The sequence below is a fragment of the Salmonella sp. SAL04214 genome, assembly GCF_046550615.1.
GTDB lineage: Bacteria > Pseudomonadota > Gammaproteobacteria > Enterobacterales > Enterobacteriaceae > Salmonella > Salmonella enterica.
Map to the genome: position 1 here is coordinate 229,205 of NZ_JBGDXT010000006.1, position 47,583 is coordinate 276,787.

45 protein-coding genes, 1 tRNA gene and 2 pseudogenes (1 of these 48 running past the window's edge) are annotated in these 47,583 nt (G+C 51.3%); 27 read left to right on the forward strand and 21 right to left on the reverse strand.

Annotation, left to right across the window (positions count from 1 at the left end; all coding sequences use genetic code 11):
• From ybbP to ACLJQD_RS12940, 5 genes are all read left to right on the forward strand, one after another.
• A protein-coding gene (gene ybbP / locus ACLJQD_RS12920; RefSeq protein WP_017441713.1) for a putative ABC transporter permease subunit YbbP crosses the window boundary here: on the forward strand, nt 1-1,162 show its 3' portion. 1,253 nt of this gene lie to the left of the window's left edge; only the last 1,162 of its 2,415 coding nucleotides appear in the window; its start codon lies beyond the left edge, outside the window; its stop codon occupies nt 1,160-1,162.
• Nucleotides 1,163-1,347: 185 nt separating this feature from the next.
• The gene (locus ACLJQD_RS12925) at nt 1,348-2,481 is read left to right on the forward strand and encodes a porin (protein WP_000152862.1); all 1,134 of its coding nucleotides are present in this window, start codon (nt 1,348-1,350) and stop codon (nt 2,479-2,481) included.
• A 256-nt stretch (nt 2,482-2,737) separates the two neighbouring features.
• The gene (locus ACLJQD_RS12930) at nt 2,738-3,568 is read left to right on the forward strand and encodes a MetQ/NlpA family ABC transporter substrate-binding protein (protein WP_017441714.1); all 831 of its coding nucleotides are present in this window, start codon (nt 2,738-2,740) and stop codon (nt 3,566-3,568) included.
• Between the two features lie 36 nt (nt 3,569-3,604).
• Complete coding sequence (gene sfbB, locus ACLJQD_RS12935) at nt 3,605-4,621, forward strand: virulence-associated ABC transporter ATP-binding protein SfbB (RefSeq protein WP_000569660.1); 1,017 nt, start codon at nt 3,605-3,607, stop codon at nt 4,619-4,621.
• Nucleotides 4,614-5,273: a methionine ABC transporter permease gene (locus ACLJQD_RS12940; protein WP_000342247.1), complete on the forward strand. Its 660-nt coding sequence runs from the start codon at nt 4,614-4,616 to the stop codon at nt 5,271-5,273. The genes sfbB and ACLJQD_RS12940 overlap by 8 nt, the downstream gene beginning before the upstream one ends.
• A gap of 38 nt (nt 5,274-5,311) precedes the next feature.
• Here ACLJQD_RS12940 and mnmH read toward each other — a convergent pair whose 3' ends face one another.
• Both mnmH and allS read right to left on the reverse strand, forming a co-directional pair.
• Nucleotides 5,312-6,406, reverse strand: coding sequence for a tRNA 2-selenouridine(34) synthase MnmH (mnmH, locus tag ACLJQD_RS12945; RefSeq protein WP_001154067.1), 1,095 nt, complete (start codon nt 6,404-6,406; stop codon nt 5,312-5,314).
• 69 nt (nt 6,407-6,475) lie between these two features.
• Complete coding sequence (gene allS / locus ACLJQD_RS12950) at nt 6,476-7,402, reverse strand: HTH-type transcriptional activator AllS (protein WP_000460169.1); 927 nt, start codon at nt 7,400-7,402, stop codon at nt 6,476-6,478.
• A gap of 226 nt (nt 7,403-7,628) precedes the next feature.
• On the opposite strand from allS, the gene allA reads away from it, so the two are divergent.
• The 10 genes from allA to glxK all read left to right on the forward strand — a co-directional run bounded on the left by allA (nt 7,629) and on the right by glxK (nt 19,473).
• Nucleotides 7,629-8,111, forward strand: a complete 483-nt coding sequence (gene allA, locus ACLJQD_RS12955; RefSeq protein ID WP_000764659.1) for an ureidoglycolate lyase — start codon at nt 7,629-7,631, stop codon at nt 8,109-8,111.
• A 78-nt stretch (nt 8,112-8,189) separates the two neighbouring features.
• Nucleotides 8,190-9,008: an HTH-type transcriptional repressor AllR gene (allR, locus tag ACLJQD_RS12960; RefSeq protein WP_000141265.1), complete on the forward strand. Its 819-nt coding sequence runs from the start codon at nt 8,190-8,192 to the stop codon at nt 9,006-9,008.
• A gap of 84 nt (nt 9,009-9,092) precedes the next feature.
• Nucleotides 9,093-10,874: a glyoxylate carboligase gene (gene gcl, locus ACLJQD_RS12965; RefSeq protein ID WP_001096868.1), complete on the forward strand. Its 1,782-nt coding sequence runs from the start codon at nt 9,093-9,095 to the stop codon at nt 10,872-10,874.
• A gap of 12 nt (nt 10,875-10,886) precedes the next feature.
• Nucleotides 10,887-11,663 (forward strand): hydroxypyruvate isomerase Gip, encoded by a 777-nt coding sequence (gene gip / locus ACLJQD_RS12970; RefSeq protein ID WP_017441716.1) that lies wholly within the window; start codon nt 10,887-10,889, stop codon nt 11,661-11,663.
• A 100-nt stretch (nt 11,664-11,763) separates the two neighbouring features.
• The gene (glxR, locus tag ACLJQD_RS12975) at nt 11,764-12,642 is read left to right on the forward strand and encodes a 2-hydroxy-3-oxopropionate reductase (protein WP_000765815.1); all 879 of its coding nucleotides are present in this window, start codon (nt 11,764-11,766) and stop codon (nt 12,640-12,642) included.
• A gap of 65 nt (nt 12,643-12,707) precedes the next feature.
• Nucleotides 12,708-13,955 carry an MFS transporter gene (locus ACLJQD_RS12980; protein ID WP_000005070.1) on the forward strand — a complete coding sequence of 416 codons (1,248 nt, stop codon included), beginning with the start codon at nt 12,708-12,710 and terminating at the stop codon, nt 13,953-13,955.
• Between the two features lie 95 nt (nt 13,956-14,050).
• Nucleotides 14,051-15,505: an allantoin transporter gene (locus ACLJQD_RS12985; protein ID WP_017441717.1), complete on the forward strand. Its 1,455-nt coding sequence runs from the start codon at nt 14,051-14,053 to the stop codon at nt 15,503-15,505.
• 78 nt (nt 15,506-15,583) lie between these two features.
• Nucleotides 15,584-16,945, forward strand: coding sequence for an allantoinase AllB (gene allB, locus ACLJQD_RS12990; RefSeq protein WP_000006865.1), 1,362 nt, complete (start codon nt 15,584-15,586; stop codon nt 16,943-16,945).
• Between the two features lie 58 nt (nt 16,946-17,003).
• Nucleotides 17,004-18,302: a uracil/xanthine transporter gene (locus tag ACLJQD_RS12995; RefSeq protein WP_017441718.1), complete on the forward strand. Its 1,299-nt coding sequence runs from the start codon at nt 17,004-17,006 to the stop codon at nt 18,300-18,302.
• A 22-nt stretch (nt 18,303-18,324) separates the two neighbouring features.
• Nucleotides 18,325-19,473, forward strand: coding sequence for a glycerate 3-kinase (gene glxK / locus ACLJQD_RS13000; protein ID WP_000706331.1), 1,149 nt, complete (start codon nt 18,325-18,327; stop codon nt 19,471-19,473).
• A 78-nt stretch (nt 19,474-19,551) separates the two neighbouring features.
• Here the strand turns inward: glxK and allE are convergent, their stop codons facing one another.
• The 3 genes from allE to allD are packed head-to-tail and all read right to left on the reverse strand — an operon-like array spanning nt 19,552 to nt 22,654.
• Complete coding sequence (gene allE, locus ACLJQD_RS13005; protein WP_000540985.1) at nt 19,552-20,337, reverse strand: (S)-ureidoglycine aminohydrolase; 786 nt, start codon at nt 20,335-20,337, stop codon at nt 19,552-19,554.
• A gap of 10 nt (nt 20,338-20,347) precedes the next feature.
• Entirely contained in the window at nt 20,348-21,583 is a 1,236-nt protein-coding gene (gene allC, locus ACLJQD_RS13010; protein ID WP_017441719.1) for an allantoate deiminase, read from the reverse strand.
• A 21-nt stretch (nt 21,584-21,604) separates the two neighbouring features.
• Nucleotides 21,605-22,654 carry an ureidoglycolate dehydrogenase AllD gene (allD, locus tag ACLJQD_RS13015; RefSeq protein WP_017441720.1) on the reverse strand — a complete coding sequence of 350 codons (1,050 nt, stop codon included), beginning with the start codon at nt 22,652-22,654 and terminating at the stop codon, nt 21,605-21,607.
• A gap of 315 nt (nt 22,655-22,969) precedes the next feature.
• Here allD and ACLJQD_RS13020 point away from each other — a divergent pair, with 315 nt between their 5' ends.
• Genes ACLJQD_RS13020 through ACLJQD_RS13035 form a run of 4 tightly spaced genes read left to right on the forward strand, consistent with a single transcriptional unit; the run spans nt 22,970 to nt 27,621 of the window.
• Nucleotides 22,970-24,634: an acyl-CoA synthetase FdrA gene (locus ACLJQD_RS13020; protein WP_017441721.1), complete on the forward strand. Its 1,665-nt coding sequence runs from the start codon at nt 22,970-22,972 to the stop codon at nt 24,632-24,634.
• Nucleotides 24,635-24,643: 9 nt separating this feature from the next.
• A complete protein-coding gene (locus ACLJQD_RS13025) occupies nt 24,644-25,903 on the forward strand; it encodes a DUF1116 domain-containing protein (RefSeq protein WP_000495330.1) in 1,260 nt (419 codons plus the stop codon).
• Nucleotides 25,904-25,914: 11 nt separating this feature from the next.
• Nucleotides 25,915-26,724, forward strand: coding sequence for a DUF2877 domain-containing protein (locus ACLJQD_RS13030; RefSeq protein ID WP_000821192.1), 810 nt, complete (start codon nt 25,915-25,917; stop codon nt 26,722-26,724).
• 3 nt (nt 26,725-26,727) lie between these two features.
• Nucleotides 26,728-27,621, forward strand: a complete 894-nt coding sequence (locus ACLJQD_RS13035) for a carbamate kinase (protein WP_000855337.1) — start codon at nt 26,728-26,730, stop codon at nt 27,619-27,621.
• Between the two features lie 40 nt (nt 27,622-27,661).
• Here the strand turns inward: ACLJQD_RS13035 and purK are convergent, their stop codons facing one another.
• The 4 genes from purK to ppiB all read right to left on the reverse strand — a co-directional run bounded on the left by purK (nt 27,662) and on the right by ppiB (nt 30,572).
• Nucleotides 27,662-28,729: a 5-(carboxyamino)imidazole ribonucleotide synthase gene (gene purK, locus ACLJQD_RS13040; protein ID WP_017441722.1), complete on the reverse strand. Its 1,068-nt coding sequence runs from the start codon at nt 28,727-28,729 to the stop codon at nt 27,662-27,664.
• Nucleotides 28,726-29,235 carry a 5-(carboxyamino)imidazole ribonucleotide mutase gene (gene purE, locus ACLJQD_RS13045; RefSeq protein ID WP_017441723.1) on the reverse strand — a complete coding sequence of 170 codons (510 nt, stop codon included), beginning with the start codon at nt 29,233-29,235 and terminating at the stop codon, nt 28,726-28,728. The genes purK and purE overlap by 4 nt, the downstream gene beginning before the upstream one ends.
• Before the next feature lie 117 nt (nt 29,236-29,352).
• Complete coding sequence (lpxH, locus tag ACLJQD_RS13050; RefSeq protein ID WP_017441724.1) at nt 29,353-30,075, reverse strand: UDP-2,3-diacylglucosamine diphosphatase; 723 nt, start codon at nt 30,073-30,075, stop codon at nt 29,353-29,355.
• A 2-nt stretch (nt 30,076-30,077) separates the two neighbouring features.
• Nucleotides 30,078-30,572 (reverse strand): peptidylprolyl isomerase B, encoded by a 495-nt coding sequence (ppiB, locus tag ACLJQD_RS13055; RefSeq protein ID WP_000255991.1) that lies wholly within the window; start codon nt 30,570-30,572, stop codon nt 30,078-30,080.
• 172 nt (nt 30,573-30,744) lie between these two features.
• Between ppiB and cysS the strand changes: the two genes are divergently transcribed.
• The gene (cysS, locus tag ACLJQD_RS13060) at nt 30,745-32,130 is read left to right on the forward strand and encodes a cysteine--tRNA ligase (protein ID WP_000912377.1); all 1,386 of its coding nucleotides are present in this window, start codon (nt 30,745-30,747) and stop codon (nt 32,128-32,130) included.
• A gap of 43 nt (nt 32,131-32,173) precedes the next feature.
• Here the strand turns inward: cysS and ACLJQD_RS13065 are convergent, their stop codons facing one another.
• From ACLJQD_RS13065 to folD, 5 genes are all read right to left on the reverse strand, one after another.
• A complete protein-coding gene (locus ACLJQD_RS13065) occupies nt 32,174-32,998 on the reverse strand; it encodes a DUF2145 domain-containing protein (RefSeq protein WP_017441725.1) in 825 nt (274 codons plus the stop codon).
• On the reverse strand, nt 32,995-33,432 hold the full coding sequence (locus ACLJQD_RS13070) for an STM0539 family protein (protein WP_001038573.1): 438 nt from the start codon (nt 33,430-33,432) through the stop codon (nt 32,995-32,997). The genes ACLJQD_RS13065 and ACLJQD_RS13070 overlap by 4 nt, the downstream gene beginning before the upstream one ends.
• On the reverse strand, nt 33,425-33,970 hold the full coding sequence (locus ACLJQD_RS13075; RefSeq protein WP_017441726.1) for a metal-dependent hydrolase: 546 nt from the start codon (nt 33,968-33,970) through the stop codon (nt 33,425-33,427). Before ACLJQD_RS13075 ends, ACLJQD_RS13070 begins: the two co-directional genes overlap by 8 nt.
• 127 nt (nt 33,971-34,097) lie before the next feature.
• Nucleotides 34,098-34,310 carry a ribosome-associated protein YbcJ gene (ybcJ, locus tag ACLJQD_RS13080; protein ID WP_000190278.1) on the reverse strand — a complete coding sequence of 71 codons (213 nt, stop codon included), beginning with the start codon at nt 34,308-34,310 and terminating at the stop codon, nt 34,098-34,100.
• A 1-nt stretch (nt 34,311) separates the two neighbouring features.
• Entirely contained in the window at nt 34,312-35,178 is an 867-nt protein-coding gene (folD, locus tag ACLJQD_RS13085; RefSeq protein WP_000729165.1) for a bifunctional methylenetetrahydrofolate dehydrogenase/methenyltetrahydrofolate cyclohydrolase FolD, read from the reverse strand.
• A gap of 546 nt (nt 35,179-35,724) precedes the next feature.
• Between folD and fimA the strand changes: the two genes are divergently transcribed.
• From fimA to sfmF, 6 genes are all read left to right on the forward strand, one after another.
• The gene (gene fimA, locus ACLJQD_RS13090; RefSeq protein ID WP_017441727.1) at nt 35,725-36,282 is read left to right on the forward strand and encodes a type 1 fimbrial protein subunit FimA; all 558 of its coding nucleotides are present in this window, start codon (nt 35,725-35,727) and stop codon (nt 36,280-36,282) included.
• Nucleotides 36,283-36,356: 74 nt separating this feature from the next.
• Nucleotides 36,357-36,890 (forward strand): type 1 fimbrial protein subunit FimI, encoded by a 534-nt coding sequence (gene fimI / locus ACLJQD_RS13095; protein WP_017441728.1) that lies wholly within the window; start codon nt 36,357-36,359, stop codon nt 36,888-36,890.
• A 43-nt stretch (nt 36,891-36,933) separates the two neighbouring features.
• Complete coding sequence (gene fimC / locus ACLJQD_RS13100) at nt 36,934-37,626, forward strand: type 1 fimbria chaperone FimC (RefSeq protein ID WP_001531073.1); 693 nt, start codon at nt 36,934-36,936, stop codon at nt 37,624-37,626.
• Nucleotides 37,627-37,656: 30 nt separating this feature from the next.
• Nucleotides 37,657-40,269: a fimbrial biogenesis usher protein gene (locus ACLJQD_RS13105; RefSeq protein ID WP_017441729.1), complete on the forward strand. Its 2,613-nt coding sequence runs from the start codon at nt 37,657-37,659 to the stop codon at nt 40,267-40,269.
• Between the two features lie 14 nt (nt 40,270-40,283).
• Complete coding sequence (gene fimH / locus ACLJQD_RS13110; protein ID WP_017441730.1) at nt 40,284-41,291, forward strand: type 1 fimbria D-mannose specific adhesin FimH; 1,008 nt, start codon at nt 40,284-40,286, stop codon at nt 41,289-41,291.
• 9 nt (nt 41,292-41,300) lie between these two features.
• Nucleotides 41,301-41,819, forward strand: coding sequence for a fimbria assembly protein (gene sfmF, locus ACLJQD_RS13115; RefSeq protein ID WP_000577507.1), 519 nt, complete (start codon nt 41,301-41,303; stop codon nt 41,817-41,819).
• A gap of 45 nt (nt 41,820-41,864) precedes the next feature.
• Here the strand turns inward: sfmF and fimZ are convergent, their stop codons facing one another.
• From fimZ to fimW, 4 genes are all read right to left on the reverse strand, one after another.
• The gene (fimZ, locus tag ACLJQD_RS13120) at nt 41,865-42,497 is read right to left on the reverse strand and encodes a fimbria biosynthesis transcriptional regulator FimZ (RefSeq protein ID WP_000801273.1); all 633 of its coding nucleotides are present in this window, start codon (nt 42,495-42,497) and stop codon (nt 41,865-41,867) included.
• Between the two features lie 603 nt (nt 42,498-43,100).
• Nucleotides 43,101-43,823: a fimbria biosynthesis regulator FimY gene (gene fimY, locus ACLJQD_RS13125; protein WP_017441731.1), complete on the reverse strand. Its 723-nt coding sequence runs from the start codon at nt 43,821-43,823 to the stop codon at nt 43,101-43,103.
• An 18-nt stretch (nt 43,824-43,841) separates the two neighbouring features.
• The gene (locus ACLJQD_RS13130) at nt 43,842-44,153 is read right to left on the reverse strand and encodes a hypothetical protein (RefSeq protein WP_023242835.1); all 312 of its coding nucleotides are present in this window, start codon (nt 44,151-44,153) and stop codon (nt 43,842-43,844) included.
• A gap of 161 nt (nt 44,154-44,314) precedes the next feature.
• A complete protein-coding gene (gene fimW, locus ACLJQD_RS13135; protein ID WP_017441732.1) occupies nt 44,315-44,911 on the reverse strand; it encodes a fimbria biosynthesis transcriptional regulator FimW in 597 nt (198 codons plus the stop codon).
• A gap of 254 nt (nt 44,912-45,165) precedes the next feature.
• Between fimW and ACLJQD_RS13140 the strand changes: the two genes are divergently transcribed.
• Nucleotides 45,166-45,242, forward strand: a tRNA-Arg gene (locus ACLJQD_RS13140).
• A gap of 21 nt (nt 45,243-45,263) precedes the next feature.
• Here ACLJQD_RS13140 and ACLJQD_RS13145 read toward each other — a convergent pair.
• The 3 genes and pseudogenes from ACLJQD_RS13145 to ACLJQD_RS13155 form a co-directional block, all read right to left on the reverse strand.
• A pseudogene (locus ACLJQD_RS13145) lies at nt 45,264-45,500 on the reverse strand (tyrosine-type recombinase/integrase); the annotation flags it as partial.
• Between the two features lie 30 nt (nt 45,501-45,530).
• Nucleotides 45,531-45,808, reverse strand: a pseudogene (locus ACLJQD_RS13150) (transposase); the annotation flags it as partial.
• 597 nt (nt 45,809-46,405) lie between these two features.
• Nucleotides 46,406-46,828 carry a hypothetical protein gene (locus tag ACLJQD_RS13155; protein ID WP_017441734.1) on the reverse strand — a complete coding sequence of 141 codons (423 nt, stop codon included), beginning with the start codon at nt 46,826-46,828 and terminating at the stop codon, nt 46,406-46,408.
• Nucleotides 46,829-47,583: the final 755 nt, after the last annotated feature.

Here is a 47,583-nt window from a genome sequence, read left to right on the forward strand (position 1 = left end):
CGGTCTGGTGGGCTGGATGCTGCTTAACGTGCTACGCGGCATGACGTTGACGTCGCTACCGCTGCGTCTGGCCGTCAGCCGACTTCTGCGTCAGCCGTGGTCAACGTTGAGTCAGCTTTCGGCGTTTTCGCTTTCGTTTATGCTGCTGGCGCTCTTGCTGGTGCTGCGCGGCGACCTCCTTGATCGCTGGCAACAGCAACTCCCGCCGGAAAGTCCGAACTATTTCCTTATCAATATTGCTTCAGAGCAGGTCGCGCCGCTGAAAGCCTTTTTGGCGGAACATCAGGTGATTCCGCAGACGTTTTATCCGATTGTGCGGGCGCGGTTAACCAGGATAAACGGTAATCCGACGGAAGGTCAGCAGGATGAGTCGCTCAACCGTGAACTGAATTTGACCTGGCAGGATACGCGACCGGCGCATAATCCGCTGGTCGCCGGTCACTGGCCGCCAAAAACGGGCGAAGTCTCCATGGAAGAGGGGCTGGCGAAGCGGCTGAACGTCAAACTCGGCGATAGCGTAACCTTTATGGGCGATACCCAGGCATTTAGCGCTAAAGTCACCAGCCTGCGTCAAGTGGACTGGGAAAGCCTGCGGCCCAACTTTTTCTTCATTTTTCCTTCCGGGGCGTTGGACGGGCAACCGCAAAGCTGGTTGACCAGTTTTCGCTGGGAGAATGGCAACGGCATGTTAACGCAGCTTAACCGCGAGTTTCCTACCGTCAGCCTGTTAGATATCGGGGCGATCCTGAAACAGGTGGGACAGGTGCTGGAGCAGGTCAGCCGGGCGCTGGAGGTGATGGTTGTGCTAGTCACCCTCTGCGGCATGTTGCTATTACTGGCCCAGGTACAGGTCGGGATGCGTCAGCGCCATCAGGAGCTGGTGGTGTGGCGCACGTTAGGAGCCGGAAAGAAACTGTTGCGTACCACACTCTGGTGCGAATTCGCCATTCTGGGATTAGTTGCCGGGTTGGTCGCCGCGATTGGCGCGGAAACGGCGCTGGCGATCTTACAAATCAACGTTTTTGATTTCCCCTGGGAGCCGGACTGGCGTTTATGGGGCGCACTGCCGTTTTGCGGCGCGCTGCTGCTTTCCGTATGCGGCGGCTGGCTTGGCGTTCGTTTGCTGAAAGGCAAAGCGCTATTCCGACAGTTTAGTGGATGATTCATGATGTGAATAATTTCGCGCCGGTTTTTAAAACGGCGCGTACTTTTTTAGTCGCACAAATTGATAACTCCTTGATTTTTAGTAGCACAAATCATTAAAAAATACACAACACGTAAGGTTTTATAACAGTTATTATTTGCCTGCTAAATGATTTGGATTGGCTATCTATCAAGGAAAATATAATGACAATTAAAATAACAGCGTTGGCGGCATCGATCGGCGCGGCAATGGCTTTCATGCCTTTCGCCACTCAGGCGGAAATCACCGTTTTAAAACAAGATCCCCAGGCGGGTAATCCACTCAGCCGACTCAATTTCACCGTCGGCGGGAGTATTCGTCCGCAGTTCCAGAATATGACCGGCAATGACGGCGCGAACGGTTATAAACGTAATGGTTTTGATGGCGGGACGCGTTTCCGCTTCGCCGCGGATTATTATCTGTTTGATGATATCAGTTGGATTAGCTATTACGAGCTGGGCGTCAATATCCCTGCGGTATTTGACTGGGATAACCATTATGCGAAGGGCGCAACTGATACCACTCGCCGTATGCTGTATACCGGCTTCAAGAGCGCGACGTGGGGAACGCTGACCTTCGGTCAACAGAACAGCATTTATTACGATGTGGTGGGCGTAAAAACCGATATCTGGGATTACGACATGATAGGTCAGGCGCCGGGCAACGGGATTAACGGCGACTACGATGGTTCTTATCGCACGCGTAAGTCATTGAAGTACAAGAAAAGCATTGGCAATGTCGATCTCTACGCGTCTTATCTGTTCAGCGACGATTATAATGCCAATAACGGCCTGAATTACAAACGTAAAGGCGGCGGTTCTTTAGGCGCGGATTACCATCTCACCGACGATCTGACCTGGGGGACGGCATGGAACTATACCCGTGCGGAGATGCGCGGCAACGGCAATAAAACTTACGATCAAAATATTGTCGGTACCGCGTTAAGCTGGACGCCAGAAAACTGGACTATTGCCGCAGGCGGCGGTTGGTATCAGAACTTTATGACGACCAAAAAAGTGTCTGTGAATGATTACTTTGCCGGCGATGCGTGGGGTCTGGAATATTTTGTCGGTTACGCTTTCCCGATTGGTCAGTATGCCGTGAAAGCTATTCAACCGTACTTTATGGGCGACCGCATTGAATATGTGAATGGCCGCGACTATCTGCGCACCGATAACGGCGTGGGGATCACCTTCCAACTGGATTATGGTTTCCGTGTTGATTATGAACATGTTTTTACCTCCAGCACTGACAATCTGGGCGATATGAACCTGGTGCGTCTGCGTTACGATTTCTAAAGCGTTTTCCTCTGCCGGATGTTGGCGTTAAGACCTCTTATCCGGCATTTCCCTTTACGTCATTCCCGCCTGACACACGCCTGAGCGCCTGCCTCGTACATTTAACGACACACCAGGAAACATCATGAAATAATTTCAAGGACAGCAGGCTGTGATCTGTGTCATGTTAAGAAATAGCCTTTCGTTTGGGCCAAAACAGACGATGCCGCATGAACGGCATCCGGCACAGCATCACACTATTTAAAATGGAGAAATTATGGGATTGCGTCAGAGTTTACGCATTGCGGCCAGCACGCTATTACTGGCCTGCGGATTACAGTTTGCCCATGCCGATAGTTCCCCGCAAACGATCGTATTTGGCGTCGCGCCAGGGCCGTATGGCGATATGGTGAAGCAGGCGATTGCGCCGACATTAAAAGAAAAAGGGTATAAGGTCGTGGTGCGCGAGTTTAGCGACTATGTCCAGCCCAATATGGCGTTAGCTAACGGCAGCATCGATGCCAACCTCTTTCAACATACCCTCTATTTTGACAAATTCACCGCTGACAAAGGGCTGAAGCTCAGCAAACTTATTGTGGTACCGACCGCCGGGATGGGCTTCTATTCACGTAAAATCAACAGCCTGGATGCGCTTAAAAAAGGGGACATTATTACTCTCTCCAACGATCCGACCAACCTGGCGCGCGGCCTTCGTTTCCTGCAATCGTTGGGGCTTATCACGATTAAGGACAATATCGATCCGACCAAAGCCTCTGAACGAGATATCGCCAGCAATCCAAAAGGACTGGTTTTCAAACCGCTGGAAGCCGCACAGCTACCGCGCACGCTGGATGGCGTGACCGGCGCGCTGGTTAACGGGAACTTTGCGGTGGCGGCAGGACTGGATCTCTCCAGCGCGATTAAGCAGGAACACCTGGATGAGAATCTGAAAAATATCATTGCGGTACGCAGTGAAGATGCCGATAAGCCGTTTGCCAAAGATATTGTCGAGGCGGTGAAATCGCCGACTTATCGCGCGGTCATCGACGATCCAAAGAATATTTATAGCGCCTTCCAGAAACCGGAATGGATGACCGCGACACCCTGATCGCAGCGGTGGCCATCCCCAATTTCTGAGGTGAATATGATTGAAATAGAAAAAGTCTGTGTCGATTTTACCGCCGGTCGCGGTACCCCCACGCGCGCGGTGGATGATGTGAGCCTGCATATCGCCGCGGGCGAGATTTTTGGCATTGTCGGTACCAGCGGCGCAGGAAAAAGCACTCTGCTGCGTACCCTGAACGCCTTAACGCGTCCCAGCCAGGGGCGCGTCAACGTCAACGGCGTGGAAATTTCGGCGCTGGACGGAAAAGCGTTACGCCAGGCGCGGCAGCGTATTGGTATGATTTTCCAGCATTTTAACTTAATGCATACCCGGACAGTGGCGCAAAACGTGGCGTTTAGCCTGAAAGCGGCTGGCTGGGAACGCAGCAAAATCGCGCCGCGGGTGGCGGAAATTTTAACGCTGGTGGGCCTTGCCGATAAAGCGAACCGTTTTCCGGTACAGCTCAGTGGCGGGCAAAAACAGCGGGTGGGGATAGCCCGCGCCATCGCTAACCATCCGGATGTGTTGCTGTGTGACGAACCGACTTCCGCGCTGGATCTGGAAACTTCCGCCACGATTCTGGCCCTGCTCAGACAGATCAATGCACAGCTCGGGATTACTATTGTACTGATCACCCATGAAATGAACGTGATCAAATCTATTTGCGATCGCGTGGCGGTGATGTCGGGCGGTAAGGTTGTGGAATCGGGCGAGGTGTTTGATGTGTTTGCCCACCCGCAACATGCTTTCACACAGCAACTGGTGTCTCATACCCTTAATTTGACCCTGCCGGAACGTTTACGGGAACACCTGCCCGGGCAGTTGCTGAAAATTTTGTTTATCGGCGATTCGGCGGAGCAGCCGGTACTGTCGGAGGTGGCGATCAAGTTTGGCGTCGCGGTCAATATCCTGCATGGCAAGATTGAATATATCGGCGAACGCGCGTTGGGCATTCTGGTGGTGCAATTAACCGCGCCGCATAATCCAACGGCGGTGGCCGCCGCCGTGGAGCATATCCGTCAACGTACCGCACAGGTGGAGGTGATCCGTGGATGATTTATTGCCGGATTTAACGCTGGCGTTCAATGAAACTTTCCAGATGTTGAGTATTTCAACGGTGCTGGCGATTCTTGGCGGTCTACCGCTCGGTTTTCTGATTTTTGTCACCGATCGTCATCTGTTCTGGCAGAACCGTTTTATTTATCTCGTCGCCTCGGTTCTGGTGAATATTATCCGCTCGGTGCCATTTGTTATTTTACTGGTGCTGTTACTGCCGCTAACGCAGCTTTTGCTGGGCAATACGATTGGCCCGATTGCAGCCTCCGTCCCGCTGTCGGTGGCCGCAATCGCGTTTTATGCACGCCTGGTAGATAGCGCGCTCCGTGAAGTCGATAAAGGGATTATTGAGGCGGCGCTGGCATTCGGCGCTAGTCCGATGCGTATTATCTGTACCGTACTGTTGCCGGAAGCCAGCGCAGGGCTGCTGCGCGGCCTGACGATTACGCTGGTAAGCTTAATCGGCTACTCGGCGATGGCCGGGATTGTCGGCGGCGGCGGGGTAGGCGACCTGGCGATTCGCTATGGCTACTACCGTTACGAAACCGAAGTGATGGTTGTTACCGTAGTGGCGCTGATTGTGCTGGTTCAGGTCGTTCAGATGCTGGGCGACTGGCTGGCAAAACGTGCCGACAAGCGCGACAGACACTAAGCTGGCTCAATGTAGCGTCAGCCGGCAATAAAAATAAGCTATTGCGCTTTTAGCCAGTTGGCAACGTCTTGCCATGGGCCGCGAAAAACGATATTCGCGGCTTTTTTCTCCAGTTGATAGCGATACATTGGGTCGTAATATTCGTTAAGTAGCGGAACCAGCCATGCCATATGGCCGTCGGTGCTGCCGCTGGATAATTGCTCTGCCAGCGCCCTATCCAGCGTGTCCGTCAGTTCGGCAAAGCGTTGCAACCCCAGACGGCGGCGAATAGCGAACAGTCCATGATGAAGATATTCACTATACGCCTGCCAACCGGCTTCATCGCCGTAGGCGTGGGTGAAGTCGTGATGCATACGGATGAAATACTCTTCACGCAGTCGTTCCAGACGAAGCGCAAACGGATCTTCCACTACCGCAATGGGGGCCTGCGCCATTCTTTCGCGTAAACACTCAGGCAGATGGTTGGCGCCGATCGTTCGCCCTTCATCTTCCAGTACCCACCTTTTTAGCGTCTGACGCGCGTTAATTTTCAGCAATTCAACGGCAAGTTTGTTTTCAAAACTGGCCTGACTGAGCTGGGGTTTCAGCGTGCGGCCAAAAGAGGAGCCGCGATGACGCGCGAGACCTTCCAGATCCACGCCGTTGGGCTGTTGTCGCACCAGCTGCGTTTTGCCGCTGCCCGTACAGCCGCCAATTAAAAGTATCGGTTTTTGCGCCAGTTGCCAGGTCGCCTGAATTGCTGTCTGGCGCAGCGCTTTATAGCCGCCTTCAATAAGCGGGCAGTCAATCCCTGTTTCTTGCAGCCAACGTTGTACGATATGTGACCGCTGACCGCCGCGCGCGCAGCACAGATACCCGTTGGGGAAACGTTGATACGCGGCTTTCCAGGCCTCAAGCCGCTGCTGGCGAATGTCGCCGCAAACCAGCCGATGCCCCAGCGCTAACGCCGCATCCGCGCCCTGACGTTTGTAGCAGGTGCCGACGGCGGCTCGCTCGTCATCCATCATCAATGGCAGGTTGATAGCGCCCGGCATGGCGCCCTGTTCAAACTCAATCGGCGCGCGTACATCAATTAAAGGCGTATCGGCAAGGAGGAGCGCGCGATAGTCCTGTGCTTTTTGTCTGTCTTGCATAACGTAAAACGTAACCTTAAATCATCCTTTGCGCTATTTTACGCGCCAATTCGCAAAGTGGCTTGATTTTTAACAGCGTACCGTGTTGAAAATGGATAAAAAACCGGCTATTTCGGGTTGCCGTTGGGTAAATAATTTCACAATGTCTTCTACCGCTTTGCCTCCGCCAAATTTATGCCAGGCGAGGCTTAACGGTGAGGGCGGACGCATCGTCGGAATGGTACAGCTCACCAGTTCGTTTTTGTCGATCAGCGTTTGACAGAGCGGCTGCGGGACAAAACCGATACCGACGCCTGCCAGATGAGCGGCGATTTTGGTTTCCATATCAGGCACGATAATTTCCTTCTGCCCCGGAAGGCGCCAGGCTACCCGCTTGGTCAGCGTACGCGCGCTGTCTTCGATATTAATTGCCGGGAAACGGCGCAGCTGCGCTTCTGTTAGAGGCCCGCTGACGTGAGCTAAAGGATGATCCGCGGACATCACAAAACGCCATTGTACGGAACCTAAAGGGTCGAGCATAAAGGTATTAGCCAACGGCTCGGTGCCAGTTACGCCAATCGCCAGCGAAAAACCTTCATACAGGAGCGAATCCCAGACGCCCATATAAATTTGCCGGGAAAAGTGAAACTGAGTGAAAGGGTAACGCGCATTAAGCCACGATAAGAGACTGGCGACCGCTTGCGGGCTATAGAGCAGGTTATTCACCACAATATTGACCTGACGCTCTACGCCGTCGTTAACCTGGCGTAGCTCGTCAGGCATACTGTCCAGCCACGCAAGCCAGTCTTTTGCCTGAGAGAGAAGGTGAGAGCCCGCCGCCGTCAAGGAGACGCTTCGCGTTGTGCGAAAGAACAGCCCTACGCCGGTATTTTCCTCCAGCAGTTTGATGCGGTAGCTAATGGTTGCCGTGGTTTTACACAGGCGCTCCGCCGCTTTGGAGAAACTCCCCGTTTCGGCAACGCTGATAAAGGTACGCAGTGTTTCCGGGTCAAACATCGTCAGACGCCTCCTTACGATCCTGATAAAACCAGAATTGTTTTCCTATGATTTTTAAGTAGTTTTACATAATAGCCATGTTTGATTTGTGGTCTAAATCTACTTTTGGAAAAATATTCCAACTTTTATGTTGATGTTAAATCCCGAAGGTTTTAGATTGCATGGTATTGAAACCGGACAGAGTCCAAACCGCGGTTAAACGGAATCGAGCTACAAGGGAAAAATAATGAAACTTGAGGTATTACCGTTAGATCAGAAGACGTTCAGCGCTTATGGCGATGTTATTGAGACGCAGGAACGTGACTTTTTTCATATAAACAACGGGTTAGTTGAGCGATATCACGACCTGGCGAAGGTTGAAGTTCTGGAGCAGGATCGCACGCTGATCAGTATTAACAGGGCGCAACCGGCCGCGATGCCTATTGTGGTACATGAACTGGAACGTCATCCTTTAGGTACGCAGGCGTTTGTGCCGATGAACGGCGAGGCTTTTGTCGTTATTGTCGCGCTCGGCGATGATAAACCCGATCTCTCCACGCTGCGGGCGTTTATTAGCAATGGACGGCAGGGCGTCAATTATCACCGTAATGTATGGCATCACCCGCTGTTTGCGTGGCAGACGGTTACCGATTTTCTGACGGTGGATCGCGGCGGCAGCGATAACTGTGATGTTGAAAGTATCCCGACACATGAACTCTGTTTTGCGTGACGCTATTGGCCTTCTTGCATAAGATGAACATATTGTTCATTGTTTATGCTCATATTTTGGGCCGGAGTTAACGTAAATATGACGGAAGTAAGACGACGCGGCAGGCCAGGACAGGCAGAGCCGACTGCGCAGAAAGGCGCTCAGGCGCTGGAGAGGGGCATAGCGATATTGCAATATCTCGAAAGAAGCGGCGGCAGTTCATCAGTTAGCGATATTTCCGGCAGCCTGGATTTACCGCTTTCTACGACGTTTCGCCTGTTAAAGGTACTGCAAGCGGCTGATTTTGTGTACCAGGATAGCCAGCTTGGCTGGTGGCATATTGGTTTAGGCGTATTTAATGTGGGCTCTGCGTATATTCATAATCGCGATGTCCTCTCGGTAGCCGGGCCCTTTATGCACCGACTTATGCTGCTTTCTGGCGAGACGGTCAACGTAGCGATTCGCAACGGTAATGAAGCGGTGTTAATCGGTCAAAAGGAGTGCAAATCGATGGTCAGAATGTGCGCGCCCTTAGGGAGTCGTCTGCCGTTACATGCTTCCGGCGCCGGAAAAGCGCTGCTTTACCCGCTCACCGAAGAAGAGCTGGTGGGGATCGTCGTCAATACCGGTTTGCGGCGGTTTACGCCGACCACTCTGGTGGATTTACCTATCCTGCTTAAAAATCTGGAGCAGGCGCGTGAACAGGGCTACACCGTCGACCAGGAAGAACATGTTGTCGGGCTGAATTGTATCGCCTCCGCTATCTATGACGATGCGGGCAGCGTGGTCGCCGCTATCTCAATATCGGGACCGGCTTCCCGGCTGACGGAAGATCGCTTTATCAGCCAGGGGGAACTGGTACGGGATACCGCGAAAGACATCAGTACGGCGCTTGGGCTAAAACCCCCTGTAGCCTGAGCCGCATCCCGCTCGCTGGAGCGGGACTTTTTTAAAATTTTTAAAAGTTGGAAACTTTTTCCAATAAAAAGAGGTAGCAATAAAATGGCAAAAATGAGAGCCGTGGATGCGGCAATGTATGTGCTGGAAAAAGAAGGTATCACCACAGCATTCGGCGTTCCTGGGGCTGCAATCAACCCCTTCTATTCTGCAATGCGTAAGCATGGAGGCATTCGCCATATACTGGCGCGTCATGTGGAAGGCGCTTCGCATATGGCTGAGGGCTACACACGTGCGGCGGCAGGTAATATTGGGGTCTGCCTGGGCACTTCCGGCCCGGCGGGAACCGACATGATCACCGCGCTCTATTCCGCTTCTGCCGACTCTATCCCGATTTTATGCATTACCGGTCAGGCGCCACGAGCGCGTCTGCACAAGGAAGATTTCCAGGCAGTCGATATTGAAGCGATTGCAAAACCAGTCAGCAAGATGGCAGTGACGGTTCGTGAGGCGGCGCTGGTGCCACGCGTATTACAGCAGGCTTTTCATCTGATGCGCTCAGGCCGCCCAGGTCCTGTGCTGGTTGATTTACCGTTTGATGTCCAGGTTGCGGAGATCGAATTCGATCCGGATATGTATGAGCCGCTGCCGGTATATAAGCCAGCCGCCAGCCGCGTACAGATTGAAAAGGCGCTGGAGATGCTGATTCAGTCCGAGCGTCCGGTAATTGTCGCGGGCGGCGGGGTTATTAACGCCGACGCCGCGCCACTGCTGCAGCAGTTTGCCGAACTGACCAGCGTACCGGTGATCCCTACTCTGATGGGCTGGGGCTGTATCCCGGACGATCACCCCTTAATGGCGGGGATGGTCGGCCTGCAAACGGCACACCGCTACGGCAACGCCACTCTGCTGGCATCCGATATGGTTTTTGGCATCGGTAACCGTTTCGCCAACCGTCATACGGGGTCCGTTGAGAAATATACTCAGGGGCGAAAAATCATCCATATCGATATTGAACCGACGCAAATTGGTCGCGTGTTGTGCCCGGATCTGGGCATCGTTTCTGACGCCAAAGCGGCGCTAACGTTGCTGATCGATGTCGCGCAGGAGATGCAAAAAGCGGGGCGTTTGCCATGCCGGAAGACCTGGGTGGACGAATGCCAGCAGCGTAAACGGACTTTGCTGCGTAAAACCCACTTTGACAACGTGCCAGTGAAGCCGCAGCGCGTCTATGAAGAGATGAACAAAGCCTTTGGTCGCGATGTGTGCTATGTCACCACCATTGGATTGTCGCAAATCGCGGCAGCGCAGATGCTGCATGTGTTTAAAGACAGACACTGGATCAACTGCGGCCAGGCGGGGCCTCTTGGCTGGACAATCCCGGCGGCATTAGGGGTTTGTGCTGCCGATCCGCAACGCAATGTGGTGGCGATTTCCGGCGATTTCGACTTCCAGTTCCTGATTGAAGAGTTAGCTGTCGGCGCGCAGTTTAACATTCCGTATATCCATGTGCTGGTTAACAACGCTTATCTTGGTCTGATTCGCCAGTCGCAACGCGCATTTGACATGGACTACTGCGTACAGCTCGCCTTTGAAAATATCAACTCCAGCGAAGTGAATGGCTATGGCGTTGACCATGTAAAAGTGGCGGAAGGGTTAGGCTGTAAAGCCATTCGTGTCTTTAAACCGGAAGATATTGCGCCTGCATTTGAACAAGCCAAAGCGCTAATGGCGCAATATCGCGTTCCGGTGGTGGTGGAAGTCATTCTGGAACGCGTAACCAATATTTCCATGGGCAGCGAACTGGATAACGTAACCGAGTTTGAAGAGGTTGCGGATAGTGCGAAAGATGCGCCAACAGAAACCTGTTTTATGAAATATGAGTAAGGGAGGTAATCGATGTTACGTTTCTCTGCCAATCTTTCTATGCTGTTTACGGAATATGATTTCCTGGAACGCTTTGATAAAGCGGCGTTGTCGGGATTTCGCGGCGTGGAATTCATGTTTCCCTACGATAACGACATCGAAGTGTTAAAACGTAAGCTCAGGGATAATAATCTGGAACATACGTTACATAATTTACCGGCTGGCGACTGGGCGACTGGCGAACGTGGAATTGCCTGTATTCCTGGGCGCGAAGAAGAGTTTCGCGATGGCGTAGCGGCCGCAATCCGTTATGCACGTGCGTTAGGCAATAAGAAAATAAATTGTCTGGTGGGTAAAACGCCGTCAGGATTCTCCGCAACGGAGATCCACGACACGTTGGTCGAAAACCTGCGCTATGCGGCAAATATGCTGGCGACAGAAGACATTTTATTACTTATCGAACCTATTAATCACTTTGATATGCCGGGATTCCATCTCACCGGCACTCAACAGGCGTTAGCCTTAATTAAGGATATCGGCAGCGATAATATCAAAATTCAGTATGATATTTATCACATGCAACGCATGGAAGGGGAATTAACGCAAACCATGACGGCATGGGCCGATAAAATAGGCCATTTACAGATTGCTGATAACCCGCGTCGCGGCGAGCCGGGGACCGGGGAAATTAATTATGACTTTATTTTTAATGTCATTAAACAGTCTGGTTATGATGGCTGGGTTGGCTGTGAATATAAACCACTGACTACCACGGAAGCGGGATTATCGTGGATTAATCAGTACCGTTAAAACGCAGAATAATTCGGGCAGCGCTTTTTTTTCCACTGTGTTGGAAGGGGATTGTGTTGCCTGAATCTGGAAACACCGAAAGCAATAAAAGAGGTTGTATATGAAACTGGGATTTATTGGCCTGGGAATTATGGGCTCGCCAATGGCTATCAATTTGGCACGCGCCGGTCATCAATTACACGTTACGACTATTGGTCCGGTCGCGGACGAACTGCTCTCGCTGGGGGCGGTAAATGTTGAGACTGCACGTCAGGTAACTGAATTTGCAGACATCATCTTCATAATGGTGCCGGATACGCCGCAGGTTGAAGAGGTGTTATTTGGCGAACACGGTTGCGCTAAAACATCGCTTCAGGGAAAAACCATCGTCGATATGAGTTCTATTTCTCCTATCGAAACCAAACGTTTTGCCCAGCGCGTTAATGAAATGGGCGCTGATTACCTGGATGCCCCGGTTTCCGGGGGAGAAATCGGGGCGCGTGAAGGCACTCTGTCGATTATGGTCGGCGGCGAGCAGAAAGTCTTTGACCGCGTTAAACCGCTCTTTGACATCCTGGGAAAAAATATCACCCTGGTGGGCGGCAATGGGGATGGGCAAACCTGTAAGGTGGCTAACCAAATTATTGTTGCGCTGAATATTGAAGCAGTTTCTGAAGCCTTAGTGTTTGCTTCAAAAGCAGGTGCCGATCCGGTACGCGTGCGCCAGGCGTTAATGGGCGGGTTCGCCTCTTCACGCATTCTGGAAGTTCACGGCGAGCGGATGATCAACCGGACGTTCGAGCCTGGTTTCAAAATCGCGCTTCATCAGAAAGACCTTAATCTTGCATTGCAAAGCGCAAAAGCGCTGGCGCTGAATTTACCGAATACGGCGACCTGCCAGGAATTATTCAATACCTGTGCGGCAAATGGCGGGAGCCAGCTTGATCATTCGGCAATGGTACAGGCGCTGGAATTAATGGCCAATCATAAATTGTCCTAATTATGTGTATCGCTGCGGCTGCAGCGATACCTGTTCACAAGGAACACTCTGTAAAGGTGAAGAACATGAGTGAAACTAAAAAATCCGGAATTGATTACTGGAAACAAATTGTTGTCGTAATGAGTCTGGGCTGGGTAGCGATTTGGATCTATCGCACCGTGCTTACGCCAATTTATCCAGAAATTCAGGCATCTTTAGACAATGTAAGTAATGCTGAAATAGGCGCCATTGCAAGTTTTTACTTTTTTGCTTACTGCAGTATGCAAATCCCTTGCGGAATATTGGTCGATAAATTCGGTCAAAAAATCATGCTGATGGCCGGATTTACGCTTTTTATTATTGGTACACTCTGTATCGCGAAAGCCAATGGCCTGACCATGATCTATATAGGGTCGCTAATGGCAGGTGGCGGATGCGCTTCTTTCTTTAGCTCGGCTTATTCACTCTCTTCGGCAAACGTGCCGCAGGCCCGTCGGGCATTAGCCAACGCGATTATCAACAGCGGGTCGGCTATAGGGATGGGGATTGGCTTAATCGGTTCCAGCGTATTAGTAAAAAACATGAGCATGGCCTGGCAGAATGTACTGTATATCGTGGCCGCGATATTAGTAATCATGCTGTGCGTCTTTACGCTGATCATTCGCGGTAAAGCCAAAAGCGACTCTGCGCAAGCGGAAAAGCAAACCCAAACCGTTACGGAAGATGAGAAACGCGCACCTTTATTCTCTGGTTTATTGTGTAGCGTTTACTTCCTCTATTTCTGTACCTGCTACGGTTACTATTTGATAGTGACCTGGCTGCCCTCTTATCTACAGACTGAAAGAGGATTTGATGGCGGAGCTATCGGGCTGGCATCAGCGCTGGTGGCGGTAGTTGGCGTACCGGGGGCGTTATTTTTTAGCCATCTGTCAGATAAATTCCGTAACAGTAAAGTTAAGGTTATTCTCGGTCTGGAAATTGTGGCGGCAGCAATGTTGGCGTTTACGGTTTTGTCCCCGAATACCACGATGCTGATGGTCAGCCTGACGCTATACGGCTTGCTGGGGAAAATGGCAGTAGACCCGATCCTGATCTCCTTTGTATCTGAACAGGCTTCGGCAAAAAGTCTGGGAAGAGCTTTCAGCCTTTTTAATTTCTTTGGCATGAGTTCAGCGGTTGTCGCCCCAACGTTGACCGGATTTATTTCGGATGTAACGGGGTCGAAGGAGATCAGTTTTGTGATTTCAGCATGTTTAGTGGTCACCGGAACACTGATCTTTGCTGTCGTCACTTTATATAAAAAGAAAGCAACGCAACGTATTGCTTCAGCTTAAAAATAATTATATCTACTAATTCTTTATTTTATATTTATTTGTTCCTCATAGCTAAACCCATAACAACGTTATCCGATGCGTGAACAGAGGGATTTATGGAACATCAAAGAGAGCTATACCAGCAGCGCGGTTATAGCGAAGACTTATTACCTAAAACAGAAACCCAACGAAACTGGAAGGCATTTAACTATTTCACCTTATGGATGGGATCTGTACATAACGTGCCAAATTACGTTATGGTCGGCGGTTTTTTTATACTGGGGCTATCAACATTTAATATCATGTTGGCCATTATTATCAGCGCATTATTTATTGCGGCGGCGATGGTAATGAATGGCGCGGCAGGCAGCAAATATGGCGTTCCTTTTGCTATGATATTGCGAGGTTCTTACGGCGTCCGCGGCGCGCTATTCCCTGGATTATTGCGAGGGGGAATCGCGGCAATTATGTGGTTCGGCTTGCAGTGTTACGCGGGATCGCTGGCATTTCTTATTTTGATTGGGAAGATCTGGCCAGGATTTCTGACATTAGGTGGAGATTTCAAGCTGCTGGGTCTTTCACTGCCAGGGCTAATTACTTTTCTAATTTTTTGGATTATTAACGTTGGCATCGGTTTTGGCGGTGGTAAAGTATTAAATAAATTTACCGCTATCCTCAATCCATGTATTTACATTGTCTTTGGCGGCATGGCTATTTGGGCAATATCGCTGGTCGGCATTGGCCCGATTCTGGACTATCTGCCTTCAGGCGTGCAAAAAGCAGAGCACAGCGGCTTTCTGTTCCTGGTGGTGATTAACGCCGTAGTCGCCGTCTGGGCAGCGCCAGCGGTGAGCGCGTCCGATTTCACGCAAAACGCGCATTCATTTCGCGCTCAGGCATTGGGACAAACGCTGGGGCTTATCGTAGCGTATATATTATTCGCCGTAGCCAGCGTGTGCATTATTGCCGGAGCCAGTATTCATTATGGTATGGATACCTGGAACGTGCTGGATATTGTGCAGCGTTGGGACAGTCTGTTTGCTTCATTCTTTGCGGTGCTGGTGATTCTGATGACGACAATTTCAACCAACGCCACCGGTAATATTATACCTGCGGGGTATCAAATTGCGGCGCTTGCCCCGACAAAGCTTAACTATAAAAATGGCGTAATGATTGCCAGTATTATCAGTCTACTGATTTGCCCATGGAAATTAATGGAGAATCAGGACAGTATTTATCTGTTCCTCGATATTATCGGCGGTATGCTTGGCCCGGTAATCGGCGTAATGTTAGCTCATTATTTTGTGGTAATGCGTGGAAAAATTAATCTTGATGAGCTGTACACCGCCAGCGGTGATTACAAATATTATGATAATGGATTTAACCTGACTGCATTTTCAGTCACCCTGGTCGCAGTCATTCTGTCATTAGGCGGCAAGTTTATACCATTTATGGAGCCTTTATCCCGCGTGTCCTGGTTTGTAGGCGTAATAGTTGCGTTCGTTGCTTATGCGCTATTGAAGAAACGCACGGGTTTTGAAAATACAGGAGAGCAAAAACTCGTAGGTTAACTATTGAAAAAGCATTAAGCGTATTTAATGAAGTGTGCGCTATTTAAAAACTATCTGTATCCATACAAGGAGTTTGTTATGTCTTTTGATTTAATTATTAAGAACGGTACTGTCATCTTAGAAAACGAAGCGAGAGTTATCGATATCGCCGTCCAGGGCGGAAAAATCGCTGCGATTGGCGAGAACCTGGGGGAAGCGAAAAATGTGCTGGATGCGACGGGATTGATCGTTTCGCCGGGCATGGTTGACGCGCATACCCACATTTCTGAACCGGGCCGTACCCACTGGGAAGGCTATGAAACCGGTACGCGCGCGGCGGCGAAAGGCGGTATTACCACGATGATTGAGATGCCGCTCAATCAGCTGCCGGCGACGGTCGATCGTGAGACGATTGAACTCAAGTTTGACGCGGCAAAAGGTAAATTGACCATCGACGCCGCGCAGTTGGGCGGTTTGGTCTCTTATAACCTGGATCGGCTGCATGAGCTGGACGAAGTGGGCGTTGTCGGCTTCAAGTGCTTTGTCGCCACCTGCGGCGATCGTGGCATCGATAATGATTTTCGCGACGTTAATGACTGGCAGTTTTACAAAGGCGCGCAGAAACTGGGGGAGATGGACCAGACGGTACTGGTACATTGCGAAAATGCTCTGATTTGCGATGAGCTGGGCGAGGAAGCTAAACGTGAAGGACGCGTAACGGCGCATGATTATGTCGCCTCACGTCCGGTATTTACTGAAGTGGAAGCCATTCGTCGCGTGCTGTATCTGGCGAAAGCGGCAGGTTGCCGTCTGCACGTTTGCCATATCAGCAGCCCGGAGGGGGTAGAGGAAGTAACGCGCGCGCGTCAGGAAGGCCAGGATGTCACCTGTGAATCGTGCCCGCACTATTTTGTCCTCGACACCGATCAGTTCGAAGAGATTGGCACCCTGGCAAAATGTTCTCCGCCAATTCGCGACCAGGAAAACCAGAAAGGGATGTGGGAAAAACTGTTTAACGGCGAAATCGACTGCCTGGTATCCGACCACTCTCCATGCCCTCCAGAAATGAAAGCAGGCAATATCATGCAAGCATGGGGCGGAATTGCCGGACTGCAAAACTGCATGGACGTCATGTTTGATGAAGCGGTGCAAAAACGCGGTATGTCGTTGCCGATGTTTGGCAAATTAATGGCGACCAACGCCGCCGATATTTTTGGTCTGAAACATAAAGGACGTATTGCCCCCGGCAAAGATGCTGACCTGGTCTTTATTCAGCCTGACAGCAGCTATGTTCTGAAAAATGAAGATCTGGAATATCGCCATAAAGTCAGTCCGTATGTTGGCCGTACTATTGGCGCGCGTATTACCAAAACGATTTTGCGCGGCGATGTTATTTATGACATCGAGCATGGCTTCCCTGTGCCGCCAAAAGGTCAGTTTATCCTTAAACATCAGCAGTAATCCGGTGTGATTTAATGCCCGTCGTCACGACGGGCATTCTCTATTTTAAGGTGTGGATATGTTCCCTGTTATTAACCGCGAAAGTGTATTGTCCGGCTTTCAGTGGTTTTTCTTTATTTTCTGTAACACGGTTGTGGTTCCCCCTACCTTGCTGTCCGCTTTTCATCTTCCCGCTGATAACCTGTTAATGCTCACACAATACGCTTTTTTGACCACCGCGTTGGCCTGCCTGGTTCAGGCATTTTGCGGCCATCGCCGCGCCATTATGGAAGGGCCGACAGGGTTGTGGTGGGGCGCTATTCTTACGATTACGCTTGGCGAGGCGTCTCGCGGCACGCCGTTGAACGATATCGCCTCCAGCCTGTCGGTCGGGATCGCGATCTCCGCGATGGTGACGATATTTATCGGCATTAGCGGCTTAGGACACCGTCTGGCTCGCCTGTTTACGCCGGCGGTAATGGTTTTTTTCATGCTGCTTTTGGGCGCGCAGCTGACCTCAATATTTTTTAAAGGCATGCTGGGGCTGCCTTTTGGCATTGCCGATACCAGCGCCAGAATCAAATTGGCCCCCTTTGGGTTGGCGGTCGCGGTGATGTGTTTTATCCTCGCGATGATTATTTTCCTGCAACAGCGTATCTCCCGTTACGCGTTACTGGTAGGGACCGTGGTCGGGTGGGGGCTATGGCGGTTATGCTTTCCTTCATCACACTTACCGCCGGGTGAATTAAGCTGGCGATGGTTTCCGCTGGGCAGCCACGGCACGCTGATGCCGGGCATTATTGTGACGGCGGTGATGACGGGGTTAGTCAACATCAGCAACACTTACGGCGCCATCCGCGGTACCGATATCTTTTATCCGCATCAAGGGTCGGGCAGTTCTCGTTATCGCCGAAGCTTTATTATTTCCGGACTGATGACGTTAGTGACTGTGCCTTTCGCGGTCGTGCCTTTTTCGCCTTTTGTGTCTTCCATTGGTTTATTAACGCAAACCGGCGACAGTTCTCGCAAATCCTTTATCTGCGGTAGCGCGCTGTGTCTGCTGGTTGCCATTATAACGCCGTTAACCCGCTTATTTTGCGCTATTCCACTGGCGATCAGCAGCGCCGTTATGCTGGTCTCTTATTTACCTTTACTTTATTCCGGTTTGGTTTTTAGCCAGCAAATTACGTTTACCGCGCGGAATATTTATCGCCTGGCATTACCGCTTTTTGTCGGCATTTTTTTGATGGGGCTTCCTCCGGTCTATTTACAGGATCTTCCACTGATGATTCGTCCTCTGCTTAGCAACGGATTACTGGTGGGAATCTTACTGGCAGTGCTTATGGAAAATCTTATTCCGTGGGAACGCATTAAATAACATGAGAAAACAAGGAGACATGATGAAGATTGTAATTGCGCCAGATTCATTTAAAGAGAGCTTAAGCGCTGATAAATGCTGTCAGGCTATTAAAGCGGGATTTTCAACCGTATTTCCTGATGCGCGCTATGTCTGTTTACCGATCGCCGATGGTGGAGAAGGAACCGTGGACGCGATGGTGGCAGCGACTGGCGGGAAACGGGTTTCTGTGGACGTTAGCGGGCCGATGGGGGAAAAAGTAAACGGATTTTATGGCCTGACCGGCGACGGCAAAACGGCGATTATTGAAATGGCGGCGGCGAGCGGATTGATGCTGGTGGCGCCCGAGGCGCGTAATCCGCTGCTGGCATCCAGTTTCGGCACCGGCGAATTGATTCGTCACGCCCTGGACGCGGGGATTCGCCATATTATTCTGGGTATCGGCGGCAGCGCCACGGTGGATGGCGGAATGGGAGTAGCGCAGGCGCTCGGTGTGCGTTTTCTGGACGCGCAGGGAACGCCGCTTGGCGCCGGAGGGGGCAATTTATCGCGCCTGGCGAGCATTGACCTGCAGGGGTGCGATCCGCGAATTTCAGAGTGTCGTATTGAGGTCGCCTGTGATGTTGATAACCCGTTGGTGGGGCCACGCGGCGCGGCGGCGGTATTCGGTCCGCAGAAAGGGGCGACGCCTGAAATGGTTGAGACGCTGGAAAATGGATTACGTAATTATGCCCGTGTTTTACATGCCCTGACCGGACGCGACATGTCTCAAATACCGGGCGGTGGAGCGGCCGGAGGAATGGGGATTGCTGCTATCGTCTTCCTGGAAGCGGAAATGAAGCCCGGTATTGAGATTGTTATGCAGGCGGTGAAGCTGGAGGAGGCGGTAAAAGAGGCCTCGCTGGTGATTACCGGAGAAGGGCGAATCGACTCGCAAACGGCGGGAGGAAAAGCGCCGATAGGCGTCGCGTCAGTGGCGAAACGGCATCACGTCCCGGTTATCGGCATTGCCGGCGTACTGGGCGACGGCGTGGAAGTGGTCCATCGCCACGGTATTGATGCGGTATTCAGTATTTTGCCGCGGCTGGCGCCTTTGCCGGAAGTTCTGGCGAACGGTGAACAAAATCTCTACCACAGCGCCTGTAATATTGCCCGCGTCATCAAACTTGGCCAGGACATCGGGACTCGTTAAGCATAAAAAAAGCCACGGTTCTCACCGTGGCAAAATCCAACATAGCTAAATAAAAATAATCAGGAGGGCTGCCCACCGTTAAATCATAACGTCGCGGTTACAGTCTTTGGAGTAGATGTAGCTGAATGCTTCGCCACGACCTACACCGTATCCGGCCTGCAGGGAATAAGCACCCATGAAGATGTAGTCGCCTTTTTTCACCGGCACCCAGTTGTTGTCGAGGTTATAAACTCCCTGGCCGGAAAGGATATAAGCGCCATGTTCCTGGACGTGGGTTTCAATATAGCCGTGGCTGGCGCCCGGTTCGAACGACAGAATATGCATATTCATATCGAAGCCCAGCTCTTTAGGCAGGAAATCCAGCAGAATAACATCTTCCATGCCTTCATAATGAATACGCTCCAGCTGGCTGGCATTGCCGGAAACCAACCACGGGGCATGCCCCTCGACAGGAGTATAGCGGCGTTTATATAAAAATAGCTGGCTGTCTTCCGTTTGAGCGTTGCTAAAGGTCATCATCTCGCCCGGTGGACAATAGAGGTATCCGCCCTGGGTTAAAGAGAATGTTTTTCCTTCTGCTTTAGCTTCAATATTTCCCGTAATGACATAGAGAAAAGTTTCAATCCCCTCGCCGCCAAAGCCCTGCTGGTTGCCGCCATTCTGATGTAAGGTGACCAGATAATCGACGAAAGAAGCACCCAGCTTCGGCGTCGAAAGGATGGTGACGTCACAGTTTTCAAAGCCGGGAATAATATTTTTCACCAGACCGTCCGGCGTTAAGAGCGCATAGTTACCGTGTTTTACAATGGCGCGGTTCGCCAGTAAATCATCGCGGTAACCCGTGACGTTATTCAGATATCCCATTGATGGCTCCTTATTTTTGCCAGGCAAGTTGATGCAGCATTAATGCCAGAGTTTTGACCCCTTCAGCAAGATCATTAATGTTGGTACGTTCCGCCGGGTTATGGCTGATACCATTAATGCTGGGGACGAAAATCATACAGGTAGGGACGCGCGGCGCGAAAATTTGCGCGTCATGACCTGCGCCGCTATGCATTATGCGATAGTTCAGTTGTTCGGTTTCACACAGCCTGGTGAGGGACGCGACCAGTTCGGCGTTCATCGGCACCGGCGCTTCGTCCATCCACAAATCGATATCGATGCTGATATCCATTTCATCGCAGATGGCGCGCATATCGTTTTCCAACTGTTCGGTAAATTCGCGAAGTACCGCGGCGTCCGTATGCCGGCAATCGATTGTAAATGTGGTTTTTCCAGGGACTACATTGACCGTATTCGGCTGCGGCTCAACTTTGCCGAACGTTAATACCAGGGGATCGCCATGCTGTTTGGCTTTTTCAATGGACTGACTGCAAATACGACTGAAGGCGTGCACCGTATCGCGACGATAGCCCATTGGCGTTGTGCCTGCATGGTTGGACTCGCCGTTGAGCGTCACCGTGTAGCGACGTTGCCCGACGATGGCGTTGACGACGCCAATCGACTGTCCGTTGCTCTCCAGAACGCAGCCTTGCTCAATATGCAATTCAACAAAGGCGCGGATATCGGTTCGCGCAGCGAGCGGCGCGGCGGGAAGGGTAAATCCGCACGCCTGCATAGCGTCGACAAAGCCTGTGCCTTTGGCGTCCTGGATATGGCGTACCTCTTCAGGATTCGCCAGGCCAAAAATGTTCTTGCTGCCCCAAAAAACGTAAGGGAAACGGCTGCCTTCTTCCTCAGCCATTGACACTACCTCGACGGTGCGCAGCGGCGCGCCGTAGGTCGCTTTTAGCCAGTCGAGCGCCAGCCAGGCGGCAAGCGCGCCGAATTGCCCGTCCAGATTGCCGCCGTTGACGACCGTATCAATATGCGAACCGCTTAAAATCACCTGCTCCGGAAATTGTGTGCCGCAAAGGCGGCCATATAAATTTCCGACGTCATCAAAGCGTGTCTCCAGACCGCTTTCTGCCATTCGCTTTTTAAACTGCTGCTGTGTTTCCAGCCACTCAGGCGAATAAAGTAAACGCGTCATTCCACCCGTAGGATCGGCTCCAATGGAAGAGAGCCAGGGCAATGTTTCTTCTATCGCGTGGCGAAAATGCTTTATCATAGAAAATTCCTGTTTCAATAATTATTGGGCAAAGGGATTTTTTGTTTCGTATGACTTGAGATAGAGGGCATCGGAAATCAGATATTGATAAATATCATCGACAATATCGATACCATTCATATCGGCATTTTTCTGTTTAATATCCTGATCCTGTCCAGGATAATAAACCTGTTTAAAACCGGGGGCGGGCTTCACGGAATTGAGTTCCTGCATGGTCTGACTAATATGTTTGCGGAATAATTCACAGGAAGAAAAGAACGCCGGATTAATGACCAGATGAAGTTGTCCTAAATTGCGTCCGGCGTGTAAATCTTCATACATCGAACTGACCTGGCGGCCAAACGGCAGCCCCAGTAGAATACCGGACAGAATATCGATCATCATCATCAGGCCGTAACCTTTCGGGCCTGCGGCGGGTAATAACGCATTGACGGCAAAAGGATCATGTGTCGGCGCGCCGTTTTTATCAACGGCCCAATTCTCCGGAATGGACTCATTGCGGGACCGTGCATCGAGGACTTTTCCCCAGGCCTGCACGGTGGTGGCCATATCAAAGGTAATGATGTCGTCGCCTTCGCCCGGCGCGGCAAAGGCCAGCGGATTAGTGCCATAGTAAATATCCGCCCCGCCAAACGGCACGACCATAGGATCGGACTGACAGATAGACAGACCGATCAGGCCTTCGCGAGCAGCCTGGCGGACGAAATAAGAGATGGCGCCGCTATGGCCCATTCTGCTAATGCCGACAACCGCGACGCCATTTTTTTTGGCTATTTCAATAGCATGCTCCATTCCCATTTTGGCTGCGACCTGTCCGGCAGCATTATCGGCATGCAGTATCGCCGTACAGGGACCGGTATTCTCAATGCGGAACGTCGGCTCCCGGTTGGTGCCGCCTTTTGAAATTCGTTCGGCATAATATTCAACGCGTACGGCGCCATGTGAGTGAATACCTCTGGCATCTGCATAAACCAGTACGTCGGCGACGGTGGCGGCGTGCTCACGTTTTAGCCCGGCTTTATAAAGCTTATTTTCGATAAGCTGATGGAGTGTTTCCCGACTGATTTTCATCTGTCTTCCTTTTTAACGACGGTGTGAAGCATGACTGCGATTAACATACCGGGAAAATAAAATGATTATGTGATCCAGACAGGCAAAAAAATATAATTAGAATTTATTTGATAATCAGGCGGGTTTTATCTTTTTGCTTAAATAAAAAGCTTTTTTAGAAAATCATAACTAATCCTTTAGCCGTTGTTTGAATTCTTTTGTTAATAAATTTGATGTGACGTTAATCACTCTATTTACCCTCCCGGATATATACCGTGAAGCGCACATTAACACTGCTCGTGCAATTGCAATGGGTGCAATTATTAAGGAGTTGTTATGATCCACGCCTTTATTAAAAAAGGGTGTTTTCAGGACTCTGTCAGCTTAATGATTATTTCTCGAAAGCTGAGTGAGTCCGAAAATGTTGATGATGTATCGGTAATGATGGGTACGCCTGCGAATAAGTCGCTGCTGGAAACTACCGGTTTCTGGCATGACGATTTTCATGGCGCTACGCCCAATGACATTTGCGTGGCGATTCGTACCGAAGCGGTAGATGACGGCATTACGCAAGTGATTGTGCAACAGCTCGAAGAAGCATTGCAGCAGTTGGCGCAGGGAAGCAGCGGCAGCCAGTCGTTAATCCAGGTCAGACGCTGGGAAAGCGCCTGTCAGAAACTGCCAGAGGCGAATCTGGCGCTGGTATCGGTGGCCGGCGAATATGCGGCGGAACTGGCGGAGCAGGCGCTGGATCGTTCGTTGAACGTGATGATCTTCTCCGATAATGTCACGCTGGACGACGAAATCAGACTAAAACGCCGGGCGCGTGATAAAGGACTGCTGGTCATGGGGCCGGATTGCGGCACCGCTATGATCGCCAATACGCCGCTGGCTTTCGCTAACGTCATGCCAGAGGGCAACATCGGGGTGATTGGCGCTTCCGGCACCGGTATTCAGGAGCTCTGTTCACAGATTGCGCTGGCGGGGGAAGGGATTACCCATGCCATCGGGCTTGGCGGACGCGATTTGAGCGCCGAGGTCGGCGGGATCAGCGCGCTAACGGCACTGGACATACTCAGCGCGGATGAAAAGAGCCAGGTGCTGGCCTTTGTCTCCAAACCGCCTGCCGATGCGGTTCGTCAGCATATTATCGCGGCGATGAAAGCCACCGGGAAACCCGTTGTAGCGCTGTTCTTAGGGTTTTCCTCCCCCGTTGCGCGTGAGGAAAACGTCTGGTTTGCCTCGACGCTGGATGAAGCCGCCCGACTGGCATGTTTATTGTCTCGCGTGACGTCGCAGCGTAAAGAAATGGTTTCAACAGGCGGCGTGATTCGTGGTCTCTATACCGGCGGAACGCTGGCGGCGGAAGCGGCGGGGCTACTGGCCGGCTATCTGGGCGTCGCGGCGGATACGGAACATCACCATGGCATGATGCTTGACGCTGACGGCCACCAGATTATCGATCTGGGCGATGACTTTTATACCGTTGGGCGACCACATCCGATGATCGACCCGGCGTTACGTAATCAGCTTATCGCCGGGCTTGGCGCGCAGCCGCAGGTACGCGTGTTATTAGTGGACGTCGTTATTGGTTTTGGCGCGACCGCCGATCCCGCCGCATCGCTGATTCAGGCCTGGCAGAAGGCATGCGCCGCACGCGCCAGCGATCAGCCGCTGTTCGCCATCGCAACCGTCACCGGAACGGAACGCGATCCTCAGTGCCGCTCGCAACAAATCGCCGCGCTCGAAGATGCCGGCATCACGGTAGTGGATTCTCTTCCCGAAGCCACTCTGTTGGCCGCGGAACTGATTCGACCCACTCTCTCTTCCACTCATCCATCAGCTCCCCGGTTACTGGAAGCGGTAGCGGTGATTAATGCCGGGTTACGTAGCTTCGCGCTGGATTTACAGGCTGCCGGTATGCCCGTGGTGCACTACCAGTGGGCGCCTGTCGCTGGCGGTAATAAAAAACTGGCTCGTCTGTTAGAACGTTTGCAATAAGGGGTTCCCATGTTTACATCAGTGGCGCAAGCCAACGCTGCAGTCATCGAACAAATTCGTCGCGCACGTCCGCACTGGCTGGATGTGAAGCCAGCTTCTTCATTAATTAGCGTGCTCAATCAGGGGAAAACGCTTCTTCATGCCGGCCCGCCGATGCGCTGGCAAGAGATGACCGGCCCGATGAAAGGGGCCTGTATCGGCGCATGTCTGTTTGAAGGATGGGCCAAAGATGAAATGAGCGCGCTCGCGCTGTTAGAGCAGGGAAAGGTCAACTTTATTCCCTGCCATCACGTTAACGCCGTGGGGCCGATGGGCGGTATTACCTCAGCCAGTATGCCGATGCTGGTCGTGGAAAATATCACCGACGGCAATCGCGCGTACTGCAATCTCAACGAAGGGATCGGCAAAGTGATGCGTTTCGGCGCCTATGGCGAGGATGTTCAGCAACGTTTGCGCTGGATGCGTGATGTGCTGATGCCGGTATTAAGCGCGGCGCTGGGACGTCTGGAGCGGGGCCTCGACCTGACCGCAATGATGGCGCAGGGCATTACGATGGGAGATGAATTCCACCAGCGCAATATCGCTTCTTCCGCATTGCTGATGCGCACGTTGGCGCCGCATATCGCCCGTCTGGAACACGATAAGCAGCAGATAGCGGAAGTGATGGATTTTCTGAGCGTCACCGATCAATTCTTCCTTAATCTGGCGATGGCCTACTGTAAAGCCGCCATGGACGCGGGCGCGCAGATTCGCGCCGGCAGTATTGTGACGGCGATGACCCGCAATGGCGATATGTTTGGCATTCGGGTTAGCGGTCTGGGCGACCGTTGGTTCACCGCGCCTGTTAATACGCCACAGGGGCTATTTTTTACCGGTTTTTCGCAGGATCAGGCCAACCCGGACATGGGCGACAGCGCCATTACTGAAACGTTTGGTATTGGCGGCGCTGCGATGATTGCCGCGCCTGGCGTAACGCGTTTTGTCGGTGCCGGGGGAATGGAAGCGGCGAAATCTGTTTCTGAAGAGATGGCTGAAATTTATCTCGAACGCAACATGCAGCTACAAATCCCCGGCTGGGATTTTCAGGGGGCCTGTCTGGGACTGGATATCCGCCGCGTGGTCGAGACCGGAATTACGCCGCTGATTAACACGGGTATCGCGCATAAAGAGGCGGGGATTGGACAGATTGGCGCGGGAACCGTCCGTGCGCCGCTGGCCTGTTTCGAGCAGGCGCTGGAAGCGCTGGCGGAAAGCATGGGCGTAAGTTAAGAGAGCGCCTCATGAAACGTATCCATCCTCTTATGGCAAGCCGACAATCGGCGGATTATCGGCAACCCTGGCAGATGTCAGGGGTATGGCGTCGCTCTATTAATTTTGTGGCGAAAAGCGGTGAGTTATTAACGCTTCACCGTCGGGGGAGCGGCTTCAGTCCGGGAGGGTGGATACTGCGCGGCGGCGATTTTGACGCATTGCGCGATGTGCTCACCGATGGCGAAAAACCGCAGTCAACCGCTGCCGGTATTCAGATTGGCGAGTTTCTTTTATGCGAGCCGGAGAGGCGCTGTTCGCTGCGGGTTCCACGCTATCTTGCGTCGCCGCGTCTTAACGCGACGTACATGCAGCGTAGTGAGGAGACGGGACTGTTTGGGCCGTTAACCGTCGCCGCAGCTCAGCCTCTATGTCCGGAACTTCGCCAGTTTTGTCACTGCTTTCAGTCGGCGCTTGCAGGTGCTGCGACTGACTGGCGGCTATGGCTGGGTAAAGGGCCGGGCTTAACGCCCAGTCATGACGACACGCTGACGGGAATGTTGCTGGCGGCCTGGTATTTTGGCGCCATAGATGAACGCGCCGGGCGTAATTTTTTTGCCCAATCCGGCAGCCTTGATCGGGCGACGACGCTCGTGAGCGTTAGCTATTTACGCTATGCGGCTATGGGTTATTTCGCGTCGCCTTTACTCCACTTTATTCATGCGCTGCGACGAGATGTTCGCACAGAAACGGCGATTGACGGACTGCTGGCGCTGGGGCACACCTCTGGCGCGGATACGCTGCTGGGGTTCTGGCTTGGACAACAAATAGTAAAAGGATAGGGAATGAAAACGTTGGTAGTTGCTCTTGGCGGCAACGCATTATTGCAGCGCGGAGAAGCGCTAACGGCAGAGAATCAATATCGCAATATTGCCGACGCGGTGCCTGCGCTGGCGCGACTTGCCCGCTCGTATCGGCTGGCGATAGTACATGGCAACGGCCCCCAGGTCGGCCTGTTGGCTTTACAGAACCTTGCCTGGAAAGCCGTTGAGCCTTATCCGCTGGATGTGCTGGTAGCGGAAAGTCAGGGCATGATCGGCTATATGCTGGCGCAGCGTCTGGCGCTTGAACCCGATATGCCGCCGGTGACTGCGGTATTAACGCGAATAAAGGTATCGGCGGACGATCCTGCTTTTCTTGAACCGGAAAAGTTTATCGGTCCCGTTTATTCGCCAGAAGAGCAAATGGCGCTGGAAGCGACTTATGGCTGGCATATGAAACGTGATGGAAAATATCTGCGCCGTGTCGTCGCTTCCCCGGCGCCGCGTCAGATTATCGAAAGCGCCGCTATTGAGTTATTGCTAAAAGAGGGCCATGTGGTGATTTGCAGCGGCGGTGGCGGGGTACCTGTTGCTGGCGAGGGCGAAGGGGTCGAGGCGGTGATAGATAAAGACCTGGCGGCGGCATTGCTGGCGGAGCAGATAGCGGCCGATGGTCTGATCATTTTGACGGATGCGGATGCGGTGTATGAACATTGGGGAACGCCACAACAGCGCGCTATTCGTCAGGCTTCGCCCGATGAGCTGGCGCCGTTTGCCAAAGCCGATGGCGCGATGGGACCGAAGGTGACCGCGGTAAGCGGATATGTGAAGCGGTGCGGAAAGCCAGCATGGATTGGCGCGCTGTCGCGTATTGACGATACCCTGGCGGGCAGAGCGGGAACCTGCATCTGTCTGTGATCGCGACGGGCGGCGACAGAGAATGCGCCGCCCACGCTGTTTATTCAAGCTTACTTTGCGCCCAGATAATGCCGCTGGCGTATTCGCCCGGCAGGAGCGGAGAGAGCGCTTCCAGGGTGGCGCTAAGACGTGACGTATCGCTGTCGGTCAGATTCAGATGGCCGACTTTTCGCCCCGGACGTACCGCTTTATCATACCAGTGCAGATGTACCAGCGGCAGCTTCAGCCAGTCGTAATTCAGCTCGCTGCCGATCAGGTTGATCATCACCGACGGGGCGTTAATCACCGGCGCGGGCAACGGCAGGCCGGTAATCGCGCGCAAATGCAATTCAAACTGACTGATGCTGGCGCCATTTTGCGTCCAGTGTCCGCTGTTATGCACGCGCGGCGCCAGTTCATTGATTAGCAGGCCTTCCGGCGTGATAAAACATTCCATCGCCATTACGCCGACGTAGTTCAACGCCTGCATAATTGCTGACAGCATCGATTCCGCCTGCGCCTGCTGTTCGGCGTTCGCCTGTGGGAACGCGACGCTGGTCCGCAAGATGCCGTCCTGATGCAAATTGTGCGTTAGCGGGTAAAACACGGTACTGCCGTCATGAGCGCGCGCGCCGACTAACGACACTTCGCCGGAAAAATGGATACCGCGCTCAACAATACATTCGCCATAGCAGTCATCCGGCAGTTGCCCGGTTTCGTCCGCGCGTAGACGCCACTGCCCGCGACCATCGTAGCCGCCAACGCGACGCTTAATAATCGCCAGTTCGCCCAGACGGTCAAAGATGCCGGACCACTCGTCGGCGCTGGTCAGCAGCTGCCACGGCGCGGTCGCGAGTCCCAGTTTATCGAAAAGCTGTTTTTGTGTCAGACGGTCGGCGATGATCGGAAATACATCACGATTGACGAAGGCCGGGTGGCGCGCCAGCTCGCGGGTAAGCGCAGTTTCCGGCCAGCGCTCAATCTCTGCGGTAATGACGCTCTGCTGTACCGGAACGGCGGTAGGCTCTGCATCCAGACCAACCGGCCAGACGGCGATACCCAGCGGTTCGCCCGCCTGGCGCAGCATTCGGCCCAGTTGTCCGTTGCCGAGAACGCAAACTTGCTTCATAGCGTCCCCCGCGGATCGGGATTTTCCAGAACTTCATCGGTTTGCGCTTTGCGCCAGTCGGCGATGCGCTGATGCAGTTCCGCGTCGTGTTGCGCCAGAATCTGCGCGGCGAGCAGGGCGGCATTAGCCGCACCGGCTTTACCGATCGCCAGTGTACCCACCGGAATGCCGCGCGGCATCTGCACAATGGAGTAAAGGCTATCCACGCCGCTTAGCGCAGCGCTTTGTACCGGCACGCCGAGTACCGGGACCAGCGTTTTTGCCGCAATCATTCCCGGCAGGTGCGCCGCGCCGCCCGCGCCGGCAATAATCACTTGATATCCGTTCCCTTCCGCCGTTTCGGCGAAGCTGAACAGTTTATCGGGGGTGCGATGGGCGGAAACCACTTCTACATGGTGCGGGACATCCAGAATTTCAAAAATTTCGGCGGCGAATTGCATGGTAGCCCAGTCGCTTTTGGACCCCATCACGATGGCGACACGCGCCGGATTATTGCGGGAAGACATGCGTCTTAAAACTCCTGTGGTGCGGGACACGCTGCTTTTGAGGTGTCAAAGAATAGCATGATAATCAGGCAAGGAAAACGGTTGCGTGTGCGCCGTAACGGACAATTCGACGAACATTTACAGGGGGAAGGCGATTAACTCAACGTTGTCCGGCGTGACTTTTACCATTGAACCTTCATGATGCCATGCGCCTAACACCACGCGGAACGCGGGCTGGTCGTTGACGGAAAGTTCATGCACTGCCGGGCGGTGGGTGTGACCGTGAACCAGCCACTGTACGCGGTGTTTTTCCATTTCGGCGACGACGGTCTGCGCATTGACGTCCATAATATCCAGCGATTTGCTGCTGTTGGCGGCTTTACTGCCGGCGCGCATTCTGGCGGCGATACGGCGGCGGATAAACAGCGGCAGGGTAAGGAACAGCCGTTGAACCCACGGATTATGGACTTTGGCGCGAAACGCCTGATAACCGGCATCATCGGTACAGAGCGTATCGCCGTGCATAATCAACACATTGCGGCCATACAGGTCGAGTACCTTTTCCTGCGGCAGTAGCGTCATGCCGCTTTCGCGGGCAAAGCGTTTGCCAATCAGGAAGTCGCGATTACCATGAATAAAGAAGCAGGGGACGCCGGAATCAACCAGCGATTTAATGGCAACGGCCATTTCACGATGTAGCGGGTTGGGGTCGTCGTCGCCAATCCAGGCCTCGAAGAGATCGCCAAGAATATACAGCGCGTCGGCCTGACGAGCTTCTACGGCTAAAAAACGCAGAAAACCGGCGACGATCGCCGGTTCTTCCGTTTGCAGATGCAAGTCTGCAATAAACAGTGTCGCCACGATTACTCGCTGACGGTCACGTTTTCAATGATGACGTCTTCTTTTGGTACGTCCTGGTGCATACCGCTACGGCCAGTGGCGACGCCTTTGATTTTATCTACCACGTCCATACCTTCTACGACTTCCGCAAAGACGCAGTAGCCCCAGCCCTGTAGACTTTCGCCGGAGAAGTTCAGGAAGTCGTTGTCTGCCACGTTGATGAAGAATTGCGCGGTAGCCGAGTGTGGCGCCTGAGTACGCGCCATCGCCAGCGTACCACGGGTATTTTTCAGACCATTGTTGGCTTCGTTTTTGATCGCCTCTTTGGTGGCTTTCTGTTTCATGCCCGGCTCAAAGCCGCCGCCCTGAATCATAAAACCGTTAATCACACGGTGGAAAATGGTGTTGTTGTAAAAACCTTCGCGGCAGTAGTCCAGGAAGTTTTTAACTGTTTCAGGCGCTTTATCATCAAAGGTTTTGATTACGATATCGCCGTGATTAGTGTGGAAAGTAACCATTTTTGCATCCTGTTCCAAGAGAGTGGTGCTTTAGCCCGCAATGGGGCACATATAGGGGCTTGTTATAGCATAACCGTAAGCTGCGATCACCTTGCAAAGTGTGCTGCTTCGATTACGAATAATATGTATCATACGGAGATTATTACCCACACACGTCTATACGGAATCTTCGATGTTAAAAATTTTTAATACACTGACGCGCCAAAAAGAGGAATTCAAACCCATTCATGCCGGGGAAGTCGGCATGTACGTGTGTGGTATCACCGTTTACGATCTCTGCCACATTGGCCACGGACGCACGTTTGTCGCTTTTGACGTTGTCGCGCGCTATTTGCGTTTTCTCGGTTATAAGCTGAAGTATGTGCGTAACATTACCGATATCGACGATAAAATTATTAAACGCGCCAATGAAAATGGCGAAAGTTTTGTCGCGCTGGTCGACAGAATGATTGCGGAAATGCATCAGGACTTCGACGCGCTGAATATTCTGCGTCCGGACAGCGAGCCGCGTGCGACGCACCATATTCAGGAAATTATCGAGCTCACCCGCACCTTAATCGAGAAAGGGCACGCCTATGTGGCGGATAACGGCGATGTGATGTTCGATGTACCGACCGATCCGACCTATGGGCAGCTTTCCCGTCAGGATCTTGAGCAGCTTCAGGCGGGCGCTCGCGTGGATGTCGTTGACGTGAAGCGTAACCCGATGGACTTCGTGCTGTGGAAAATGTCGAAAGAGGGCGAGCCGAGCTGGCCGTCGCCGTGGGGCGAAGGGCGTCCGGGCTGGCACATTGAATGTTCGGCGATGAACTGCAAGCAGTTGGGCAACCATTTTGATATTCACGGCGGCGGTTCCGATCTGATGTTCCCGCACCATGAAAACGAGATTGCCCAGTCCACCTGCGCGCATGACGGCGAATACGTCAACTACTGGATGCACTCCGGTATGGTGATGGTGGATCGCGAGAAGATGTCCAAATCGCTGGGCAACTTCTTTACCGTGCGCGACGTGCTGAAATACTACGATGCGGAAACCGTGCGCTACTTCCTGATGTCCGGGCATTACCGTAGCCAACTGAACTACAGCGAAGAGAACCTCAAGCAGGCGCGCGCCTCGCTGGAGCGGCTATACACTGCATTGCGTGGAACGGATAAATCAGCGGCCCCGGCGGGCGGCGAGGCGTTTGAAGCGCGTTTCGTGGAAGCGATGAATGACGATTTCAACACGCCGGAAGCCTACTCCGTCCTGTTTGATATGGCGCGTGAAGTCAACCGTCTGAAGGGCGAAGATATGACCGCCGCGAATGCGATGGCGTCTCATCTGCGGAAGATTTCCGGCGTGCTGGGACTGTTGGAGCAGGAGCCGGATGTTTTCCTGCAAAGCGGCGCGCAGGCGGATGACGGTGAAGTCGCGGAAATTGAAGCCTTGATTCAACAGCGTCTGGATGCCCGTAAAGCGAAAGACTGGGCGGCGGCGGACGCGGCGCGCGATCGTCTCACTGAAATGGGTATTATTCTGGAAGATGGCCCGCAGGGCACCACCTGGCGGCGTAAGTAAGCGCTTTTACAGGCCGCTCTATTTGCATAGAACGGCCTGTTTTTTATTTTTTCGCGCCGGGCGAAAGATAAACACACACCGACTCCCCCAGATTCTGATGTTCACACCCGGACATTGCCCGGCTGTAATGGGCAATAAAGCGGATGACGCTGTCGCCGCTGTTCAGCCCCACATTTCCTTTTCGCAGCAATTCTGCTGGCTGATCGTCGGTGAAAACGTTAGGGGTGAACAGTTTTGCGCCTAATCGTTCAAAAGTGCCAGCACTAACGATAGAGGGTTGATAACCCTGAAGCTGCAACCAGCGGCGGGCATCATTACGTGACCAAACCTGCGCATCGTTTGCTCGCGCAAACACTTCGAGAAGCCAGCCATTCGAATTCTGATAAGGGCCGGAAAAAGGCCACGCAATCAGGTTATAGCGGGGACTGTGGAAGAGATTGAGTTTGATAGCGCTATGTAAGAGCGTTTGTAATGCCGTCGCGATATCTGAACGCGGGCGCAAAACGGCAATGCTCTGATTCACCAGGTCATCAGCCAGAAACTCATACAGACCTTGTATATAGAGCGCTGATTCAGCGGTTCCGCAAGTATTCAGATTATGGTAAACCCGCCAGTCTCCGTTTGGCTGGCGCATGGCATAGCCAGCATGTGACCAGGTTAAATGTCGGCTCGACATATCTTGCCCTTGGCGAACCAGAATGACGACCGGATCGGATTGACTGTTAAGCTGCTGTTTGAGTTGTAACGCCTGATCCATTGTCGCTGCGATGCTCTCCGGCGTGTTTGCTTTTTGGTGACAGTTAGCACTGTCTGCATAAGCGTTGAGCGAGATTGCGCTGAGCCACAGGGCAAACGCGAACCGCTTCATTTGGCCGGTACCGTCTGGTTGCTGGAAAGTCCTGCGTCGTCCTGATTTACCATATGGGCAAGGACTTTGCCCTCTTTTTTCAAATAAGCGCCGGTGCCTTCCTGCGTTTTTTCCAGAGTGACTTTATCACCTGCTTTGAGGTTGCCTTCTTTGACGACATGTAGCGGAACTTGCATTTTAATGTCTTTGTTATCGGGGGACTTAGTGGTTAACAGCGCGGTTTTTTGCTTTTTATTTTCGACAACAGATCCAATGCTCAGGTTGAGCGGCAGCAGTACGGGGGAGAGTATAATTCCGCTAACCAGTGCGGAACTGCCCACGCTGACAACCGCAGACGATGCCGCATACCAGCCAGTGGCAGACATTTCTTCGCTATAGCTGGCGTGGGAAAATGAGAAACAGATGACCGCGGCGGCGAATGTCATTTTATTCATATTGATTCCTTTTAATATGCGTTTTAAGTACCCGTAGAAATAACACTAAAATACTTCCCGGCAACCACACCCACAGCAATTCTGAGAGAATGACCTGATGTCCATACGGCGTGATGTAGCTTGAAAGCGCGAAAGGCGCGACTTTAATCACCTGCCAGGGCGCAAAAAAACGTTCATCTGACCACGGCCACAGCCATCCGACGCCTTTACCACCCGTGGTGATCGAATCCAGCAGGCTGTGCGACAACAATGAAACGGTTAAAAACAGCCAGCAGCGCACCTGCCCCGCTCGAAACCATCGTCGTCCCGCGAGTACGCACAACAGGGGGAGGACGAATGCGAAAAGTAAAGAGTGGGTAAATCCGCGATGGCCGAACACGTTGCCGTAGGCGACGCCAAATTTAAAGGCCAGCACGTCGGCATCGGGGAGCATCGCCAGCACAACACCGGCAAACAGCAGGCGAGGAGGGATAACTTTCAGGCCTAAGCCTGCGCCAAAACACAGGGGAACGGCGGCGTGGGTGATAACGGTAGGCATAGCGATGGTTCACAGGGAAATAGCCATGCTAGCAGTTGGAACGCAGAGGATTAAGTGGATGATTATCTGAAAAGACAGCATAATCAGGCCGGATAAGACGCTTTGCGTCGCTATCCGGCACTCTGTATCAGGCCACGACGTTCACACTTTGGCCTTCGAAGCTAACGGTTTGCCCGGCGACAATTTTGCAGCGTTTACGCGTTTCAACCGCGCCATCAACCTTCACCAACCCGTCGGCAATGGCGATTTTCGCCTGCGCGCCGCTTTCGCTCCAGCCTTCCAGCTTGAGCAGATCGCACAGCTCGACGTGCGGGTGCTTGCCTAAAGAGAATGTCGCCATGTTATTTTCCTTGTGGATCGTGATATTCAATGCACGCCTGCAGCGTGTTTTCGATAAGCGTGGCGACCGTCATCGGGCCGACGCCGCCCGGTACTGGCGTGATGTATGACGCGCGCGCCGCGGCTTCGTCAAACACGACGTCGCCAACGACCTTGCCATTTTCCAGACGGTTAATACCGACATCAATCACAATTGCGCCTTCTTTAATCCATTCGCCGGGAATAAAGCCCGGTTTACCTACGGCGACAATGAGCAAATCAGCATGCTCGACATGGTGACGCAGATCTTTGGTAAAGCGGTGCGTAACGGTAGTCGTACAGCCAGCCAGCAGCAGCTCCATGCTCATCGGGCGTCCAACGATATTGGACGCGCCAATGACCACCGCATTCAGGCCGTAGGTATCAATATTGTAACGCTCAAGCAGCGTCACAATACCGCGGGGCGTACAGGGACGCAGGCGTGGCGCACGCTGGCACAGACGACCGACATTATAAGGATGGAAACCGTCTACGTCTTTATCTGGCGCGATACGCTCCAGCACTTTAACGTTGTCGATACCTGCCGGTAAAGGCAACTGCACCAGAATACCGTCAATCGTGTTATCTGCATTCAGAGTATCGATAAGCGCCAGCAGTTCGGCTTCGCTGGTGGTTTCTGGCAGGTCATAGGAGCGGGAGACGAACCCCACTTCGTCGCACGCTTTACGTTTGCTTGCGACATAAATCTGTGAGGCCGGATTGCTGCCGACCAACACCACAGCCAGGCCGGGAGCGCGAAGTCCTGCTGCGACGCGTGCCTGAACTTTTTGAGCAACCTCAGATCGCACCTGCTGCGCAATCGTTTTACCGTCAATAATCTTTGCTGCCATCAGAGAGAAGATTCCATCTGTTACTTCAAGTCAAAGGGGATGACGCTATTTTGTCAGAAGCGGGCCTCGCTGTCAGTTAACGTTTGTGTTTCCGATGCAAACGCGACGTCTCCCCCGTTCGTTGCCGATGCTGAGACGTGATCCGTAAGCGCGCCATGATTAACCAAAAAGAAACAATTCATCACCCTGGTTATGGTTACCGTAATCCCTCGTCGTTAATAGCATCGGGCGGCATAATGCGACATTTTATACAAAATAAGATTAGACCCTTCTTATATCCCAATAAGAATTAGCTTAGGTCATTAAAAGAGTTTGCGGCTGTTTTTTATTTAGCGAAATGTTTAATTTATTACCGTGACGAAATGTCATATTCGCAAAGATTAATTACTGCGTCTGATACTCAGGGGAGAAACAGAAAACTAATTAATCTGCGATATCTATCTTTACAGGATGCAGAGATAACTTTTCTGACATGCTATGTCGATAATAATTCAAACGGAGCCGACAGGATGCCGAAACCGGGTGTGTGTAATTCAAGGGAAATCCATGAAACATAAATTAATGACCTCTACTATTGCGAGTCTGATGTTTGTCGCTGGCGCAGCGGTTGCGGCTGATCCTACTCCGGTGAGCGTGAGTGGCGGTGCTATTCATTTCGAAGGTAAACTGGTTAATGCAGCCTGTGCCGTTAGCACTAAATCCGCCGATCAAACGGTGACGCTGGGTCAATACCGTACCGCCAGCTTTACGGCGATTGGTGATACGACCGCGCAGGTGCCTTTCTCCATCGTCCTGAATGACTGCGATCCGAAAGTGGCAGCCACCGCTGCCGTGGCTTTCTCTGGTCAGGCAGATAACACCAACCCTAATTTGCTGGCTGTCTCCTCTGCGGACAATAGCACCACCGCAACCGGCGTCGGGATTGAGATTCTTGATAATACCTCTTCACCGTTGAAGCCGGACGGCGCGACCTTCTCGGCGAAGCAGGCGCTGGTTGAAGGCACCAATACGCTGCGTTTTACCGCACGCTATAAGGCAACCGCCGCCGCCACGACGCCAGGTCAGGCTAATGCCGACGCCACCTTTATCATGAAATACGAATAATCCCGTCTGGGAACGCCAGGGAAGGGAGGCGCCTCAACGGAAGAGGCTATCGGGGATAAAAGAGAACATAGCAGATGATAAGGAAAGGCGCGGCGCTAGTGGGGCTTACTTTGATGTCGCCCGTTATTGCGCAGCCGGTAATGGTGGAGAGCGGGCGTATTCACCTGCGCGGACAACTGGTCAATGGCGGCTGCGCTGTCGCCACAGAAAGCCAGGATTTGCGCGTACTGATGGGACAGTACCGCACGAATGCGTTTACCGGTCCTGGCAGCTTCGCTCCCGTCAGCGTTCCATTTTCGTTACGGTTAATCTCCTGTAGCGCGGAGGTCTGGCGTCATGTCGGCATTGCGTTTGCCGGCGTTACGCCTGCGGAAGATCCCCATGTTTTTCTGGCCAGCGGCGAGGGTATCGGTAATGCCGGAATCGGCCTGGCATTATTTGATGACCAGCAGCGGCAAATCATCCCTAACACATTACCGCTTCATTACACGCCCATTTTAACGTCAGAAATGACTTTGCATTTTACTGCCCGCTATCGGGCAATTTCAGAAAATATGACGCCGGGACGAATTCATTCAGAAGTGTGGTTTACGCTGGTTTACCCATGAATTTTCTTGCCGACGTGACTCAATGCAAAAGGTATTTTTTACCATGCTGAATAGTATAAAATTAGGCTTTATTGTTCTTCTCACGTTATTTACTTCGCTGAACGTACAGGCGGCGGGGGGGATTGCATTAGGCGCCACGCGTGTTATTTATCCCTCGGCGGCGAAACAGACTTCTCTGGCAATCAGTAATAGCGATACTCAAGAACGTTACCTCGTCAATTCATGGATCGAAAATAGCGCCGGGCAGAAAGAAAAAACGTTTATCGTTACGCCGCCTTTATTCGTCAGCGAACCCAAAAGCGAAAACACGCTGCGTATTATCTACGCCGGGCAACCGCTACCCGGGGATCGGGAGTCGTTATTCTGGATGAACGTGAAAGCCATCCCGTCGGTCGATAAAAGTCATATTGAGGGAAAAAACGTTCTGCAACTGGCGATTCTGTCGCGCATCAAACTGTTTGTGCGTCCGGCGAATTTACCGCAGACGCCGGAAGACGCGCCGACCTTGCTGAAATTTTCCCGTATCGGCAACCATCTCAAGATAACCAACCCATCTGCTTATTACCTCACGCTGGTCAATATCAGCGTGGGCGCGAAAAAGATTGATAACGTGATGATCGCGCCAAAAAGCGACATGCAAATTCCCTTACCGACTGGCGCTCAGGGCAGCGTGACATTTCAGACCGTCAATGATTACGGCGCATTGACGTCGGCGACAACGGCCAGTCTCGGTTAAGCAGAGAGCGTGAAGCCACACGAGAACACGATGAAGAAGACAACCTGGTTTGCAGGGCGATTTCCCGGCTATGTATCACCGTTAAGCGGCGTGGCGCTGTCGGTGTTGGCGGCGCTGTGTCCGCTGACGAGCCGCGGCGAAAGTTATTTCAACCCTGCGTTTTTGTCGGCGGATACCGCGTCCGTGGCGGATTTATCTCGCTTTGAAAAAGGTAATCATCAGCCTCCCGGTATTTACCGGGTGGATATCTGGCGTAACGACGAATTCGTAGCGACGCAGGATATCCGTTTTGAGGCGGGCGCCGTGGGCGCCGGCAATAAATCCGGCGGCCTGATGCCTTGTTTTACACCGGAGTGGATTAAACGGCTGGGCGTGAATACCGCGGTGTTCCCTGTCTCAGATAAAGGCGTCGATACCACGTGTATTCACCTTCCTGAGAAAATCCCGGGCGCGGAGGTCGCGTTTGATTTTGCGTCGATGCGCTTAAATATTAGCTTGCCGCAGGCGTCATTGCTCAACAGCGCGCGTGGCTATATCCCGCCGGAAGAGTGGGATGAAGGGATACCTGCCGCACTCATTAATTACAGTTTTACCGGTAGCCGCGGAACAGACAGCGATAGCTATTTTTTGAGTCTGTCGAGCGGGTTGAACTATGGCCCCTGGCGGCTGCGTAATAACGGAGCCTGGAACTATTCGAAGGGGGACGGCTATCATTCGCAACGCTGGAACAACATTGGCACCTGGGTACAGCGCGCCATCATTCCGCTAAAAAGCGAACTGGTCATGGGGGACAGCAATACCGGGAACGATGTTTTCGACAGCGTCGGCTTTCGCGGAGCGCGGCTGTACTCTTCTGACAATATGTATCCCGATAGCCTGCAGGGCTACGCCCCCACGGTCAGAGGGATCGCCCGGACGGCGGCAAAGCTGACGATACGACAGAACGGGTATGTTATCTACCAAAGCTATGTGTCGCCGGGCGCGTTTGCGATTACCGATCTTAATCCTACCTCTTCCAGCGGCGACCTTGAGGTGACGGTAGATGAAAAAGACGGTAGCCAACAACGTTACACGGTGCCTTACTCTACCGTTCCGCTATTGCAGCGTGAGGGCAGGGTGAAGTATGACCTGGTGGCCGGGGATTTTCGCAGCGGCAATAGTCAGCAGTCTTCGCCATTCTTTTTCCAGGGAACGGTGATTGCCGGCCTGCCTGCGGGGCTGACGGCTTACGGCGGTACGCAACTTGCCGATCGTTACCGTGCCGTGGTGGTCGGGGCGGGGCGAAATTTGGGCGACTGGGGAGCCGTGTCGGTCGATGTCACACATGCGCGTAGCCAACTGGCAGATGACAGCACCCATCAGGGGCAATCGTTGCGTTTTCTGTACGCCAAATCGCTGAATAATTACGGGACTAATTTTCAATTGCTGGGTTACCGCTATTCCACGCGCGGATTTTACACCCTGGATGATGTGGCATATCGCAGTATGGAAGGGTACGACTACGAATACGATAGCGACGGACGCCGCCATAAAGTGCCGGTGGCGCAGAGCTACCACAATCTCCGTTACAGCAAAAAAGGCCGCTTTCAGGTCAATATTTCGCAAAACCTGGGGGATTACGGGTCACTGTATCTTTCCGGCAGTCAACAAAATTACTGGAATACGGCGGATACCAATACCTGGTATCAACTGGGATACGCCAGTGGATGGCAAGGCATAAGTTATTCGCTGTCATGGTCGTGGAGCGAGTCGGTGGGGATCTCAGGCGCCGACCGCATTCTGGCATTCAATATGTCCGTTCCGTTTAGCGTTCTGACCGGACGGCGCTATGCGCGCGACACTCTTCTTGATCGTACTTATGCCACGTTTAACGCCAACCGCAACCGCGACGGCGACAATAGCTGGCAGACCGGCGTGGGCGGCACGCTTCTGGAAGGACGTAATCTGAGCTACAGCGTGACGCAGGGGCGTAGCAGTAGCAATGGTTATAGCGGCAGCGCCAGCGCTAGCTGGCAGGCGACGTATGGCACGCTGGGCGTGGGATATAACTACGATCGCGATCAGCATGACTATAACTGGCAACTTTCCGGCGGCGTGGTCGGTCATGCGGATGGTATTACGTTTAGCCAACCGTTGGGCGATACCAATGTCTTGATTAAAGCGCCGGGAGCGAAAGGCGTGCGCATCGAAAACCAGACCGGCGTGAAAACGGACTGGCGGGGCTATGCGGTAATGCCCTACGCCACGGTATATCGTTATAACCGCGTCGCGTTAGATACCAACACGATGGACAACCATACCGATGTCGAGAATAACGTCAGCAGCGTGGTGCCGACAGAGGGCGCGCTGGTGCGGGCCGCTTTTGATACGCGGATAGGCGTAAGGGCCATCATTACCGCGAGGCTTGGCGGACGTCCGTTACCGTTTGGCGCGATAGTACGAGAAACCGCCAGCGGCATTACCAGTATGGTCGGCGATGACGGGCAAATTTATCTGAGCGGCTTGCCGCTAAAAGGTGAACTGTTCATCCAGTGGGGAGAGGGGAAAAACGCGCGTTGTATCGCCCCTTACGCCCTGGCGGAGGATAGTCTGAAGCAGGCGATTACGATAGCCAGCGCGACCTGTATCCGTCCGGCGTCATAAAAGGAAAAATAGAGATGAAAATATACTCAGCGCTATTGCTGGCGGGGACCGCGCTCTTTTTCACCCATCCCGCGCTGGCGACGGTTTGCCGCAATTCAAACGGGACGGCGACCGATATCTTTTACGACCTGTCAGATGTTTTTACCAGCGGCAATAATCAGCCGGGACAGGTGGTTACGTTGCCGGAAAAATCAGGTTGGGTCGGCGTAAACGCGACGTGCCCGGCGGGGACAACGGTGAATTATACCTACCGAAGCTATGTATCAGAATTACCGGTACAAAGCACCGAAGGAAATTTTAAATACCTCAAGTTGAATGACTACCTTCTGGGCGCGATGAGCATAACCGATAGTGTCGCTGGCGTATTTTATCCGCCCCGTAACTATATTCGCATGGGCGTCGACTCTAACGTGTCGCAGCAAAAGCCGTTTGGCGTGCAGGACTCAAAGCTGGTTTTTAAATTAAAAGTGATACGGCCTTTTATTAATATGGTGACGATCCCTCGCCAGACAATGTTTACTGTCTATGTGACGACCTCTACCAGCGACGCGTTGAGCACGCCGGTGTATACCATTAGCTACAGCGGCAAAGTGGAAGTACCGCAAAACTGCGAAGTGAATGCCGGACAGGTCGTGGAGTTTGATTTCGGCGATATCGGCGCGTCGTTATTTAGTCAGGCGGGGGCGGGTAATCGTCCGCAAGGCGTCACGCCGCAAACGAAAACTATCGCTATTAAATGTACCAACGTCGCGGCGCAGGCCTATTTATCTATGCGGCTTGAAGCCGAAAAGGCCTCAGGGCAGGCGATGGTGTCCGATAATCCGGATTTAGGCTTTGTGGTTGCTAATAGCAACGGTACGCCGCTCACACCCAATAATTTGTCGAGTAAAATTCCGTTTCATCTTGATGATAACGCCGCCGCTCGCGTAGGTATTCGCGCCTGGCCGATCAGCGTGACGGGGAATAAACCGGCGGAAGGGCCGTTTACTGCGCGCGGCTATCTACGAGTCGATTATGATTAAGGAGGCATAATGATCTTTCGGCGCGTTTTCATCGCTATCGGTTGTGTTTTGTTCAGCCCGCTGAGTCAGGCCAACTCATCTCTGGGCGAAGTGAATATTGAACTGCGCGGTAACGTGGTGGATTTTACCTGCGCCGTGGTGGCGGGCGACAGTAACAAATCGGTTAACCTCGGCACCTGGCCGACAAAACAGCTTCACGCCGCCGGTGACGCCACGCAACCGGTAGCCTTTAGCCTAAAACTTGAAGGCTGCCCGCCGGGGTCGGCGTCTATAACGTTTTCCGGGACGCCAGCGCCCGGCACGGCATTACTGGCGCTTGCCGATACGGCAATGGCGCAAAAACTGGCGATTGAAATTCGCGATGGCGATCAACGTCGATTGCCGCTTGAACAGGCCAGCAAGGCCGTCGATATTGACAACAACGGCAATGCTACCCTGAAATTCTATGCGAACTATATCGCCTTAGCCGATGGCGTGCAGCCCGGACTTGCTAACGCGGATGCGACCTTCCTGATCAATTACAATTAGTGTCCGTTATTGTGGCTCCCGAACGATAATTCGTCGGGAGTACCTTTACAATAATTCGTGTGATTTGGCGTAATCGATAAGCTCAACGATAGAGTGAAGGCCAAGTTTAGAAAATATATTGGCCTTATGCGCGCTGATAGTCTTGTTACTCAATAAAAGTTGCTCGGCAATTTCTTTGTTAGACATTCCATTGGCCAGATAGCGCAGCACGGTAACTTCGCGGTTAGATAGTGGCATATCATGGTGCCCGCCTTTGGGGGTACGGGTATTACTGATGAAATTAAGCGTCTCAGATGGGAAAAAAGAATAGCCGGATAAAATCATTTTTACCGCATTATAAATATCATTGAGGTCTTTGCGTTTACTTACAAATCCGTTTGCGCCCGCTCTTATTGCTCTTCCGGCATAAAAAGCCTCTGATTTCGACGATAAAAAAAGTATCCGGGTATGTTCCTGGATAGATTTGATTCGTTTAAGTAAGGTAAAGCCGTCGGTGCCCGGTAATTCAATATCCAGAATGACAAGGTCAACAGGATAAGTGCGCAGATACTCTATCGCTGTTCGGCTATCATCCGTTTTCAGGACAACCTGAATATTGCTATTTTTACCGAGTAAAACTTCGATCGACATTCTTACAATAGGGTGTTCGTCCATAATGATAACAGATGCAGGTTTCATTGTTGTATGCCTCAGACTGTTATGCGTCCTTCGTTTTAGAATAAGCGTCAGACACCTTAAAGATTGTGAAATAGCCAGGTCTACACACCACACAGTGGAGCAATAATAAAGAATGAGACCTCCCTGTTGACTGGCTATTTTGCGTAAGAGTAATAAATATGTGGAATATCCATTTCGCACCAACAAAAAAGAAATTTCTGATTAAGTAAAAACAATATGGATTATACCTGGTCTGATTTCTCGGAAAAGTCTTGCGAAATGCGAATTATGGATAGCGGGTAGGATGTTCTGTGACGTTATAGAAAACTTGTTCGTGGTGGAGCTATTTTCTTTAGAGTTGACATTGAGCAGTTTAAACTGTTGTTTTTAAGCATAAAAATAATATGAAAGACTAATTGTTTAGTATTTGTTATGTAATAACAGAAAGATGTTGACGCTGGAGACCTCGAAAAACGAGGAGGAACAGGGGACGATGTAAGAAAAAATTTTTTATCGCTTACCAGGACGAGTTGTAAATATTAATTTTATGTGAAATATTTACATTTAATGGAAGTGAAAATAAGTAATTTCTTAAAAAATCTTATTCACCAAAATGTTACTCCGTTAAAAAATATCGTGGAAAGTAACGCTTAGCTGCTGGATCAGCCGAAGAAAGCTTTGCCTGTGGGGAAGGTTAAGGAGGGTGATAAGTTGTTTAAGCCGGTAAACTACACGATGATAAGGTACGCTTTGCTGACGTGCTATTTCTTTTAAAGAGGCGCCTTGCGCTAAAGTTTCAATCATCAACCAGTCAGTACGGCTAAAGCTTTCCGATAAGCGAGGTTTGGCGGCTGATAACAAGGCTTCGCGTACTGAGGCCAGATTTTGTCGTCGTGACAGAACAAAAAAACGCCCAGCCATACGGATAAACTGTGTTATAGCGGGGGTTTTATCTGATACCAGCAGGTAAATCTGGATATCGCTTTGTTGCCAACTGAGCGCGCGTAGCTGGTTAAGCGCCTCAATACAGGAGACAGGTAGCGTCTCCATATCTACAATCAGTTGTCTGAGCGACCCCTTTTCAATCCACAAAGAAATGTCATCTAATGAGCGGAATGCAGCGGTACGTTTTCCGGAAAATAAGTAGTGACTCAATGAATAGCCGAGGTAGTTATCAGTTGTAATTATTGCCTGAGAAATGATACCAACCGGCAAGGCATAATTAAGCTGTTGGTCCAGTAACTCAAGGCGATCAAATATCTGCGGCGTTGGAGAGTGATAACGGCAGGCGCAGTCTTTGGCATTTCTTAAACGGCGGTGTCTTTCCCTGCGTGGTACGCTGCGCATCCTGCTTTTTCCATTGCTCTAATATATATCTGGTAATATGGCTGACCATAAATAACCTTGTCCCATCGTTGCACCAGCGTAAAAAGCAATGCTTCGTTGCTCTGATGTTTCAATGCCTTCCATCAGCATTAACTGCTGAAAAAAAACTTCGCTATCATGTTTTGACGGAAGTTGCGTCAGGACCTCATAGCCGATTAATTGCGCAGTTGAGAGATTAACGATTGGCTCAGATTTTAACAATCTGCTGTTGAGATATGAATGACGTGTGGGTGAAGACGCCAGGTGTGGGGGATTTATCCTTTCCTTTAATAAAGTACCCTGTGCCACCAAACACTCCTCCAGGCATTTATGATGCAGCCATATATTTTCGACCCCTGAATCTATCAGGATATTATGGGCATCATTGTGGCAGCGTTAAAAAAATGCCTGTAGGTATCGTTACTTAATTATTGGTGAGATATTTCGTAAGCCTTGTAAAAAGTTAAGTGAGTTTACTTACTGAGTAAGAAATGAAGGTTAACTCTAATATACTTTAAAAACTGCTGCTCCGTTTTAACATGTAATTTGCGCATAATGCTCCGGCGGAGTGACTTTGTCTGCTCTTCAGAAAGTGAAAGTAAAGCACCCGTTTCGCTTAAATGATAACCGCTGGCGATCAGTTTTAACAGGTGACGTTCTGTTACTGAAAAATGACGAGTCGTGCAGTAGTGGCAAATGCCAGAAGGGACGCTATGTCGAAGCGCTCGTTTATGTAAGATCAATATCATTTTCCGGATAATTTCTTCAACATCATCTTCCCGATAAATATGCGGCAGCATATACAGACATGGTCTGAACATGAGCTTTTCTTTATCGCATTTATTACAAATAATCACCCGTAGCTGATGTTGGGTATGCATAGGTATCTGGTAACAGCCTGCGCTGAACCAATCATCATCCAGGGCCAGGAAAGCGATATCGGCATTATCTATCTCTTCTGGCGGCAGAAAGTCAATTTTCTGCTGCCATTGATTCGCCAGACGCGTCATGATGATTTTCAAACCATGCTCAAAGTGACTGTTTTGTTCCTTAATAGCGATACTCAGCATAAAAAATATCCTACACGGCAGGTGAATCATGGTGAAATATTAAAGAAACTGATTGATTATCTAAATACTGGCGGCCTTAATTCCCACTTTATGCGTGCTGAGATGTGTCCAGGCGATTTCCTGGAACCTGGCATTGCGCCAGAAAAGACGATATTCGTACACTTAGTCAGCAACCAGAACAAAAGCCATTGACTCAGGAGTGCCTGACCGTATAATTCTCGCGTTTCGTCTACACGAAGTCTTCACTTCACAAGGCGCCCTTAGCTCAGTTGGATAGAGCAACGGCCTTCTAAGCCGTGGGTCGCAGGTTCGAATCCTGCAGGGCGCGCCACTTATAAATCAACGCGTTACGCTTCTTTATTCCCTCCTTATTTTCCATATGGGACATATTTGGGACATCACCGCTAAAATTTGAGTGAATTTGCCTCGCGTATTCAGTTAAATGGTTCGGCGCAAGGTGAGCGTATCTATGAACCATTTCAATAGATTTCCATCCTCCCATTTCCTAAAGCACTGACAGTGGAACTCCTGATTGAATTAACCAGCTTGCCCATGTGTGCCTAAGGCCGTGAAAGCGAAAGCCTTCTATTTTATTTTCGCCCAGCCACATACCCGGCTATGCTTTCTGGCCTTCGGTGTTGATACCCAGCGCGAGGAAGACGGCTTTGTTTATGATGCTGTGACTTTGGATATCAATGTGAGCGACACATCGGCGTCGTACATTTCTTTGAAGGTGGCGGAGATTTCGCGCGTGATCATGCCTTTGACATACAGCGATAAAATCTGGCTGTCCATCTGTGTGAGCCGCGTCTGGTTCTTCTTAATCAACTGAGGTTTGAAGGTGTTTTCACGGTCACGCGGCGTGTTCAGTTCAATCTCGCCATCACCGCAATTTACCTGTCCTCGTTATCGGAATGAATATATCAAAAACAGGCAGATACACAATTTAAATTACAGTCTCTCAACAAAACGTAGATGCACCTTGTTTTATTTTTCTTTCTCTTATGAGTTTAGTATGGAATTATATCCAACTTATGAGGCCACCGTAACATCGTTAACTATCGCGTTACTTGTGTTCTTCCAAAAACTATTATCTGTAAACACAATATGCTCACCATTGAGGCTGGCATCGACTTTTTGGCGATGCCTTACCCAGTCTAGGTTCCCCAATGTATTACCAGTGATTGCAATACTATTGCAACTACCCAAGAAAAGACCTTTATTTTTATTCCCACTTAATACGTTACCGGGAATGCGCCCCTGTTGCATCGATAGAGCGCCAGACCATCATCAGTTCCTTCAACTATCTCATTACCAGTTCTTTTAAAATCTAAACAATTTTCAAGCAATACTGTATTGTTCTGTTCGTCATTATTCGTTGGTCCTTCAATCCAATTATGGTTCAGGCCCAATGTCCCCCTAAGCAGGATATAGAACTATTAAGAATGCTATCAAAATCACAGTTACTGCGTTAAAAGCGGTGAAATTTAGGAGTCATATATTTAAATTAGCGCAATATAGCCCTGCTTGGTTATTGTAAAAGAAATAGCATTGTTCGAAAAACACAGAAGATACATCGTTTACAACACAATCGACATTAGCAGTAACAAACTCACATTGAGTAAAGAAAATAAAAGTACCTATCGGATCCTTCTCTGCTACAGGGCCAATGAAACGCGTCTCCAATCGACAGACATTATTGAAAACCCCGTCAAAGTTGCCCCCTTTAGTTCCTGTTGCCAGCGCCATGAAGAAAATCCCGTTATATCCACCAAACGTGCGCACATTATCAGCATTGCAATTCTGTGTGAAACTGGAGTAAATGGCTGTAGTTTCGGTTAACTGATAGATATCTAGGTTCTCGATAACCCCACCGATGATTCTCACATCCGGCCACGTGATAGTCTCAATAGACAAAAATGATCAGGCAGTGATATCCGTGCCTGTCTGTCGTAATATCGCATGACCGCCAATTTCGGAGATGCAACGGTGCACTAGAGAGATTTTTGATGAGTAAGATTCCGCTACTGGCAAAATACATTTTTTTACGCTTTCTGTAGCCTCAATATACTGCTTATTATCAAATGTACTCCCGGCATTCGGCATGACGCCAAATTTAGTCGCATCTCATGGGCCGATGATACATTTCTACGCATAGGTAGAGGCTACTACAATAGTGTCTCTCTCATCTGTTAATTCGGTTTTATCTACACCCTGAAAAACGCTAGCGACATTCCTCTGATGATCTGCATGCCAGCAGCGCATAATCCCCAGTAGAGAGTGGGATAAAAAAGAAACCAAAACAAGTATAACCAATTGATTTTAAAGTTATTAATATGCTGGATTAGAGCCTGAGTCCACGGCTTAGAAGTTTCTGTAACCGCCGTTTAAGCCAACAAGTTATCCTGTCATCAATGCGAACACACGACCTACCTTCGAGAAACATGCAAAGCTTTGTATGTCCCAAATCACCAGGTAATCATCAAACTCACTGTAATTCAAAGTATTTTCCAATATCAATCTATCTATTTTAACAATCAATTTAAGTAATTACTATATGTAAAAACTATTAAACAAATGATTATTGATCGTCTTTATCGATCAAAGCAATTTGTAGTGCTACACTCCAGACCTTTCCGAATCCGCTGATTTTCATAATGTTGAAGTTATTC

What these genes read in the sequence shown, in the direction of transcription:
- ACLJQD_RS13020 (WP_017441721.1), top strand. Translation starts at nt 22,970, where the DNA reads ATGATCCACGCCTTTATTAAAAAAGGGTGTTTTCAGGACTCTGTCAGC.
- ACLJQD_RS12985 (WP_017441717.1), top strand. Translation starts at nt 14,051, where the DNA reads ATGGAACATCAAAGAGAGCTATACCAGCAGCGCGGTTATAGCGAAGAC.
- folD (WP_000729165.1), bottom strand. Translation starts at nt 35,178, where the DNA reads ATGGCAGCAAAGATTATTGACGGTAAAACGATTGCGCAGCAGGTGCGA.
- gcl (WP_001096868.1), top strand. Translation starts at nt 9,093, where the DNA reads ATGGCAAAAATGAGAGCCGTGGATGCGGCAATGTATGTGCTGGAAAAA.
- ybcJ (WP_000190278.1), bottom strand. Translation starts at nt 34,310, where the DNA reads ATGGCGACATTCTCTTTAGGCAAGCACCCGCACGTCGAGCTGTGCGAT.
- allA (WP_000764659.1), top strand. Translation starts at nt 7,629, where the DNA reads ATGAAACTTGAGGTATTACCGTTAGATCAGAAGACGTTCAGCGCTTAT.
- mnmH (WP_001154067.1), bottom strand. Translation starts at nt 6,406, where the DNA reads ATGCAAGACAGACAAAAAGCACAGGACTATCGCGCGCTCCTCCTTGCC.
- sfmF (WP_000577507.1), top strand. Translation starts at nt 41,301, where the DNA reads ATGATCTTTCGGCGCGTTTTCATCGCTATCGGTTGTGTTTTGTTCAGC.
- fimH (WP_017441730.1), top strand. Translation starts at nt 40,284, where the DNA reads ATGAAAATATACTCAGCGCTATTGCTGGCGGGGACCGCGCTCTTTTTC.
- allD (WP_017441720.1), bottom strand. Translation starts at nt 22,654, where the DNA reads ATGAAAATCAGTCGGGAAACACTCCATCAGCTTATCGAAAATAAGCTT.
- ACLJQD_RS13105 (WP_017441729.1), top strand. Translation starts at nt 37,657, where the DNA reads ATGAAGAAGACAACCTGGTTTGCAGGGCGATTTCCCGGCTATGTATCA.
- fimW (WP_017441732.1), bottom strand. Translation starts at nt 44,911, where the DNA reads ATGCTGAGTATCGCTATTAAGGAACAAAACAGTCACTTTGAGCATGGT.
- purE (WP_017441723.1), bottom strand. Translation starts at nt 29,235, where the DNA reads ATGTCTTCCCGCAATAATCCGGCGCGTGTCGCCATCGTGATGGGGTCC.
- ACLJQD_RS12995 (WP_017441718.1), top strand. Translation starts at nt 17,004, where the DNA reads ATGTTCCCTGTTATTAACCGCGAAAGTGTATTGTCCGGCTTTCAGTGG.
- allC (WP_017441719.1), bottom strand. Translation starts at nt 21,583, where the DNA reads ATGATAAAGCATTTTCGCCACGCGATAGAAGAAACATTGCCCTGGCTC.
- allR (WP_000141265.1), top strand. Translation starts at nt 8,190, where the DNA reads ATGACGGAAGTAAGACGACGCGGCAGGCCAGGACAGGCAGAGCCGACT.
- purK (WP_017441722.1), bottom strand. Translation starts at nt 28,729, where the DNA reads ATGAAGCAAGTTTGCGTTCTCGGCAACGGACAACTGGGCCGAATGCTG.
- fimY (WP_017441731.1), bottom strand. Translation starts at nt 43,823, where the DNA reads ATGCGCAGCGTACCACGCAGGGAAAGACACCGCCGTTTAAGAAATGCC.
- allS (WP_000460169.1), bottom strand. Translation starts at nt 7,402, where the DNA reads ATGTTTGACCCGGAAACACTGCGTACCTTTATCAGCGTTGCCGAAACG.
- allE (WP_000540985.1), bottom strand. Translation starts at nt 20,337, where the DNA reads ATGGGATATCTGAATAACGTCACGGGTTACCGCGATGATTTACTGGCG.
- sfbB (WP_000569660.1), top strand. Translation starts at nt 3,605, where the DNA reads ATGATTGAAATAGAAAAAGTCTGTGTCGATTTTACCGCCGGTCGCGGT.
- ACLJQD_RS13030 (WP_000821192.1), top strand. Translation starts at nt 25,915, where the DNA reads ATGAAACGTATCCATCCTCTTATGGCAAGCCGACAATCGGCGGATTAT.
- gip (WP_017441716.1), top strand. Translation starts at nt 10,887, where the DNA reads ATGTTACGTTTCTCTGCCAATCTTTCTATGCTGTTTACGGAATATGAT.
- ACLJQD_RS12980 (WP_000005070.1), top strand. Translation starts at nt 12,708, where the DNA reads ATGAGTGAAACTAAAAAATCCGGAATTGATTACTGGAAACAAATTGTT.
- glxK (WP_000706331.1), top strand. Translation starts at nt 18,325, where the DNA reads ATGAAGATTGTAATTGCGCCAGATTCATTTAAAGAGAGCTTAAGCGCT.
- glxR (WP_000765815.1), top strand. Translation starts at nt 11,764, where the DNA reads ATGAAACTGGGATTTATTGGCCTGGGAATTATGGGCTCGCCAATGGCT.
- fimI (WP_017441728.1), top strand. Translation starts at nt 36,357, where the DNA reads ATGATAAGGAAAGGCGCGGCGCTAGTGGGGCTTACTTTGATGTCGCCC.
- ACLJQD_RS12925 (WP_000152862.1), top strand. Translation starts at nt 1,348, where the DNA reads ATGACAATTAAAATAACAGCGTTGGCGGCATCGATCGGCGCGGCAATG.
- fimZ (WP_000801273.1), bottom strand. Translation starts at nt 42,497, where the DNA reads ATGAAACCTGCATCTGTTATCATTATGGACGAACACCCTATTGTAAGA.
- allB (WP_000006865.1), top strand. Translation starts at nt 15,584, where the DNA reads ATGTCTTTTGATTTAATTATTAAGAACGGTACTGTCATCTTAGAAAAC.
- fimA (WP_017441727.1), top strand. Translation starts at nt 35,725, where the DNA reads ATGAAACATAAATTAATGACCTCTACTATTGCGAGTCTGATGTTTGTC.
- ACLJQD_RS13070 (WP_001038573.1), bottom strand. Translation starts at nt 33,432, where the DNA reads ATGAATAAAATGACATTCGCCGCCGCGGTCATCTGTTTCTCATTTTCC.
- ACLJQD_RS12930 (WP_017441714.1), top strand. Translation starts at nt 2,738, where the DNA reads ATGGGATTGCGTCAGAGTTTACGCATTGCGGCCAGCACGCTATTACTG.
- ppiB (WP_000255991.1), bottom strand. Translation starts at nt 30,572, where the DNA reads ATGGTTACTTTCCACACTAATCACGGCGATATCGTAATCAAAACCTTT.
- ACLJQD_RS13025 (WP_000495330.1), top strand. Translation starts at nt 24,644, where the DNA reads ATGTTTACATCAGTGGCGCAAGCCAACGCTGCAGTCATCGAACAAATT.
- ACLJQD_RS13075 (WP_017441726.1), bottom strand. Translation starts at nt 33,970, where the DNA reads ATGCCTACCGTTATCACCCACGCCGCCGTTCCCCTGTGTTTTGGCGCA.
- ACLJQD_RS13065 (WP_017441725.1), bottom strand. Translation starts at nt 32,998, where the DNA reads ATGAAGCGGTTCGCGTTTGCCCTGTGGCTCAGCGCAATCTCGCTCAAC.
- ACLJQD_RS13035 (WP_000855337.1), top strand. Translation starts at nt 26,728, where the DNA reads ATGAAAACGTTGGTAGTTGCTCTTGGCGGCAACGCATTATTGCAGCGC.
- cysS (WP_000912377.1), top strand. Translation starts at nt 30,745, where the DNA reads ATGTTAAAAATTTTTAATACACTGACGCGCCAAAAAGAGGAATTCAAA.
- fimC (WP_001531073.1), top strand. Translation starts at nt 36,934, where the DNA reads ATGCTGAATAGTATAAAATTAGGCTTTATTGTTCTTCTCACGTTATTT.